At 59.7% G+C, this 46,414-nt stretch carries 37 protein-coding genes and 1 rRNA gene (1 of these 38 cut by a window edge); 13 read left to right on the top strand and 25 right to left on the bottom strand.

Features of this window, described 5'->3' with window-relative positions:
• The 6 genes from MJQ68_RS11695 to pth all read right to left on the bottom strand — a co-directional run.
• Positions 1-101, bottom strand: a 16S ribosomal RNA gene (locus tag MJQ68_RS11695); the annotation flags it as partial.
• 645 nt (positions 102-746) lie between these two features.
• Positions 747-1,877, bottom strand: coding sequence for an FAD-dependent oxidoreductase (locus tag MJQ68_RS11690; RefSeq protein WP_238751292.1), 1,131 nt, complete (start codon positions 1,875-1,877; stop codon positions 747-749).
• The gene (locus MJQ68_RS11685; RefSeq protein WP_238751291.1) at positions 1,874-2,620 is read right to left on the bottom strand and encodes a carotenoid biosynthesis protein; all 747 of its coding nucleotides are present in this window, start codon (positions 2,618-2,620) and stop codon (positions 1,874-1,876) included. Before MJQ68_RS11685 ends, MJQ68_RS11690 begins: the two co-directional genes overlap by 4 nt.
• Positions 2,617-3,453, bottom strand: coding sequence for a phytoene/squalene synthase family protein (locus MJQ68_RS11680; protein ID WP_238751290.1), 837 nt, complete (start codon positions 3,451-3,453; stop codon positions 2,617-2,619). Before MJQ68_RS11680 ends, MJQ68_RS11685 begins: the two co-directional genes overlap by 4 nt.
• Entirely contained in the window at positions 3,446-4,930 is a 1,485-nt protein-coding gene (locus MJQ68_RS11675; RefSeq protein ID WP_238751289.1) for a phytoene desaturase family protein, read from the bottom strand. The genes MJQ68_RS11680 and MJQ68_RS11675 overlap by 8 nt, the downstream gene beginning before the upstream one ends.
• 49 nt (positions 4,931-4,979) lie before the next feature.
• Positions 4,980-5,528 (bottom strand): aminoacyl-tRNA hydrolase, encoded by a 549-nt coding sequence (pth, locus tag MJQ68_RS11670; RefSeq protein ID WP_238751288.1) that lies wholly within the window; start codon positions 5,526-5,528, stop codon positions 4,980-4,982.
• Between the two features lie 212 nt (positions 5,529-5,740).
• Here pth and MJQ68_RS11665 point away from each other — a divergent pair, with 212 nt between their 5' ends.
• From MJQ68_RS11665 to tgt, 3 genes are all read left to right on the top strand, one after another.
• The gene (locus MJQ68_RS11665; protein ID WP_238751287.1) at positions 5,741-6,862 is read left to right on the top strand and encodes a Fic family protein; all 1,122 of its coding nucleotides are present in this window, start codon (positions 5,741-5,743) and stop codon (positions 6,860-6,862) included.
• A 241-nt stretch (positions 6,863-7,103) separates the two neighbouring features.
• Complete coding sequence (locus MJQ68_RS11660) at positions 7,104-8,327, top strand: T9SS type A sorting domain-containing protein (protein ID WP_238751286.1); 1,224 nt, start codon at positions 7,104-7,106, stop codon at positions 8,325-8,327.
• 20 nt (positions 8,328-8,347) lie between these two features.
• Positions 8,348-9,481, top strand: coding sequence for a tRNA guanosine(34) transglycosylase Tgt (gene tgt, locus MJQ68_RS11655; RefSeq protein ID WP_238751285.1), 1,134 nt, complete (start codon positions 8,348-8,350; stop codon positions 9,479-9,481).
• A 588-nt stretch (positions 9,482-10,069) separates the two neighbouring features.
• Here the strand turns inward: tgt and MJQ68_RS11650 are convergent.
• On the bottom strand, positions 10,070-11,758 hold the full coding sequence (locus MJQ68_RS11650; protein WP_238751284.1) for an RHS repeat-associated core domain-containing protein: 1,689 nt from the start codon (positions 11,756-11,758) through the stop codon (positions 10,070-10,072).
• 292 nt (positions 11,759-12,050) lie between these two features.
• On the opposite strand from MJQ68_RS11650, the gene pyrH reads away from it, so the two are divergent.
• The gene (pyrH, locus tag MJQ68_RS11645) at positions 12,051-12,788 is read left to right on the top strand and encodes a UMP kinase (protein WP_238751283.1); all 738 of its coding nucleotides are present in this window, start codon (positions 12,051-12,053) and stop codon (positions 12,786-12,788) included.
• Here the strand turns inward: pyrH and MJQ68_RS11640 are convergent.
• From MJQ68_RS11640 to MJQ68_RS11625, 4 genes are all read right to left on the bottom strand, one after another.
• Positions 12,757-13,941 carry a serine hydrolase gene (locus MJQ68_RS11640; RefSeq protein WP_238751282.1) on the bottom strand — a complete coding sequence of 395 codons (1,185 nt, stop codon included), beginning with the start codon at positions 13,939-13,941 and terminating at the stop codon, positions 12,757-12,759. The genes pyrH and MJQ68_RS11640 overlap by 32 nt on opposite strands.
• A 29-nt stretch (positions 13,942-13,970) precedes the next feature.
• Positions 13,971-15,200 (bottom strand): metal-dependent hydrolase, encoded by a 1,230-nt coding sequence (locus tag MJQ68_RS11635; RefSeq protein ID WP_238751281.1) that lies wholly within the window; start codon positions 15,198-15,200, stop codon positions 13,971-13,973.
• Between the two features lie 7 nt (positions 15,201-15,207).
• Entirely contained in the window at positions 15,208-16,689 is a 1,482-nt protein-coding gene (locus MJQ68_RS11630; protein ID WP_238751280.1) for a hypothetical protein, read from the bottom strand.
• Between the two features lie 153 nt (positions 16,690-16,842).
• Positions 16,843-18,027 (bottom strand): hypothetical protein, encoded by a 1,185-nt coding sequence (locus MJQ68_RS11625; RefSeq protein WP_238751279.1) that lies wholly within the window; start codon positions 18,025-18,027, stop codon positions 16,843-16,845.
• Between the two features lie 233 nt (positions 18,028-18,260).
• Between MJQ68_RS11625 and proS the strand changes: the two genes are divergently transcribed.
• The 6 genes from proS (at position 18,261) to MJQ68_RS11595 (ending at position 23,379) form a co-directional block, all read left to right on the top strand.
• Complete coding sequence (proS, locus tag MJQ68_RS11620; protein WP_238751278.1) at positions 18,261-19,730, top strand: proline--tRNA ligase; 1,470 nt, start codon at positions 18,261-18,263, stop codon at positions 19,728-19,730.
• Between the two features lie 73 nt (positions 19,731-19,803).
• Positions 19,804-21,147 carry a flavin-containing monooxygenase gene (locus MJQ68_RS11615; RefSeq protein ID WP_238751277.1) on the top strand — a complete coding sequence of 448 codons (1,344 nt, stop codon included), beginning with the start codon at positions 19,804-19,806 and terminating at the stop codon, positions 21,145-21,147.
• Complete coding sequence (locus MJQ68_RS11610) at positions 21,147-21,929, top strand: SDR family oxidoreductase (protein ID WP_238751276.1); 783 nt, start codon at positions 21,147-21,149, stop codon at positions 21,927-21,929. Before MJQ68_RS11615 ends, MJQ68_RS11610 begins: the two co-directional genes overlap by 1 nt.
• A 45-nt stretch (positions 21,930-21,974) precedes the next feature.
• Positions 21,975-22,214, top strand: coding sequence for an AbrB/MazE/SpoVT family DNA-binding domain-containing protein (locus MJQ68_RS11605; RefSeq protein WP_238751275.1), 240 nt, complete (start codon positions 21,975-21,977; stop codon positions 22,212-22,214).
• Positions 22,211-22,534 (top strand): type II toxin-antitoxin system PemK/MazF family toxin, encoded by a 324-nt coding sequence (locus tag MJQ68_RS11600; protein WP_238751274.1) that lies wholly within the window; start codon positions 22,211-22,213, stop codon positions 22,532-22,534. Before MJQ68_RS11605 ends, MJQ68_RS11600 begins: the two co-directional genes overlap by 4 nt.
• Entirely contained in the window at positions 22,534-23,379 is an 846-nt protein-coding gene (locus tag MJQ68_RS11595) for a mevalonate kinase family protein (RefSeq protein WP_238751273.1), read from the top strand. The genes MJQ68_RS11600 and MJQ68_RS11595 overlap by 1 nt, the downstream gene beginning before the upstream one ends.
• Here MJQ68_RS11595 and MJQ68_RS11590 read toward each other — a convergent pair whose 3' ends face one another.
• The 7 genes from MJQ68_RS11590 to MJQ68_RS11560 all read right to left on the bottom strand — a co-directional run bounded on the left by MJQ68_RS11590 (position 23,380) and on the right by MJQ68_RS11560 (position 29,340).
• Positions 23,380-24,615, bottom strand: coding sequence for an alanine dehydrogenase (locus MJQ68_RS11590; RefSeq protein ID WP_238751272.1), 1,236 nt, complete (start codon positions 24,613-24,615; stop codon positions 23,380-23,382).
• Positions 24,616-24,630: 15 nt separating this feature from the next.
• A complete protein-coding gene (tsaE, locus tag MJQ68_RS11585) occupies positions 24,631-25,062 on the bottom strand; it encodes a tRNA (adenosine(37)-N6)-threonylcarbamoyltransferase complex ATPase subunit type 1 TsaE (RefSeq protein WP_238751271.1) in 432 nt (143 codons plus the stop codon).
• Positions 25,063-25,144: 82 nt separating this feature from the next.
• A complete protein-coding gene (locus MJQ68_RS11580; protein WP_238751270.1) occupies positions 25,145-25,798 on the bottom strand; it encodes a YceI family protein in 654 nt (217 codons plus the stop codon).
• A 109-nt stretch (positions 25,799-25,907) separates the two neighbouring features.
• The gene (gndA, locus tag MJQ68_RS11575) at positions 25,908-27,413 is read right to left on the bottom strand and encodes an NADP-dependent phosphogluconate dehydrogenase (RefSeq protein WP_238751269.1); all 1,506 of its coding nucleotides are present in this window, start codon (positions 27,411-27,413) and stop codon (positions 25,908-25,910) included.
• A gap of 95 nt (positions 27,414-27,508) precedes the next feature.
• On the bottom strand, positions 27,509-28,654 hold the full coding sequence (locus MJQ68_RS11570) for a hypothetical protein (protein WP_238751268.1): 1,146 nt from the start codon (positions 28,652-28,654) through the stop codon (positions 27,509-27,511).
• A 51-nt stretch (positions 28,655-28,705) separates the two neighbouring features.
• Entirely contained in the window at positions 28,706-28,849 is a 144-nt protein-coding gene (locus tag MJQ68_RS11565) for a hypothetical protein (protein WP_238751267.1), read from the bottom strand.
• A 17-nt stretch (positions 28,850-28,866) separates the two neighbouring features.
• Positions 28,867-29,340, bottom strand: coding sequence for an RpiB/LacA/LacB family sugar-phosphate isomerase (locus tag MJQ68_RS11560; RefSeq protein WP_238751266.1), 474 nt, complete (start codon positions 29,338-29,340; stop codon positions 28,867-28,869).
• Between the two features lie 94 nt (positions 29,341-29,434).
• Between MJQ68_RS11560 and zwf the strand changes: the two genes are divergently transcribed.
• Positions 29,435-30,970, top strand: a complete 1,536-nt coding sequence (zwf, locus tag MJQ68_RS11555; protein ID WP_238751265.1) for a glucose-6-phosphate dehydrogenase — start codon at positions 29,435-29,437, stop codon at positions 30,968-30,970.
• Between the two features lie 168 nt (positions 30,971-31,138).
• Positions 31,139-32,737: an L-aspartate oxidase gene (nadB, locus tag MJQ68_RS11550; protein WP_238751264.1), complete on the top strand. Its 1,599-nt coding sequence runs from the start codon at positions 31,139-31,141 to the stop codon at positions 32,735-32,737.
• A 9-nt stretch (positions 32,738-32,746) separates the two neighbouring features.
• On the opposite strand, the gene MJQ68_RS11545 is transcribed toward nadB, so the two are convergent.
• From MJQ68_RS11545 to MJQ68_RS11515, 7 genes are all read right to left on the bottom strand, one after another.
• Positions 32,747-34,093 (bottom strand): RagB/SusD family nutrient uptake outer membrane protein, encoded by a 1,347-nt coding sequence (locus MJQ68_RS11545; protein ID WP_238751263.1) that lies wholly within the window; start codon positions 34,091-34,093, stop codon positions 32,747-32,749.
• 25 nt (positions 34,094-34,118) lie between these two features.
• Entirely contained in the window at positions 34,119-37,256 is a 3,138-nt protein-coding gene (locus MJQ68_RS11540) for a SusC/RagA family TonB-linked outer membrane protein (protein WP_238751262.1), read from the bottom strand.
• Positions 37,257-37,444: 188 nt separating this feature from the next.
• Entirely contained in the window at positions 37,445-39,040 is a 1,596-nt protein-coding gene (locus MJQ68_RS11535) for an ATP-dependent DNA ligase (RefSeq protein ID WP_238751261.1), read from the bottom strand.
• 114 nt (positions 39,041-39,154) lie between these two features.
• Positions 39,155-40,201, bottom strand: a complete 1,047-nt coding sequence (locus MJQ68_RS11530; protein WP_238751260.1) for a ligase-associated DNA damage response exonuclease — start codon at positions 40,199-40,201, stop codon at positions 39,155-39,157.
• A 54-nt stretch (positions 40,202-40,255) separates the two neighbouring features.
• Positions 40,256-42,130, bottom strand: a complete 1,875-nt coding sequence (locus MJQ68_RS11525; protein WP_238751259.1) for a CocE/NonD family hydrolase — start codon at positions 42,128-42,130, stop codon at positions 40,256-40,258.
• A 155-nt stretch (positions 42,131-42,285) separates the two neighbouring features.
• Complete coding sequence (locus MJQ68_RS11520) at positions 42,286-42,576, bottom strand: YiaA/YiaB family inner membrane protein (protein WP_238751258.1); 291 nt, start codon at positions 42,574-42,576, stop codon at positions 42,286-42,288.
• Positions 42,577-42,855: 279 nt separating this feature from the next.
• A complete protein-coding gene (locus MJQ68_RS11515; RefSeq protein WP_238751257.1) occupies positions 42,856-44,541 on the bottom strand; it encodes a hypothetical protein in 1,686 nt (561 codons plus the stop codon).
• A gap of 106 nt (positions 44,542-44,647) precedes the next feature.
• Between MJQ68_RS11515 and MJQ68_RS11510 the strand changes: the two genes are divergently transcribed.
• Positions 44,648-46,414: the 5' portion of a S9 family peptidase gene (locus MJQ68_RS11510; protein ID WP_238751256.1), read on the top strand. The gene runs 399 nt beyond the window's last position; only the first 1,767 of its 2,166 coding nucleotides appear in the window; the start codon lies at positions 44,648-44,650; the stop codon falls past the right edge of the window.

The raw sequence follows: 46,414 nt of genomic DNA, 5'->3' as shown, positions 1-46,414 counted from the left end.
CGCCGCTTTCCAGCAGTCCGAAGACCACCTTCTCGCTCGACTTGCATGTATTAAGCCTCCCGCTAGCGTTCATCCTGAGCCAGGATCAAACTCTCCATTGTAAAGTTCTTATAACCACCCACCGTAGCGGGCAGCTTGTATAGTGACTTAACTTCAGAAAGAGCCTAATGCTGTCTTAACTTCAAATTTCTATTCAGGGCCATAGCTACAAAAGTGTCGCTCCCATCCATCGGATGGGTTCGGTCATTCGTTAATTCTACGGCGTTGAACCTCGCCTGCCATTGATGTCAAAGATCGTTGCGCCGGTGGAGCCGCTCGCTCCTCCGTCCCGTCGTATTAGTCCCCTATAGGACCCACGCCAGAACACCAACTTTTTGTTTCGTTGTTCGCCTTGCTTCCAAAGCGGCTGCAAAAGTACAGCTAGTTTTTCATCCGTGCAAGTCAGTAAGCAGATTTTCTCAACTATTTTCTGACTTGCTCGACTGCGTTTCCCCACTCATTCGCGGGGGCCGCAAAGGTACCATCATCGCCTTCGTTCCTCCAAACCTTTCGCAAAGAATATTTGCCTTGTGTTTGTCGCGAAGTTTCCACCGCGCTGTGGCCGTTGCCACATACGCTCATCAAGCGGAATCTTACTATAGAAGGGATGCAAGACTATCCTTGCGGGACGGCAAAGATAGGCCGCAGGATGGTAAACGTACAAGCATTCGGCTAGTTTAATCGCCACATCTTTTCCGGAGCCAGCACTACAGTAGCTCCCGGACGAAGGTGGTCCCGAATACCCCGATCGGCGTAGTACCCATCAGCCGTAATTCCTGCCACAGCGTACTCTCCCCGTTCAGGAAGGCCAGTACCCGCGCCGGTGGGTTGCGCTGGAACAGATTTACAAAGACCTCATCCCCTCGCAGCTTGCGCTGCTCTAGGATCCGCAGCAGCGTAGCGTCGTACAAGCGGTGCTTTTCCGGCCACACCTGCGTGGCGGATATATCCGGGAAGGCCGCTGCCAGTCGCATCAGCTGCCGCTGCAGCCCGTAGAAGGTGTAGCCCGTAGAGGGTCGTGCCGCTCCGCCACCCAATCCTATATATATAAGGTTACCCGTTCTCCGGGGATAGTCATAGGTCGTCATCGGAATATTGCCGCCCTCCGTATGGTATACCCGGTACGGCCCCTGCGTCCAGTGGGCGTGGATGTAGTCGCCGATCAGCGCGTCGTACTGCTCCGTCCGCAAGTGCTCGTTGCTGAAAATGGCGATCTCCACCATCGCCCGCCGTTTGCTGAAGGGCAGGACGTAAAAAAAGCGCGTCTCCCCCTCCTGCGGCGTGCGAAAGTCCATCAGGCTGGCGCGCCTCGGATCGAAGGTGTCCTCCTCCGTTTCGATGAACCACCCCCGGAAGTGCTGGTCCAGGTAGGGCTGCTTCACTTCCCGGTAGTCGAGCGGGTGGGGCTCGCTGCTGAACACGATGTCCGCAGTCACCGTCTCCCCACCAAGCTGAAAACTAGCCGTGGCCGGACCGGACCGCACCTCACTGGCTTGCCCCTGCACCCGCGTCAGCGCCCCTACCCCGTCCAGTATACCGTTGACGTGTGCGTAGAAGTCGTTGCTCAGGATCACCTTATAGGCATAGGGGGCGAGGTCGCAGGTGCAGTGGGTGTGGGCGTTGTGCAGACTCACCTGGTCCCAGCGGTGATACACCAGCTCTTCGAAGGGGCCTTCCCCGGTCTCCCAGAACGACCAGGTGCGGTCGTGGGCGGTCTTGCGCTGCGGATCCACCAGTAGCACACGCTTGCCACTAAGTTTGCCCGCCCGCTTCAGGTGATAGAGTACGCTCAGGCCCGCCAGCCCTCCCCCGATGACCGCGATGTCGTAGTGGCTCACAGGACCAAGTTAAGGACCAGGAAAAAGAAGAGTTGGGCGGCGAGGTAGACCAGCAGAAGCGGACTCCTGAACCGGATATTCAGCAACTGCAGGGGCAGGGAGATGAGGAAGGCGACCACGGCCCACATCAGGTAGTTTTGCAGGGGGATCGTGCCGCCGCCCCACTGCCAGTAATCCAGCTTTATCGCTACCGGCTCAATCGCTACGTCGTACAGGGCGATGAAGATGCTAGCCAGGAGGGCAGCGGAAACCGACTTCGACCAGTTCAGGTCATACTCCTCGGTACCCGGCCGTTTGCGCTGCGGCACACCCGTATCCTCCGTAGTGAAGCGTTTGACCGCAAAGAAGTGGAGCGCCAGCATATTGGTGGCCAGCGTGAGGGCACACCAGTTCAGCGCGATCACGAAGGGCACGCCCAACCACTGCCAGCGCATCGTGGCACCGTAGGCGTACTCCCCGAACAGGGCGCCCGTAGCCACCCCCACGGCTTCGGCCGCGAAGGTGAAGCAGTAGGCGATCGCTAACCAGAGGAGTAGCCGCTGGTCCTGGTTACGCTGGTACACGGCGTAGAGGAGCAGTCCGTTAAGTACGAGCAGGAGCGCATCCGTAGTGTAGCGGGTGATGGGTAGCACCGCCGGCAGCGTATGGGCGAGTGCTCCACTGGCGAAGGCGAACAGCATGAACCAGATCAGCCCACGTTCGAGCTTCGATGCACTGCCACCAGCTGCGGTAGCCCTACTCATAGCAGATTGAAGCGGTGCTTGACGGCGGAGCTGGCCAGCAGGTAGACCTTGCGGCTATCGGCTACGCGGATGCGGGTCTCGGTCACGTCCTGCGCCGGCGCATTGCGGATCTTCTGGAACAGCTTGGTATAGTAGCGATAAGCCAGGTACACCCCGAAGCGGGCGCTGGTGGGCAGCTGTACGATGCCAGTGTAGGCGAAATCGAAGTCGGCCTTAATATCCGCCTCAATGGCGGCCTTGCTCAGGTTATCGAACTTTTCGTAGTCGACACCCGGGAAGTAGACCCGGCCCCGGTCGTGGTAGTCGGAGCGGATGTCGCGCAGGAAGTTGATCTTCTGAAAGGCCGATCCCAGGGCCTGGGCGGGGGGCTTGAGGCGCTCGTACTCGGCCTCGTCCCCATCGACGAAGACGCGCAAACACATCAGTCCCACCACTTCCGCCGAGCCGTAGATGTACTCCTTATATAAGGACGCGTTGTAGCGGGTGTTATCGAGGTCCATTTCCATGCTGTCCAGGAAGGGGTCGATCAGGTCGCGGCCGATCTGGTAGCGGTGAGCTACTTCCTGAAAGGCCTGCAGGATGGGATTGAGACTGATACCATGTTCGAGGGCGTGGTAGGTATCCTCGCGGAAGCGCTGGAAGAGCATCTGCTTATCCGAGGCATGGAAGGTATCGACGATCTCATCGGCGAAGCGCACGAAGCCATAGATACCGTAAATCGGCGCCCGCAGGGGTTTTTCGAACACCCGGATGCCCATGCTGAAGCTGGTGCTGTAGCGGCGGGTGACCAGACTGGCACACTCCCGGCAGACTTGTTGGTAGAGGCTAAGCATGTACGGGCATGGCGGCTTTAATGTCCCGGGCGGCTACCTGTCCGGAGATGATACTGGGTGGCATACCCGGTCCCGGTGTGGTAAGCTGACCGGCATACCACAAGTTACGGAGCTTTTTGCTGCGCAGCTTGGGCTTGAGGAAGGCCGTCTGTAGCAGGGTATTGGCCAGACCGTAGGCATTGCCCCGGTAGGCATTATAATCTTCCTTGAACTCCCGGTGGGCGTAGTCGCGGCGGTACACGACGTGCGGACGGATATCAAAACCGATGCGCTGGCTCAACCGCTCGCACATCAGGTGCCAGTAGTGCTCGCGCCGCTCGGGCGTATCGTCTAGATCGGGAGCCAGTGGAAGGAGGAAGAACATGTTCTCACAACCGTCCGGGGCCACGGTCGGATCGGTCACCGAGGGGGCACAGACGTAAAAGAGTGGATCCTCCGGCCAGACGGGCTGCTCGTAGATATCGTGGGCGTGGCGATCGAAGTCCGCATCGAAGAACAGCGTATGGTGGTGCAGTCCGGGCACCCTGCGGTCCAGCCCGATGTAGAACAGCAGACTAGAGGGGGCCATGGTACGGCCGGCCCAGTAGTCGGGGGAGTACATACGGTCGGTCGGTGCCAGCACTTGCTGATCGAAGTGGTGGTAGTCAGCCGCGCAGACGAGCACGTCGGTGGGGTAGGTGGTGCCGTCTTCGGTCACGACGGACTGCACTTCTCCCTTCACGGTCACTACTTCCCGCACCGCGCTGCCGGAGATGATCTCCACACCCTGACCGCGGGCTACGGCGGCCATGCCTTCAATGATCTTGTGCATCCCACCCAGGGGATACCAGGTGCCGAGCTTGAGGTCGGCGTAATTCATCAGACTATACAGCGCTGGGGTATTGGCGGGCGTGGCCCCCAAAAAGAGAACGGGGAACTCCAGCAGCTGGATCAGTTGCGGGTGCTTGAAGAGCCGGCGCACGTAGGTGGCCATGTCCGTCAGCATCTGCAGTTTGAAGACGGACTTAAAGACCCGCAGGTCGGCGAAGTCCATGATGCTATGGCCGGGTTTCTGTACGAACTCATCGATGCCGACGCGATACTTGTACTCGGCTTCCTCCAGAAACTTGCGCAGGTTAGCGGAGCTGCCGGGCTCTAGTTTTTCGAAGAGGGCAAATAGCTCTTTCGTGCTGGCCGGCACTTCGATGCGGTCTTCCACGCCGAAGACCACCTCGTAGCTGGGGTCGAGGCGTACGAGCTCGTAGTGCTCGGCGGCGGTGCTGCCGAAGTCGTTAAAGAAGTGCTCGAAGACCTCCGGCATCCAGTACCAGCTGGGGCCCATATCGAAGGTGTAGCCTTCGGCGGAGAACTGCCGGGCGCGGCCGCCCAGTCCCTCGTTCTTCTCCAGGATGCGTACGCGGTAGCCGTCGCGGGCCAGGTAGGCTGCGGCCGATAGACCGGCGAATCCGGCACCGACGATAATAACTTGTTTATTCAAGTGCGCGTAGCGGTTTAGTTACGGCCTAACGCGGTTAGCCGGGGAGGGTTTAGCGGTTAAAGGCGCTCATGGTATTGCTCAGTCCGTGGGCACAGAAGCTCAGGCAGGCGTCGCTGGCGTCCTTCAGCAGGGCGGGCAGCTCGGTGCGTTCGTCCGCCGTCCACTCGCTGAGCACGTAGTCGGCCTGCTGCCCCGGGTGGAAGTCCTTGCCGATCCCGACCCGCAGCCGCGCGTAGTTGTTCCCGCCGGTGAGCTGATCGATGTCCTTGAGTCCGTTGTGGCCGGCAGCACTGCCCTTGCCCCGCAGGCGCAGACGCCCGAAGTCGAGGTGCAGGTCGTCCATCACCACCAGCAGGTTTTCCTTGGGCACGTTTTCGGCCTGTAGCCAGTAGCGCACGGCCTTCCCGCTCAGGTTCATGTAGGTGGTGGGCTTGAGCAGGGTGACGAGCTTACCGCGGTGCTTGATGCGGGCGATGTCGCCGTGGGTGTCGCTATGCCAGTCGGTACTCAGCTGCTCCACTACGCGGAAGCCTACGTTGTGGCGGGTATCTGCGTACTTGGGACCGGGATTGCCCAGGCCTACGATAAGGTATTTCATTATGGGATTCTGGATGGCTAGGTATCTGAGTACGGCAAAGGTAGCAGCATCGCGATAGTTGCTTAGGGCGGGCGGGGCCGCAGGTGCAGATTAAATGTACAGGAGCAAAGCTAGCCGGTGGACCCACCTATACCGATCGGCTTAAAACAGCCTAGTTTCTATTTTTTCACGAAAAAGTAGAAACTGATCCCATAAGTTTCTACTTTCGTGAAATGAGAAAGTTCGTCTCTGGAACATACATAAAGCAGAGCAGCTACCGGGCTTTTATCCCAGCGGAGATAAATCGTCGTTGGTCCATTGAGGAGGCTACGCTTCAGCAGAAACTCGGTACGGCAGATCGTTTCCTCGGTAGGTTAGACGCTTTCTCGGATTTGGTTAACATCGATCTTTATGTACGACTCCACGTAACCAAAGAAGCAACGCTGTCGGCAAAGATCGAGGGTACGCAGACGAGCGTAGAGGAGGCCTTACTCAGTCGCGAAGAAGTATCTCTCGAACGTCGCGATGACTGGGAAGAGGTAAATAACTACGTACTAGCTATCAACCGAGCTATTGGCTGGCTCGGGACGCTGCCGTTTTCCTCCCGTTTGATCAGGAACACACACGGGATACTAATGCAGGGCGTGCGTGGACAGCAAAAGGGGCCCGGCCAGTTTCGTACCAGTCAAAACTGGATCGGAGGCAGAAGCATCAATAGTGCGACTTTCGTACCCCCTCCACCCCAGGAGGTCAGCCGTTTGATGGGTGACCTTGAGTATTTAGCGAATGACGAGCGTAACCCCCTGCCCGAGTTGCTGAAGGTAGCGCTACTTCACTATCAGTTCGAGACCATTCACCCCTTCCAAGACGGCAACGGCAGGCTGGGGCGCTTACTAATTCCCCTTTATCTGATCGGCCGCGATATACTCCGCAAGCCCGTCCTGTATCTTTCCGCTTATTTCGAGGCCAACCGAACGCAGTACTATGATAGGCTAACGGAGGTACGTGAAAATAATGACCTCCTTGGGTGGTTCCACTTCTTCCTAGACGGCATTATAGAAACCGCCCGGGACGGCGTAAGTACGTTTCAAAGAATAACGGAACTAGAACGTTCCCTACCCACAAAACTCGAAAGTCTGGGCCGACGTCGGGGAGGTGCGGAGCAGTTGGTTCGTGCGCTCTTCGGAGAACCCATCGTGACCGTTGCCGACATCAAGCGAATACTTGGCTCCAGTCATGCCCCGGCTTACCGCCTCGCGGGTGACCTAGAGCAATTAGGTATTCTTAAGGAGTACCCAACCGCCAGCAGAAGTAAAAGCTACGTATTCCAGGAATACATGGACCTTTTCAACTGAGTTTATAGATTAGTGTCGAAAAGTATAAACTCGCCGGGCGAGTTTCTACTTTCGCAAAAACTCGCCGCCGCCCACATAAGTCAGCGACATCCGATGTCCGATCCACTTGCGGCTTAGCCCTAAGCGAATACCCTACAGCTTCCGACTACCCCTTTACCCACAGCAAGCAAGTATCGCTGAGTGTGGCAAGGCAATTGTTGAGTACATTCATCCTACCTACTAACCCACACCCTCAGGTACGATGCGCTTATTTTCCACCCTTACCCTACTCCTTTATCTTTCATTTCCTGCCTTCGGGCAGTGGACCCCCTTATCGTTCACTACCGGATTCGACGTCACGGATGCGAACGTCTACGGCGACCGGTTGGTGGTCAATCTGGGCGGGCAGATGTTCACTTCTGCCGATGGGGGACGGACCGTGGACTACATCTCGGAAGATGCCGGACTAGGGTTTGCCGTCAGCTCCTACTACTTAGATACCGTACTCTACGTAGTTACTCTTGACGGCAGTATTTACCGGACCGACAACTGGGGGGATACCTGGCAGACAACCACCGTCACTCCTGGCAGAACCGAGCAGTTCACCGCCCTGTTCGCCGTAGCTGACTTCTACCTGGCTACACACCCGACCGGCACGATCTACCGCTCCGAAGACGGCACTTCTTGGAGACCCATCGACCTCGGCAGTGTCGATCTTCCCGCTAATGACTACCTGACTACCGGACTTGCGATCGGTGATACCGTGCTGGCCGGCCTAGAGGGTGGCGTACTGCGCTCCGAAGATCGTGGAGCTAGCTGGAGGTATGTCCGTATGGGCGACTTTGATACTCAAGTGGGTAGCCTGGCCGTTGGCGAAACGGGCATCCTGTATGCGGGAACTTCGGGAGACGGGGTATACCGATCTACCGACAGCGGCCAGAGCTGGACGGAGCTCAACACCGGCTTACCGGACAGAAAGCGCAACATCATCGATTTACTTCTAGTGAGCGGCAACGAACTACTGATCTCGACAAACCTTGCGGAGACCGATAGTAACAATCTCCTGCGCCTGAACCGAGCAACGGACACCTGGGAGACTGGATTTACCCCGATCACGGAGCGCTTCGTAGCTATTGAACTGGCTAGTGACGGCACTTCCCTGTTTGCGAGTACCCCCAGCGATGGAGTGTTCGGCCGGCCGCTAGAACAACTGACGGGCACTACTTCACTGCGTACTGCTACGAAGGCCATCACCACCCTGATCTATCCTAACCCGGCCGTGGACCAAATTACCCTACCGGACCTACCCAACAAAGCCCCCCTTATCTACCGCATTTACAATACCTACGGTCACCTGGTTCAGCAGGGAAGCGTAGCTCAACCTACGCCCTCCACTACACTAGCTATCGCCCATCTCCGAGCGGGTCACTACACTATTCAGTTCCACCACACCAAGACCTACGTAGCCAGGTTCGTCAAGCAGTAGGCGCCCTACCTTCGCCCCCCGTGACCTTCGACCTTCTCCACACCGACCCCACCACCGACGCCCGCGCCGGCCTGCTCACTACCGATCACGGCGCTATCGAGACGCCCATCTTCATGCCCGTAGGCACCCTGGGTACCGTCAAGGGCGTCCACCAGCGGGAGCTCAGGGAACAGGTGCGGGCACAGATCATTCTCGGCAACACCTACCACCTCTACCTCCGCCCCGGCATGGAGGTAATGGAATCCGCCGGCGGACTCCACCAGTTCATGCAGTGGGACGGCCCCCTCCTGACTGACAGCGGCGGCTACCAGGTCTACAGCCTCGCCCACCGCCGCAAGATCACCGAGGAGGGCGCCACCTTCGCCAGTCACATCGACGGCAGCAAGCACCTGTTCAGTCCGGAGAGCAGCCTCGGCATCCAGCGCTCCATCGGTGCCGATATCGTCATGGCCTTCGACGAGTGCCCCCCCTACCCCTCCACCCGCGAGTACACCGAGCGTAGCATGCACCTCACTCACCGCTGGCTGGAGCGCTGCGTCGCCTTCATGCGGGAATCCCGGCCGAAGTACGGTCACACGCAGTCCCTCTTTCCCATCGTACAGGGCGGCAGCTTCGATGACTTGCGTACCCAGTCCTGCGAGTTTATCGCTAATCAGAACCAGCCCGGCAACGCCATCGGAGGCCTCTCCGTAGGCGAGCCCATCCCCGACATGTACCGCATCGCCAAACTGTGCTGCGACATCCTCCCCAAAGCGAAGCCCCGCTACCTCATGGGCGTAGGCACCCCCGCCAACCTGCTGGAGTGCATCAGCCGCGGCGTCGACATGTTCGACTGCGTGCTCCCCAGCCGCAACGCCCGCCACGGTATGCTCTACACCCGCCAGGGCATCATCAACATCCGCAACGCCCGCTGGAAGAACGACCACTCCCCCATCGATGACCACCCGGACGCCGCCCCCACGTCGCGCACCCACTCCAAAGCGTACCTCTGCCACCTCATCCGCTGTAACGAACTACTGGCCGGCCAGCTAGCTACCCTACACAATCTGGCGTTCTACCTCGCGCTGGTGCGGGAGGCGCGGGTGCGGATTCTGGAGGGTTCATTTGCAGGGTGGAAAGAAAAGGCGGTGGTGGACTTGGAGCGGAAGTTGTAGGTGCATCCAATAGCCGCGCCCCGTCCGTGTCGCCGCGAATAGCGTCGCCGCGGGGTAGCACTTTTTATTGGGCGAAGGGAAGGTCGATTGGCTCTAGATTAAGCGTTAAGATTGTGTCCAACACCTCTGTATCATTGGAAGACAAAATTAGTAAGTACTCTGTGGGAACTCCTTGATCCCATGTAACCATGCTACCCTCTTTATAAACTTCATTCGTGCTATCATTGAGGACAACTGCATATATCGTTGAGTTGCACCTTTGAGTTAGATATAGATAAGACTTTGATTTGGAAAAAGATTGGGAACAGGTTGTGCGATAGGACTCATTTAACGTAGAGTAGCATGTGTCGGGCACGTCAATGTCAGTGTAACCTGAAGTAACACCCGCATGCCTTAACCAAGGATGAACGGTCAGGAATTTGCCACGAGGCATAGTTATGTCATACGGGTATACTGGTATTTGACATCTAGCTGTAACTAATTCGACAAACTCTGAAACCGTATCGGCATCAGTAGGGTCTGACTTAGGATTTGTATCACCGCATGAGAGCAACATGACCAAAGATAGTAAGAGCACTCCTATCTTAATTATTTTCCTTTCCATACGTTGTTCCAACCTTGAATGAAGTATTGATTTCGCCAACTCATGAAGGTGTTATACCCTACTTTGATGTTTCCTCCTTTGGTAGAAGTAAAATTCCATTTTTGTTCTCCATCTAGCCGTGGTTGTGGCTTATAGGTATTTCGGGTTGGGATGCCAAGTTCTGACCTAATTTCATTCATATATGAGACAGTACCGCCTGGTGACCAAGCGTCACCGTCTTTAAAATTATCATAATTATGGCCCAAGACACCTAATCCAGTATCTGTGTGCAAAGTTTCATGAAGAAACAACATGCCAGCTCCCATGGTTAGATAATCGTCACTTCCTGATTTACTCGTCGAAAACATAGATTCAAAAGCATAGGCAGTAGCTCCATCAAAATTAATATGATTTGGATCCTTGTTCCTGTTTACGTTAGGACTAATACTACCTGTCTGGTATGGATCAGTATTAGGACCAACAGTTATGGTAGACTTCGAATCTATAATATTTTTCAAATAAGAGGCAGCGGTCGAACTACCTCCACCCGTACCTTCACCGTATGTTAACAGACCAGCCTCAACCCCTACGGATAAGCCGGTGATTGACTCTAGATCAGTCATAATGTGATAAAGTGAATTTAAACCTTCCTCACTTACTTTTCCATCTTCACCAGTTATAAGTTGGTATACGTCAACTCTCATTCCATCAGGGTCAATGAATTTGATTGGACTGTTGCCTACATAAGCGTATGGAGTGATCGAAGCGTAACTATCAGCTAGCGGGTCGACCGCATTCCATCGTGCGATCGTCGGATCGTACCACCGGGCCCCATAGTCAAACAGCCCCAACTCCTCGTTCAGCTCCTTGCCATTATAGCGGTGCAGGTCTTCCCTACCGCTATGCTCTACCCACGGCCCCTGCATCGCCATGCCAAAGGGGTAGTAGTGCTGCTCATCCAGCAGCTCGCTGGTCAAACGGTTGGTGGTAGCTGTGATGTTACCATCTCCATTCAAATCACTGAAGCTCACGCGGCTGCTACCCAGGTGATCACGCAGGGTATACTCATAGCGCCCGCTGCTGGCATTGCCGTTAGCAAAGTACACCCGCCCGTGCTCGAAGTAAACCGAGTTTAGCACTCCACTGACGTACTCGATACCGTCGAAGTATTCCCGGGCATCCCCCCCACCGGTAGTCTCGAGCTTGCGGCCGGTAGCGGTGTAGGTGTTCGTGATGCTCGACCGGCCTCCGCTGCGGTTGATTCGGGAGGGAAGATTCAGGTAGTTGGACGTAATGGTAAGCCCCTTCTGGCTATCTGTTCTCAAGTTACCATTGGCATCGTAGGTGTAGTCAGAGGTAGCGGCAAAACCGGCCCGGGCGGTATTGGTAGTATTCTTTTCCTGCACCTTCGTCAGTCTGTTGCTACCCGTGCTGTAAGTGTAAGCCAAATCATCTATGTCGGTTTCCGCCGAGCAGGACGACTTACCGTTGCGTTTTAGCGTGAGCATATTACCCCTTACGTCGTAGGAGTAGTCAGTGTCGTAATCTTTCATCCAGTTCCAGCCACCATTGCTAGTTCGCTGGGCAGAGCGGGCAGAGCTAAGGCGTCCGAATAGATCGTAGTCGAAGCGATACGCCTGGGCGGTACGACCGCGGATCTGCCAGCTAATCTGCGATATATTACCGTCTTTCATAGTTCGATTGCCGCTCAACCTGAAGTTATCATAGTGAAGCTCTAACGGAAAATCGCGCCCGTTAGTCCCACCCTCGCAGACGATGTATGTTGTTCCGGTGCAGGCGAGCCCATCCCCCGCTCCCACCGCAATCCCTACCGGCCGAGCACCTACCCCCGAAGGGGTCTAACCAGCCGAAGGCGATCTACCGAGCGAAGCGATCTACCCCCAAAGGGGTCTAACCAGCCGAAGGCGGTCTACTGAGCGCAGCGGTCTACCCCGCCGAAGGCGATCTAATCCCTACCTTCGCCCCATGGCCCTTACCTACCGCAGAATCATGCTCAAGCTGTCCGGCGAAACCCTGATGGGCGACCAGCAGTACGGCATCGACCCCAAGATGCTCACCTACTACACCAAGCAGATCAAGGAGCTGATCGACATCGGCGTCGAAGTAGCCGTAGTGATCGGCGGCGGCAACATCTTCCGCGGCCTCTCCGCCGCCGAGTCCGGTGTAGAGCGCACCCAGGGCGACTACATGGGCATGCTGGCCACGGTCATCAACGGCATGGCCCTGCAGAGCATGATGGAAACCCACGGCGTCTTCACCCGCCTGATCTCCGCCATCGAGATGCAGCAGATCGCCGAGCCCTACATCCGCCGCCGCGCCATCCGCCACCTGGAAAAAGGCCGCGTAGTGATCTTCAGCGGCGGTACCGGCAACCCCTACTTCACGACCGACTCCGCTGCCGCCCTGCGCGCCAACGAGATCGGCGCCGAAGTGATCCTGAAGGGCACCCGGGTAGATGGTATCTATACCGCCGACCCGGAAAAAGACCCCGCCGCCACCAAGTACGACCACATCACCTTCCGCGAGGCCATGACCAAGAACCTGCGCGTGATGGACCAGGCCGCTTTCGCACTCTGCGCCGAAAACGACCTGCCGATCATCGTCTTCGACATCAACGAGCCGGCCAACCTGCGCAAGATCATGTTCGGAGAACCCGTAGGCACGCTGGTCTCTAACGTCGCCCCCGTTCGTACCGAAGCATAGCCCGACCAAGCTTGCCGAAAAACGGCATCCCCACCTCCTCGTACTCGTACACCCCGTCGTTGTACACCCGGTTGGCGTTGGTGTGGATCGTGCCGACAAGGATAAATTCCACCTCCCCATCCGTGATGTAAGCCGCATCCGTCAGGTAGCCATACGCCCAGCCCACTTTGTTGAGGATACGCAGCTCGTCCGGAATGCGGGTTTCCTCCGGCTGATCGCCGTACAGCCAGAATTTGACGTAGTTGTCTGGCTGATCGTAGCGGGGCGAAACACTTTCGCGGGGGCGCTCTGACATAGCCCGACGCAGCAGCGCATAGTCCTCCGTAGTGAGTTGAAAGGGGGTCTCGACCGCCTCCGGCACCACGATCCGCGCCAGTATATCGTGCAGGTTGCGCACGCTCAGGTAGTTCTTGTGGCTGAAGTCGAAGGGCGCACGGACCAGGCTATCATCTTCCATATACCCCACCCCCCGCTGCTGCCCGATCACCCCCGGTAGCGGGTCGTAGTACGTATCGTGCCGTTCCCCCACCTGGTACAGCGTCTCGTAGCCATCGGCAAAGCGGACCGGATTGAGGTAAGCGTGGGTAGTATCGTCAAAGCCCCCGACGCCCACCCGGTGCTGAATCCGCGCACCCGCGATCCCGGCCCGTTGCAGCGCCTGATTGATGTAGGTAGGCCCCAGCCACTCGAAGAGCCGATTGTACGCCGCGTTGTCGCTGGTGAGAAAAATGCGGCGGATGTAGTGGGCCACGCTGGGCAGCCCCGTCACACTACTGGTATCGCGGCCGACGGCAGTCTGGGGCGCGCTCGCAGGTGCGCTGCCTTTGCCGGTGTACATCGGTGTTTCGGCGGTCATCCCGAGTATTCCCAGCTCGTTGAGCTTTTGCAGGGCCAGCACGGCAACGGGCATTTTGACGGAGCTGGCGGGGTAGAAGTACTGGGTACTGTCAGCGCCCCAGCGGTACGTACGGAGCTGCACCGTGCCGTCCGGCCGCCGGTCGATCTGACTGTACAGGATCTGCACTTCAAAGCTGTCGGGCCGGTCTACCCAGGGGGCGAAGTCGGCCCGCTGCTGTTCGATCACCTCGGCCAGGGGGTTGTGCTGAGCGACGAGCAGAACGGGAGCAAGGACAAGAAATAGCGTACGTAGCATACCCCTAAATGTAGGCAACACCGGCGTGCCTAGATGCCCCACATCCGCTCCCACATACCGGCCAGCAGGTCGCCGCGATCTCCCTGCGGACCGGAGGCCTGCTCCACCACCCGCACGGGCCGCACGCTGGTGTCGATCTTCCAGCTGAACAGGTAGGCCGACGGATCGGTGGGGTCGGTGCCCAGCAGACCGTAGCGCAGGTCGCTCAGTTGTACGTACCCGCTGTCCCGGGGAATGACGACGTAGAAGCCGCCGGTAAACCACTCCAGGATCTCCAGGTCACGGTCGCCGGTGTAGGGGGCCAGTAGCGCGTGGCGGCCGGCTACCTCTACGAGCGGACTGAATACGCGCTCCTGATCCAGCAGACTGTACTGACCCATATAGTAGGTCTCCGAATCGATCTGCGCCGTGCCGGACCAGAGCAGATTGCTCCCTAGGCTGGGGCCGATGATCTGGCGGTCGGCGGTGAGCCCGGCCCGGTCTAGCGTATCGTCCAGTACGGACCGTACGTTGAAGTGATTCACTACCGTAAGTAGTAGGTAGGCGGAAGAAATGACCAGGCCCGCCGTGTTGAGCATACGCCGCACCGGCGTGCCCCGCCCGCTGCGTGCCGCTAGTACGAGAAGTAGGAGAAAGGGCAGCGTATACGTGGGATCGACCACCGAGATCGTATTCCAGGCCAGGCGCACCCGGCTGATGGGCTCGAAGAGCTGGGTGCCGTAGGCGGTGAAGCAGTCTAGCAGGGGGTGGGTGGCGATGGCCAGGAAGAAGAGGATCGTCCACTCCGCTCCCGTAGCGTTTTGGTGAATGCGGCGGCGCCCGTGTGCCTTGCGACGGGCGAAGACGGCCACGACCGTACAGATGCTTGCGAAGACCAGCGTGATCACCGCCGTGATGGCCGGTATGCTATAGATCGGCAGTGGCATCAGGTAACTGCCGGTGAGTAGCAGCAGCCAGAAGGCCAGGATCGCCAGGGGGTAAAACGCCCGGTCGGATACCGCGAGCAGCTTACCGCCGTAGATCCGGTGTACGGCCAGACCGATCAGCGGAGCGGCCAGTACGGCGAAGGGCAGACTGTGGGTGAAGGCCCGGTGATAGGCCAGCGCACTCATGGGATCGGCGACCAGTCCGGAGAGCACGTCCAGATCCGGTAGCGTACCGGCGATACCGCCCCAGAGCATGGCACGGTTGCCGACCTTGCGCCCCAGGACGGCTTCCCCGACGGCCGCGCCGAGGACAATTTGCGTAAGTGAATCCACTCGGGGGCTAGAAGCCGACGTTGAATCCGCGCAGGCCTACGGTGAGGAGGACGGATACCCGGCTCCGGTCGGTGAGGATCAGGGGTTCCTCCAGGTCGATGGGTGCGTTGTAGGCGGTCTCGAAGCCGCTGGCACCGCTGTACTGGGCGGCTACGTCGACGAAGAACTTGCCGATGCTGTAGCCGGCGCCGGCGCTGTAGGTGAGATAGGCTTCGTCCTCGTCGTTGAGGAACACGGCGTAGGGGATCTGGCGGTAGCCTACGCCGGCCCGCAGTTGTATGGGCTTGAGGTTCAGCTCACCGCCTACCCGTAGGCCGATGCTGCTGCTGAGGTTGTTGTCGATGCTTTCATTGGTAGCCTCGGCGGCGGTGGCGAAATCATCGAAGCTGATACTGTTGCCCCGGTAGTCGGCATAGTCGACATCCACACTGAGGAAGCCGCTCTTACCGATCAGGTAGCCGGCCCCCACCATGAAGCGCCAGGGGGTACTTAGGTTGTAGGTGGCGGAGTTCAGCGGGCTGAGTTCCGTGCCGCCCATGGCCTGTCCGTTGTCGTCGACAAAATTGTATTCGAAGCCGGTAGAAAACTGCTCATCGATCGTCCACAAGGTCGGGGAATGGATCGCACCCGAGATGCGCAGTTGTTCGGTGGGCAGGTAGGTGAGGCCGAACTTCAGATTGAAGCCCGTGCCGCTGGTGATGAGGCTCTGGTCGAAAGCGGAATTATCGAACCCGCTGATCTCCCCCTGATCGTCTACCTCCTCGTAGGAGAATACTTCGTCGTAGGTAAAGAATGGTATACCGAAGGAGAGTCCCCAGAGTAGCTTCTCCCGGTAGTTCCCCCCGAAACCGAGCGCGACCTCCGACATACTTCCGCGCCGGTCGTACAGTCCGTCGCGGCGAATGCGACCACCGTCATTCTCTTCGAAGTCGAAATCGGTGAAAAAGCCTTGGTCATCTTCGAAGAACGCGCCGGTATTGAATGCTAGCAAGGAACCGAAGGGATCCTCGATCCCCGCGTTCAGGTCAGCAGCATAACCGTCAATAATACTCCCCTGACTGCGGCCGCCGAAACGCGTCTGCTGATTGTAGTCTGTCAGGCGGGTCACGCTGATGCCGAAGTTGAGCGTAGACCAGTTGACCGAGCGCGTGGTGCCGGCGAAGATCGCACCTATGCTGGGCAGGTTAAAATTAGCCGCCGACTCGCTCGTGTTCTCGGCGGGCTGACTGGGTACCAAATTCGCATCCATTCCGGTAAACGTAAAGCCCGGGGTGACCTGCGCCACGTTATAGCGGTTCCAGCCGATGCCGGCGGGGTTGGTGTGTAGCGTAGTGACGTCCACGCCCAGCGGGGTAAGGCTGCCGCCCGTACCAGCGAAGCGTGCCGTGCCCTGCGGCGTCACGAAAGAATAGCGGAGGGCATCATTGAAGTTTTGTCCGCTGAGGGTACCCGTCAGGAGCAGGGCAGCCAGGACTAGCCGTAGGTTCATAGGTCAATGTGCTTGGTCTCTGAAGAAAGCAGGGTGGAAACGAAAGTTTGCCCGCCGGCGATGGTTTATGACTTCTTTAAACGTAGCGGACGCAAAAAGGGATGCGCACCCTACGGTACGCATCCCTTCTGATGACGTGATGGTCTATCCGGCTTACTTGCCGCCACCACTACGGGTGCGGGTGGTGGTACGGGTGGAGGTGGATCGGGTAGAAGAAGACCGACTAGGCGAGGCACTGCGGCTGGGCGAAGCACTGCGCGACGGTGAGGCGCTCCGGCTAGGCGTATAGTTACGCGATGGCGTACTGCGGCTGGGCGTGGCGCTACGGGTAGGGGTCGCGCTGCGGCTCGGCGTGTAGTTCCGCGAGCGGGTACCACGGGTAGGTGTGGTACTGCGGCTCGGCGTGGCACGGCGGGTGGGAGTAGCACTCCGGGTGGGCGTGGCCGAGCGGGTGTTGGTCCGGGGCGCTACCGTGGTACGGCTGCGATCGATCCGTGTGTCCCGGGTGGTGGTACCACGATCCGAACTGCGCAGGGTGCGTCCGCTGGTGCTGCTACGGGTAGCCGTGGTGCCACGGGTATTAGCTGAGCGGGAGGTCACCGGCGTGTTCTGCCGGTTGCGGGCTACGCGATCGGCGATCGAGGTGGTAGCGGCACGGGGTACCGAAGTGACGGTGCGCCGGGCGGGTGCGTTGCTGACGTTGTTGTTGACGACGTAGGTGTTGCCGCCGCCCCATGCGGGGGGACAGTAGTAGCCACCGGGGGTGACGAATCCACCGCCGCCGAACCGGCCGGCTCCGTAGCCGAAGGCACCGCCGCCGTAGCCGAAGCCACGGTTAAAGCCGCCGCCGTAGAAGGGATCGTTCCAGCCGCGGTTCCAGCGGTTGAAGCCGCGGTCCACGTAGGCTACACCATAGGGCGTAATGACGGGCTCCAGAAAGGCACTCCCACGGCCGAAACGGTTGTAACCGAAGCCACTGTTATAGATCAGCGAAGTAGCACCGAAGGGCCGGTAGAAGGGGTCGTAGTAGGCTACATCTACATAGACCGGATCGTAGTAACCGAAGCCGGCATACGGCCGGTTGAAGCGCCGGATACGGCTGGAGTAGTAGTAATCGTAGGGATCGTCGTCGTAGCTGGAGGCGGAGCGGAAGGCATTGTCCCGCGGTGCATCGTCACGCTGGTCGTAATCGTCCTGGTAATAATCGGGGGCAGGCTCTACGCTACGGAAGTCGTCCGGATCGTAGTACATATCATCGTACTGCGCCTGCACACCGGTCGAGATGAGCAACAGGGCAAATAAGGATGACACTGCGAGAAGTAGCTTTTGCTTGAGCATGATATTGATAGTTATGTAATCCGTGAGTCTGCCACTGATTCAAGGTCTAAAGTAGTAAGTTTGTGCCCTTCCTTTGGTTAAGGCAGCCTTAAAGGTGCCCGCAAAAGCGTTAAACGCCATTCTGCTTACCAAACCGAGGGTAAGAAACAGGTGGGCCGAGCCGTCCGGGCATTCCCGGTTATACGCTGTAGCCTACTAATAATCAACGTGTTACCCGCCCAAAAGTTGACCCCATGGCCAAAGCGATCACTTCCCGTACCGAAAACTATTCCGAGTGGTACCTGGACATTGTCAAGAAGGCCAATCTGGCCTCCAACAGTGCGGTGCGGGGCTGTATGGTGATCAAGCCCTACGGTTTCGGGATCTGGGAGCGGATGCAGCGGCAGCTCGACGATATGTTCAAGGAAACGGGCCACGTCAACGCCTACTTCCCCCTGTTCATCCCGAAGTCTTTCCTGAGCCGGGAGGCCGAGCACGTCGACGGTTTTGCCAAGGAATGCGCCGTGGTCACCCACCACCGCCTGATGAACGACCCCGACGGCGGCGGCGTCGTCGTAGACCCCACCGCTAAACTGGAGGAGGAACTGATCGTACGGCCTACCTCCGAAACCATCATCTGGCATACCTACCGCGACTGGATCACCAGCTACCGCGACCTGCCCCTGCTCATCAACCAGTGGGCCAACGTCGTGCGCTGGGAACTGCGCACCCGCCTCTTCCTGCGCACCGCCGAATTCCTCTGGCAGGAAGGCCACACCGCCCACGCCACGGCCGAGGAAGCACTGGAGGAAGCCCTCCAGATGCAGGACGTCTACGCCACCTTCGCCGAGGAGTATATGGCCATGCCCGTCCTGCGCGGCAGCAAGACGATCAACGAGCGCTTCGCCGGAGCTATCGATACCTACACCATCGAGGCCCTGATGCAGGACGGCAAGGCCCTCCAGGCCGGTACCAGCCACAACCTGGGACAAAATTTCGCTAAGGCCTTCGACGTCAAGTTCAGCAACGCCGAGAACCAGGAGGAGTACGTCTGGGCCAGCAGCTGGGGCGTCTCTACCCGTTTGATCGGCGGACTCATCATGACCCACAGCGACGACGAGGGCCTGGTGCTTCCCCCCAAGCTCGCTCCCATCCAGGTGGTTATCGTCCCCATCCCCAAGCCCAATGAAGCCCTCGACGCCAAGGCGCACGAGCTCATGGAGCAGCTCAAGGCCCGTGGCGTGCGCGTCAGCTACGACGATGATGCCAAGCAGCGTCCCGGATTCAAATTCGCCGAGAACGAACTCAAAGGTATTCCCATCCGCCTCGGCCTCGGCAAGCGCGACCTGGACAAGGGGACCATCGAGGTAGCCCGCCGCGACGAGAAGACCAAGGAGAGTCAGCCCCTGGAGGGCATCGTCGATCACGTCGTCCAGCTGCTCGACGAGATCCAGCAGAACCTCTTCGACCGGGCCGTGCGCTTCCGCGAGGAATACACTACTTACGTAGACACCTTCGAGGAATTCCAGGAAGTGATCGAGCGCGACATTCCCGGCTTTATCTACGCGCACTGGGACGGTACCACCGAGTCCGAGCTCAAGATCAAGGAACTGACCAAGGCCACCATCCGCTGCGTACCGCAGGATCAGCCGCAGGAAGACGGGGTCGATATGGTATCCGGTAAACCCAGTAAGGGACGGGTGGTGTTTGCTAAGGCGTACTAAGGATAGGTCGAGGCGTTGTACGCCGAGCTCGGTGTGCATTCCGTACCTTCCACGTCCTAAAGCTGCTCCCACCATGCCCTCCACCACCGACCGCCGCGACCGTCACCTCATCATCGGCGCTGGCCCCTGTGGACTCGGCACCGCCCGCGGACTCCAGGAGGCGGGCCTGTTGTACGATCACGTCGAGGCTGACCGCGAGGTAGGCGGCAACTGGCTACACGGGGTCTACCCCACTGCTCACATCATCTCCTCGAAGCTGATCACCCAGTACCCCGGCTATCCCATGCCGGAACACTACCCCGACTTCCCCAGCGCCCAGCACATGCTGGACTACTACATCGACTACGCCAACCACTTCGGACTGCGTGAGCGGATCGAGTTCAACACCCGCGTCGATTACGTGCGGCCCATCGCGGACAATCTTTGGGAGGTCACGCTGGATAGCGGAGAAGTACGGCAGTACGAGGGCGTACTGCTCGCTAATGGCCACCACTGGGACCGCAACATGCCTGAATTCAAGGGGCAATTCGATGGCCAGATCATGCACTCCAAGGACTACAAAGAGCGCGAGCAACTGATGGGCCGCAAGGTCGTCGTCGTGGGGGGTGGTAACTCGGCTTGCGACCTAGCTAGCGAGAGTGCGCGCCTGGCCGAACGTGCATATCTGAGCCTGCGGTCGGGGGTCTGGTTCTTCCCCAAGACCTTTATGGGTAAGCCCATTGCGGACAGCCCCTTCGCCAGCTGGCCGGTCTGGTTTCAGCGGCCCTTCATCAAGCTGATGGTGCGGATCGTGCAGGGCTCCTGGTCAGACTACAACCTGCCCAAGCCCGACTACGAACCCTTTGAAAAGCACCCCACCCTGGGCTCTGAGGTACTGCACTACATCAAGCACGGCCGCCTCACCGCCAAGCCCGGTATCGAGCGGCTCGCCGGCAAGGAGGTCGTCTTTACCGATGGCAGTCGCGTAGAGGCCGACCTCATCGCCTGCGCCACCGGCTACCACCTCAGCTACCCCTTCCTGCCCCCGGAGCTGCAGCGGGTAGAGGGTACGGTCGCCCAGGTCTACGGCTGGTCCATGCTGCCCGACTACCGCGGCATCTATTACCTGGGCTGGTACCAGTTTCGCGGCGGCGTAGGACAGGTCTTCGAGCCCTACGGCAAGCTCGTAGCCGAGCACATCAAACTGCAGCGGGAGATCTCCCAGCCCGTAGGCGCTGTATACAAGCAGCAAGGCGACCGCATCATGGATACCCATCTGATCGACCCCTACGACGTAGTCCGCGGTGTAGCCAAACAACTCCGCCGCTACCCCCGCTTACGTAAGCAAGCCCATACCTACGATCGGACACAGGGCGCGCACCAGAATACTCCCATCGCGGCACCTGCCCGCGTAGCTCCCCTTACCGAAGTCTATTAATGTCCACCACCAAACCCACTATTTTCATCACCGGAGCCGCTGGCGGCTTCGGCCAGGCAGTCGCCCGCACTTTCGTCCGTCAGGGCTGGTACGTGGGTCTGTACGATCTCAGCGAAGCACCCCTGACTGAACTAGTCAGCAGTCTGGGTGGCCCAGACGTAGCCTGCTGCGGCACACTGGACGTGACGGACATCGAAAGCACCCGGCAGGCTATCCAGCACTTCGGCGAGCATACCGGCGGCCAACTGCGCGTGCTGTTCAACAACGCCGGTATCACGGGCGTGGGGGCCTTCACCGATGTGTCTATCGAGCACCACCGCAAAGTCATCGACGTCAACCTATTCGGCGTGATGAACGTAGCCCATGCCGCCATCCCCCTGATGCGCAACACTCCCGGAGCCCACCTCATCAACGTATCCTCAGCCTCGGCCCTCCACGGCAACCCCGAGCTGGTCAGCTACTCGGCCACCAAGCGCGCCGTACTGAGCTTCACCGAGAGCCTCGATATCGGCCTCGAAGCCGACGGTATCCGGGTCAGCGACCTGCTACCGATGTACGCCAAGACCCCCATCATCCTGGACTACCTCAGTCAGCACCGCAAGCTGAGCGATAAAGACATCAAGCTCACCCCCGACGACATCGCCGCGGCGACCTGGAAGGTCGTGCAGACCGGTAAGTTCCGTACCTACGTGGGCACCGACACCAAAGTATTTGCCCCCCTGAGCCGGCTGTTCCCCTACCGCATCCGCAAGTGGGTGAGCCGTAAGGTGATCGGCTGGTAAACTTAGGGGAAGTAGCCAATGTTGTACTCACAAAGTAATTACATCATGAAGGCTAAGATCGTCAGGATCGGCAACTCCAGGGGTCTCCGTATCCCAAAAAAAGTACTACAGGAGTACTCCATAGAGGATACCATTGAAATGAATCTACTGGAAGAAGGTATTTTGCTGCAACCCGTCAAGAAAGTGCGCGAAGGTTGGGATGAAGCCTTCAAAAAAATGGCCGCCGAAGGGGATGACGAGCTACTGATCAATGACGTGTTCGAGGATGAAACATTCGACTTTTGAAAGTCACCCGGTTCGCCATTGTCATCGTCAACTTAGACCCTACTGTCGGTAGCGAGATCAAGAAGACCCGGCCCTGTGTAGTGATCTCACCCGATGAACTCAATCGCCACCTGCGGTCTGTGGTTGTCATTCCGTTGACCTCGCAGCGCAAGGATTATCCCACCCGGGTAGCCGTCACCACACAAAGGGGCAAAGGCTACGCCGTAGTGGAACAGATCCGTACTATCGACAAAGCACGCATAACGAAAGTAGCAGGTAAGATCACCCGGGCGGAACAGGAGAAACTGACCGAAGTCATCCGTAGTACGTACGTCGACTGATGCTCCCTCACTATCCGGCCAAGATCATTCTATTCGGCGAGCACACGCTTCTCCGCGGCAGCCGCGGACTAGCTATACCCTACCCCAAATACAGTCTACGGTGGACCGTCGATTCGCCCGACGACCGGTTGCTTGCCCTCGCTGATTACCTGCGCACCCGCGTTCCCGCCCGTTTGATCGACCACGATACGCTTGTCCGGGACCTGCGGCAGGGGGCAGGTCTGACGGGTGATATCCCGACCGGCTACGGACTGGGGAGTAGCGGAGCCGTATGTGCCGCGGTGTACGACCGCTACGCGACGCCGGCGGGCCGGGCACTGCCCATGGAAGAACTACGGCACACCCTGGCGACTATGGAGGGTCACTTTCACGGCCAAAGCTCCGGTACCGACCCCCTGGTCTCCTACCTACAGCAGCCCCTGCTCCTACAGGGCGGGGACGCCAGTGCGGTGCAACTTCCCGAAGGCTGGCGGGAGGGCTTTTTTCTAGTAGACACCGGCATCACGCGCAGCGCCAGCGACCTGATCGCACGCTTTGTGCAGGCCTTCGACCAGGACATGGTGCCCGACATCCGCAGCGGGTGGATGGAGCCGAACGAGCGCGCCTTGACGGCACTGCTGACCGGAGATCGGCAGGACCTATACACCGCATTTCGTGAGCTATCAGCCTACCAGCTGCCCAACTTCCCCTACTTGGTCCCGGAGGCATTTCGTTCCGTCTGGGACGGTGGGGCGCACTACCGGCTCAAACTCTGCGGAGCAGGTGGCGGCGGGATGCTACTCGGTTTGGCACGGGATCGCGCCCGTACGGAAGCGACCTTTGGGGAGCGGCTACACTGGCTGTAACTACATGCCGCTGGTCATCAGCAGGTCGATGTCCGTGTGGCGCATCTCGAAGCGCTGACCGAGGTAGCGGTTGGTGAGGCAGCCGCGGAAGGTGTAGATGCCGTGGCGCAGCCCGTTGTGGCGGAACAGAAAGTGCTCGAAGTTACGGGCCCCCTCAGCGCGCAGCAGGATCGGCGTGAGGATATTACTTACAGCGATGGAGGCGGTGCGCCCCACCCGGCTGGCGATGTTGGGTACGCAGTAGTGAACGATGTCGTACTTGACGAAGGTGGGCCGGTCCAGGCTAGTGAGCTGGCTGGTAGCGAAGCAGCCGCCCTGGTCGATGCTGACGTCGATGATGACGCTGTGTGGCTTCATCGCCCGCACCATATCCTCGCTCACCACTACCGGTGCGCGCCCGTGCTCGGCGTGGATGGCTCCGATGGCTACGTCGGCGTCCAGCAGTTCCCGGCGCAGGTAGACCGGGTTCATGGCCGAGGTGTACAGCTGGCGGCCTACGGAATTCTGCAGCCGCATCAGCTTATGGATATTGTCGTCGAAAATGCGGACTTCAGCCCCCATTCCCAGGGCGGCCCGGGTAGCGTACTCGGCAACTACCCCACCGCCCAGGATCACCACCTTGGCACTGGGTACGCCGGAAATTCCTCCGAGGAGTACACCCGGTCCGCCGTGGCTGGTACTGAGGAGTTCACCGGCCGTCTGGATAGCGGATACGCCGGCCATCTCGCTCATGATGCGCACGATGGGGAAGCTGCCCTCCTCGTCCTGCATATACTCCATGGCCAGAGCGATGATGCGCTTATGCTTGAGGCGGTAGAGGTAGTCGGCGTTGATGATGGGCAGCTGCAGCGGGGAGATCAGGATGCAGCCCTCCTGCATCATCTCGATCTCATCAAGAGTAGGCGGGGCCACCTTGATGATAACACGGGCCTTGCGGTATACCTCCTGGGCGGAGTAAGCGATCTCGGCCCCGCATTCACTATAGTCGTGGTCGCTGAAACTACTGTGTTCCCCGGCCTGGGTCTCGATCAGGACCCGGTGGCCGCGGGTGGTCAGGTTGTGGACGCCGCTGGGTACCAGGGCTACGCGCTTTTCCTGCAACGTGATCTCCTTAGGGATGCCGATAAACAGCTCCTCGGCGCGGGGTTCGATGGCCAGGGTTTCCGTCTGCGTTTGGGCGTATCCCGAGGTGAGCTCCTGGGGGAGATCGATCTTTTCCTTATCCTTACTGCTCATGGAATCGCTTACGGGCTAGCTGGTGGTAACGTGGATACGCCGCTGCTCCTCCGTGGCTAGGTGGTACAAGCGCAAGAAAACAACGTCGGGAGGCAGTAAGGGTTGTATCACCGCCGGCCATTCTATGAATACCGCAGCGGCGCCATTAGCTGTCGGGGCGTCCAGTAGCTCCTCGAGTCCGGCATCGACGGCCTCGGCGACGTCCTGCAAGCGGTAGCAGTCCAGGTGGTATACCGGTCCGGCGGGGCTGGCGTACGTATTGACGATGCTGTAGGTAGGACTCGAAACGGGCTCGGTCACGCCGAGTTGCCGGCAAAGCTCGGCGACCAGCGTGGTCTTGCCGGTACCCAGCTCACCCTCCAGGGCGTATACCGTATCGCGGCCGTACTCCGCCAGCAGCTTGCTGGCCAGGACGGGCAGTTCGGGAAGCGTATAGTGGATATCCATCTTGCGCAAATGTAGCCGCTAAACAGCAAGAGGCTGACCGCAATCGCGGCCAACCTCTTATGCTGTGGGGAATACGTGTTGCTTACTTCATCGCGACCAGGTTCAGCTTCAGGCCGACCTCATCGTTGATGATATTGTCCTGGGCGATGCCCTCGATGCCGCCGCTGCCGTACTCCATACCCCACTCGGTGCGGTCGATGACGAAGTCGGGTGTGGTGGCCGTGATGCGATTTTCCGTCATGGTCACGGTAGCGGGAATGGTGATGCTCCGCGAGGTGCCCTTCAGGGTCAGGTTGCCGGTGATGTCGTAGTTGTGTCCGTCTTCAGCGTCCACCGCGGGGGTGGCACTGGTGATGACAAACTTAGCCGTGGGGTACTGGGCTACGTCGAAGAAGTCGGCGCTCTTGAGGTGACCCTCTAGTTTGCCCTTACCCTCTTCGTCCAGGTCCGTGTTATTCAGCCCGGTAATGTCCAGAGTGACTTCGCCGCCGACGAGTTGGGTGCCGTCCGTTTCAAGATTCCCTTGAGCAATGGGGATCATCCCCTGATGGCCACCGCCGATCAGCTTGGTACCTTCCCACTCTACGGTGCTGGCCTGGGGATCCAGGGCGTAGGTAGCGGAGGCCTGGGCGGCGGTATTCTCGGTTTGTGCGTCAGTGGATTCTACTTCGGTGCCGGAAGGACCGCAGGCGGTCAGTGCAGCAGCGAAGGCAAGTAGGGAGAGGGAGCGTAGCATAAGTTTCAGTTTGAGTGACGACCCGTTTCGTAAGGTCAGATGCACAGTAAAACCCCTCAAGCCGGCGCGGGTTGAATGATACAGCAAAATTTAATGTAGGTACACTGAATTATTGGCCCTTGGCCCCTCCGGACGGTTTGAGCGTGGCGGCCTCGCCGGGTCCGGTCCGGTCGGTCTCATCGCCTGCCTTGTGGATACTGCGGGCGTCCCAGGCAGTGTGGAATACACCGGTCTGATCCGTCCGTTCGTAGGTATGGGAGCCGAAGTAGTCGCGCTGGGCCTGTACCATATTGAGCGGAAGCCGCTCGCTACGGAAGACCTCGAAGTACTGCAGGGAGGTAGACAGGCACATGGCCGGTACGCCCCGCTCATTGGCCTGATGGAGCAGCTCGACCACGGATTCGCGGCAGTCGAATAGGTCGTGACGAAACTCCTCGGTAGCCATCATATTGAACAGCCCCTCGCGGGTACCGTAGGCGTGGCGGATCTTTTCGAGCATCTCGGCCCGGATGATACAGCCACCGCGCCAGATGCGGGCGATACCCTCCAGATCGAGGTCGTACTTCATCTCCTTGCTCGCCTCGGCCAGCAGTTGCATGCCCTGGGCGTAGCAGGTCACGAAGCCGAAGTAGAGGGCCTTCTCTACGGATTCGGCAAAGCCGGGCCCCGTGAGCTCGGGCATCTCGGGGTGGATGTCCTTATATAGTTTGCTGTTGTCCTGCCGGTACTCCTTGAAGGCGGAGATGGCGCGCATGGTCACGGCCGCATCGATGGTAGGGATGGGTACGCCCAGATCCATGGCCGACTGGCTGGTCCACTTGCCGGTACCCTTCTGCTTGGCCTTGTCGAGGATGAGGTCGAGCAGGTGCTCGTCCGTATCTTCTATGCGGTACTTGAGGATATTGGCGCTGATCTCGACCAGGTAGCTGTTGAGCCGCCCGTCGTTCCATTTGCTGAACAGGGCCGACATATCGTCGTTGCTCATGCCCCCCACCCGCTTGAGGATATCGTAGGCTTCGGCGATGAGCTGCATCAGGCCGTACTCGATGCCGTTATGCACCATCTTGACGTAGTGGCCGCTGCTGCTCTCTCCGATGTAGGTCACGCAGGGTTCGCCGTTCACCTTGGCGGCTACGGTTTCCAGGATGGGCTTGACGTCCTCCCAGGCCGAGCGGTCGCCGCCGGGCATGATGCTGGGTCCCAGGCGAGCGCCCTTAGCTCCTCCGGACACCCCGGTGCCGAGGAAGCGAATATTCTTGGTCTTCAGGTAGGCGTAGCGGCGGTCGGTATCCTCGTAGTGGCTGTTACCGCCGTCGATGATAATATCGTCCTTGTCCAGCAGCGGCAGCAGGCCCTCGATCACCTTATCGACGATGGAGCCGGCGGGCACCAGCAGCATGATCTTACGCGGCTTACTCAGTAGCTGCACGAACTCTTGCTGGGTGGCTACTCCCTTCACCCGCATGTCCTTTCCCTCCTCGTTGAGGGCGCTTACGGATTCTTCATTGATGTCCGTACCCAGCGCGCCGAAGCCGTCGTCGGCTACGTTGAGGAGGAAGTTGCGGCCCATCACGCCGAGGCCGATCATACCGAAGTCATATAGTTGCTGGTCCATATCGAGGGGGGAATTTGCGGGTTAAGATACGTTAGCGCAAAGGTGTAGGCCGGCGCAGTGTTCACGTCAGGCCGGGGGGCGGGGCCGCGGGTGCGTTATTTATAAAAGTATACGCGGGGCTGGGTGTACCACTGTAGCGTATCGTCCACCACGTGCTGCGCTTCGATGTGCAGAAAGTGTTCTCCCGGATCCATGGTGTGGGCGGGTATCATATAGAGCAGACCGGGCTGTTCGCGCGTACTGTTGTAGTGGAAGCGGGCCGGCACGTCCGTGCGTAAGCTATCGTCTACGTATAGCCGGAACATACTGCTTACGGCTACCAGTAGGCTATCGTAGGAATAGTCGTCACTCAGGTTGTAGAGCTGGGTGAGCTGCATGGGTTCGCCGAAGCGCAGACCGGTGTAGCGGGCAAATTCCAGATCGGGGTACTTCCGCTGTATGGTGGGATCGTGTAGGCGGGGCCGGTAGGCGACAAAGGCCTCCACGTAGTTGTCTTTGACGTAGCGGCTACTCAGGGTAGTGCGGTGGCGCTGGCTACGGATGTCCGCCCCCTCGTCGTCGTAGTTGCGGTGATCGATCCACGCAGCTCCGTCCTGCTGGTAGTAGGGAAAAAAGCCGTGGGTTACGATCCGGGCCGACACGACCAACAGGATGGTCAGTACAAATACGGGCAGCAGGCGCGCCAGCCGCCGGCCGAAGCGGTCGTCCACCAGGTTGTGGTACAGCGGCCGGTAGAGGGCCGCCAGCGTAACCCAGCCCATGAGGCGATACACCGGGTAGTAGGCCCGTGCCGTGTAGCGGTTGCGCTTGAACCACCCCAGGGTAAAGAAGTCGATCAGGTAGAGTACCCCGAGTACGAGGCAAAGCACACTCACGAAGCCCGCGCCGGTGAATACGCCCGTGGTCATCGTCTCCCGTCCTACCAGCCAGCCGTAGCCCCCCTGCAGGGCGATCGCAAACAGGAAATAAGTAGTGATGCTGAGAAAACAGAAGATGATCAGGAAGGCCACTGAGAACATCACGCTACAGTAGCGCTCCAGCCGCTCGATGTAGTCGTCGAAGCTCCCCACGGACCTGCGCAGCCAGTCGCGGTAGATCGCCTGGTACCGCAGTGCGTCGTAGTCGATATCTCCGGAGACGTACCGCAGTCCGATGGCGGCGATCCACAGGCCCCGCAGCGTGACGTGGACGAGCAGACTCACCAGCAGGGCCAGATAGGCCGTGCCGAACATACCCCCCATAAGCCCGAAGCCGAAGTAGGCCCTGCTCTGCTCCTTGAGGGAAAAGAGGTCCTACGCCAGATCGAACATCGGCTCCAGACCGCCGATCAGCAAAAAGATCACGAAGCCGCTGATGAGCAGCTCGAGCTGCCAGCTTTCCTGCTGCAGCTTATCCAGCCAGGATTTAAGTGGGGCTTGTTCCTCCTGTGTATTCATCGCACCTGCGTCCGCGCCTACTTCGCCGCAGGGGCCCCTCCCTGCGCCTCGTTTTCTAGTGCGGCGATCTTGCCCATGCGCCGCAGCTGCCGGGGTAGGGCCTGGTACTCCGCCCCTACGAAGTTGTTGAGTAGCTCCTGGGCCAGGGCGATGCCGATGACGCGGCCACCCAGGCAGATCATGTTCATATCGTCGTGCTCTACGCCCTGGCGGGCCGAGTAGGTTTCGGTGATGAGGCAGGCGCGCACGTTGTTGATCTTGTTGGCGGCGATACTGGCTCCTACCCCACTGCCGCAGACGGCCACGCCACGCTCTACTTCTCCGGCTCCGACGGCCCGGGCCAGGGGGATGACGAAGTCCGGAAAATCGTCCTTGGCGTCGTATTCGAACGCGCCGAAGTCCCGGACCGTGTGGCCCTGTTCTTCGAGATACTGCTGAAGTTGTTGCTTGAGTTCGATGCCGCCGTGGTCGGTCGCGATGCCAATCGTCATAGTAGATAGTTACTGCTTACGGCACAAATTACCTTGCGCGCGGCGTAAACCTTCTAAAAAGTAGCCACCTTTGGAACCTAAAGACCCCCGCCGTATGCCTAATTCCGTCCCCTCCCATATCCTGATCATCTTCGGTGCCTCCGGTGACCTGGCCCAGCGCAAGCTCATCCCCGCCGTCTACGATCTTTACCGGGGCGGTTACCTGCCGGAGCATTTCGCGCTGCTGGGTGCTAGCCGGACGGACTATACCGACGAGCAGTTTCGCGACAAGGTGGTGTTCGACAGCGAGTTCTTTACCGCCGAGCAGAAGGAGCAGGCGCAGCTGAAGGAGTTTTCCAAGCTGCTGTTCTACCAGGACCTGAAGGTATACGATGGAAAGGAGGATATAGATAAGCTCAAGGCCCGGTTGGACGTGCTGAGCCAGGAGTTTCGGACGGGGAGCAACTACATCTTCTACCTCTCTACCCCACCCAAGCTATATAGCACTATCCCGGGAGCCCTGGCGGCTTCGGGGCTTAACGCACCGGAGGGCGGCTGGGCACGGCTGGTCGTAGAGAAGCCCTTCGGCTACGACGAGGCATCGGCCAAGAAACTGAACGAGGACATCCAGTCCTTCTTCCCGGAAAACGACATCTACCGGATCGATCACTACCTGGGCAAGGAGACGGTGCAGAACCTACTGGTGACCCGCTTCGCCAATGGCTTCTTCGAGCCGCTGTGGAACAGGAATTACATCCAGTCGGTACAGATCACGGCGGCGGAGACCGTCGGCGTAGGAAGCCGGGGCGGTTACTACGACGGCAGCGGCGCGATGCGCGACATGATCCAGAATCACCTCCTGCAGGTACTGGCCCACGTAGCTATGGAACCTCCCATCCGGGCAGACGCCGTGTCGATCCGGGGGGAGAAAATGAAGTTGTTCCAGTCGCTGCGGCCCATCAAGGGGGAGACCGTAGCCAAGCAGGTGGTGCGGGCACAGTACACGGCCGGCGATACCAAGGACGGACGCGTAGTGTCCTACCGCGACGCCGAGGGCGTACCCGACGACAGCACTACGGAGACCTACGTGGCCATGAAGTTCTTCATCGACAACTGGCGCTGGGCCGGGGTGCCTTTTTTCATCCGCACGGGAAAGTGTCTGCCGCTCAAGGTTACCGAGGTGGTCATCACGTTCAAGAATCCCCCGCAGGCCATCTTCGCCGAGTTCGATGACTACGCGATGAAGTGCGACAACCAGCTCATCATCCGCATCCAGCCCGACGAGGGCATGGCCATGGAGTTCGGCATGAAGGTACCCGGGGAGGGCTTCCGCGTGAAGAACGTCGACATGGACTTCTTCTACCGCGACCTGACCACCCAGGACGTCCCTGAATCCTATAGCCGCCTTTTGCTAGACTGTATGAAGGGGGATCCCACCCTCTACGCCCGCGGCGACAGTGTCGAGGTGGCCTGGGCCTTCACCGATCCCATCATCGAAGCCTGGGAGAAAGGCGAAGCTCCACTGACGACCTACGAAGCCGGTACCTGGGGCCCCGCCGAGGCAGATGCGCTCTGGAGCGATGTGCCCAATGGCGGCTGGCGCAATCCGGCCGAGTCGCTGGTGGACGATAAGCACTATACTAAGTTGTAGTTAGACGCCTTCGGCTGGGTAGGCGCCTTCGGCTGGGTAGACCGCTTTGTGGGTAGTGTGGGGATGCTTGCTTCGCGCGTTTGGGTAGTATCTTGCACCTGTGGCCCCGCCCCCTGCCAGGCCTCCGACGACCGCCTTAACGCCCTAACCCCTTAACTCCCTAACCCCTTGAAAACCGACGTACTCATTATTGGCTCCGGGATCGCGGGGCTTAGCACGGGCATCAAACTGGCGATGCTGCGGCCCGAACTGAAGATCGACGTGCTCACTAAGGTGAACGAGCGGGAGAGCAATACCAGCTACGCCCAGGGCGGAGTGGCGGCGGTGTGGGATCACGGGACGGACAACTACGAAAAGCACGTAGAGGATACGCTGGATGCCGGGGCCGGACTCTGTGACGAGCACATCGTGCGTATCGTGGTGGAGGAAGGACCGGAACGGGTGGAGGAGATCATCGAGTGGGGCACGCGCTTCGACCTGGACCAGTTTCAGAAGTACGACCTGGGCCGGGAGGGGGGGCATTCGGAGAACCGGATCCTGCACTATAAAGACCTGACGGGCTGGGAGATTCAGCGGGCGCTGAGTGCCAAGGCGGCTACGCTGGATAATCTGGTGGTGCACGAGCATTACTTCGCGCTCGACCTGTTGACGCAGCACCATCTGGGGCACATCGTGACCCGCCTGACGGAGAATATCGAGTGCTACGGGGCTTACGTGCTCAATAAGGAGAACTGGGAGATCAGCACCATCCTGGCTCGCACTACGGTACTGTGTGCCGGTGGGAACGGACAGATCTACCGCAGCACGACCAATCCCGTCATCGCTACGGGGGATGGCATTGCCATGGCCTACCGGGCCAAGGTGCACCTGGAGAATATGGAGTTCGTGCAGTTTCATCCGACGGCGCTGTACAGTCCGGGGATCGAGAAGCAGGCCTTCCTGGTGAGTGAGGCGGTGCGGGGCTTCGGGGCCATCCTGAAGCGGCCCGATGGATCGGAATTCATGCACGACTACGACCCCCGGGGGAGTCTGGCACCGCGCGACATCGTAGCCCGGGCGATCGACAACGAAATGAAACTGACGGGGGCCGAGTATATGTGCCTGGACTGCCGGGAGCTAGACGAGGAAAAATTCCGCGCCCACTTCCCCACGATCTACGATAAGTGCATCGAGACAGGCATCGACCCGATGAAGGACCTGATCCCCATCACGCCGGCCTGCCACTATATGTGCGGGGGGATAAAGGTAGATGAGTTTGGCCGCAGCTCGGTCAACCGCCTCTACGCGGCCGGGGAGTGCACCAGCACCGGACTACACGGCGCGAACCGCCTGGCCAGCAACAGTCTGCTGGAGGCCCTGGTGTTCGGCCACCGCATTGCCCACGCTATTGCCACTAACATCGACAATGAGCCCCTGCAGGAGGATATTCCGCAGTGGGAGCGCACCGGCACCATGGAGCCGAAGGAGCAAGTACTCATTACCCAGAGCGTCAAGGAACTCAAGGAAGTGATGTCGAGCTACGTCGGCATCGTGCGCAGCGACAAGCGGCTCCGGCGGGCGAAGGACCGTCTGGTGCTACTCCACGACGAGACCGAGGAGCTGTACCGGCATAGTCTGGTGAGCCCGCAGCTCTGCGAGCTGCGCAACCTGATCACGGTCGGCTTCCTGGTGACCAAGGCGGCCAATCTGCGCAAGGAGAGCCGGGGCCTGCACTTCACCACGGACTATCCGGAGCGGGCGGGATTCGTGCAGTATTCGGTGCTGTAGGGGAGCCGATCAGATATACCCCGGATTCTGGATCAGATTGGGGTTGGCGACGATCTCACGGGCGGGAATGGGGAAGACCAGTTCGTCCGCGTCGAAAGCGAACGCACCCACGCTACCCCCGAGACGCTTGATGTCATGGATCCGAAAGCCCTCGAAGGCGAGTTCCCGGCGGCGCTCTTCCAGGATGTACTCCAGATCGACTTCACCCTCCTCCAGGTCGTCAAGGCCGGCACGGTTGCGAAGGCGATTGATATCTTCGGTAGGGGTGGCACCTACTTCGGTACCCAATCGCTCATTGGCCTCGGCGCGGATGAGGTACATCTCAGCTAAGCGTATAAGGCTGATGTTGGCGAATTGGTCATTGAACTTGCCGGTGAGGGTGGCCCCACTGCGCTCGAAAAATAGCTGGTACCGGGCATCCGTCGTATCGTAGAGTGCCAGGTGAGCCGGTAGGATCTCGATATCTCCGTCCCGCCCCCCGAAAGCAGGGATGGAGTAGAAGGTATTGAGGTTATTAATTCCATCCTGGGAGGTGACCTGAATGGCGAAGATGTCTTCCGTAGAATTGCTTTCGTTCATGAACGCCGCTGCGTAAGTAGGCGTGAGGGAGTACGACCCGCTTTCGATGACACGGTTGGCCGCTTCCAGGGCATCTTCGTAGCGGTCCATTTGCAGGTACACGCGGGCGAGGGTGGCCGTGGCTACGAGCCCTCCGGCGCGCACGCCGTTGGTGGGGGGCAGCAGGTCTACGGCCGTAGTGAGGTCCGTAAGTACCTGGTCGTATACCTCTTCTACCGTAGCCCGGCTCACATCGTTGTCCGGTCCGACTTCGCGGGTGGGGGTAAGTACGAGGGGTACACCGAGCTGATCATTGGTTTCTCCACCTTCGTAGGGGAGTGCGTAGAAGCGGACCAGGTCGAAGTAGGCGTAGGCGCGCACGAAGCGGGCCTCTCCCTCTACCCGGCTGCGGTCGTCCGCGTCGACGACGTCCAGGGCGGAGAGTACATTGTTGGCAATGTTGATCGCCTCGTAGCTTTCGATCCAGGTTTCTTCTGCATCTACATTGCCCGTGGTGATGCGCTTGCGCGCGATCTCGTCGGGGCTGTTGAAGGTACCTACGAAGAGTAGCTCGCCGGTGCCTCCGAGTAGATCGGCATCGCGAAGGTTATTTCCGCCATACAGATCACCGTCACTGAGTTGATCGTATGCGCCGGCGAGTACGGCCTTGAGTGTTTCGTCGGTGCCCAGGGCAAGCTCTTCGCTGATGCTTTGCGCGGGTTCCAGGTTGAGCTCGTCGCTACAGGACAGGGCGATGGCACCCAGTCCGAAGAGGAGAAGTAGGTTGGCGTAGTTCATGGTGGTCGCTTAGCTGCTGCTGAAATTAGAGGCCGACGTTGATGCCGAAGATGATGGTACGGGGCTGGGGAGCGGTGTAGAAATCTATACTGGTGCGTACGTTCGGCAGGTCGTCGGCTAGAAAGTCAGCCGCCACTTCGGGGTCCCATCCTTCGTAGTTAGTGATGGTGGCCAGGTTCTGTCCGGTCACGTAGAAGCGCAGGCGGGTCACTCCGAGTCGGTCGATCAGCCGGGCTGGTAGCTCGTATGCCAGGGTCATGGTCTTGAGCCGCACGAAGTTGCCACTGCTCAGGTATCGGCTGCTGCGACCCTGATCGGCGTTGCCCCAGTAAAAGCGGGCCTCGGGTACGTCGGTGATGGTATTCTCGGGCGTCCAGGCATCGAGCTGGTCGCGGGTCTGGTTGTCAAACCAGCACCCCCCGCAGCTCTGAAATACGCCGGCAGAGTTGTGGACCTCGTTGCCGAAGCTTCCCTGTACGAAGATGTCCAGGCTGATCCCCTTGTAGCTCAGGTTGTTGTTCCAGCCCGCCAGGGTGGTGGGTAACGCATCACCGAGTATCGTGAAGTTAGCCTCGTTGGCATCGTTGGTCGTAGCGCCGGGGTCGATGATGTTGCCGGCGTCGTCCCGTGCATTGACGTAGTATAGCCCGTCTCCGTTAGCGGGGTCTACGCCTGCATACTCCAGGCCGTAGAAAGCCCCCAGGCTCTCCCCGATGCGCACGACATTCATGTAGCGGCTGCCCCCGTCATCGATGAGTTCCTGTCCGTCGGCCAGCGATAGCACCTCATTGTCATTGTAGGCGAAGTTTGCGCTGGTACTCCAGCCGAACTCACGGTCGAATACAGTCGCATTCAGCAGCAGCTCCACGCCCCGGTTGCGCAGCTCCCCTACATTGCGGAACTGCGTGCGAAAGCCCGTCGTACCGGGCACCGGCACATTCAGCAGCAGGTCGGAGGTATTCTTGACGTAGTAGTCGATCTCACCACTGAGCCGGTTATTGAAAAAGCCGAAGTCGACGCCCACGTCGAACTGCAGGGTTTCCTCCCAGGTCAGGTCGGAGTTGGCGATCTGCGAGGGTGCCAGACCACTACCCGCGTAGACCCGCGCCTCGTACAGGCCCCGGCTGGCAAAGTTGCTGATGCTGGCATTACCAGTGAGTCCGTAGCTCGATCGCACCTTCAGGTAGCTCACCGCACTGCCATCGGCAAAGAAGTCTTCGTTGCTGAGCACCCAGCCCACGGCGGCGGCGGGGAAGAAGCCGTACTGATTGTTGGCACCGAAGCGGCTGGACCCATCCAATCGGCCGCTCACGCTAAGGAGGTACTTGCGGTCAAAATTGTAGTTGAGCCGGCCGAAGTAGCTCAGGAAGCTAAACTCGGTGAGCTCCGTCAGCCCATCCGTGATATCGGACGCGCTGGCGATCGTCCGCAGCTGGTCCAGGGGAAATTCCTGCCCCTCCACCAGAATGCTCTCGTCTTCCGATTTTTGAAACTCTACCCCTCCTACAACGTCCAGATTATGGACGCCATCGAGGCTCTCGTTGTAGAGCAGCAGCGCCTTGGTGTTGTAGTTGACGATATTGGTCCACCGGCTATCGGCAAAGCCATTGGTCGCTTCACCGCCGTCCGTCTCACTGCCCAGGAAGCGGTTCTGCTTGATGTTAGCGACATCCACGCCGGCTTCCGCCCGGAACGATAGCCCGCCGATCAGCTGGTACTCCCCGAATACATTGGCCAGGGTGCGGTAGCTGATGGATGACTGGTCGCTGCCCTCCAACTCGACCAGGCCATTGTAGTAGGTCGTCACCGGACGGTCGAACAACTGCCCGGGCGCATACCCCTCGTAGTCTTCCCCGGTGGTGTTCCGCACCGGCGTTATCGGAGCGAGAGCGATCAGTTGCAGGGGCGTACTGAAGGCATTGTCGTTGCTGACCCGATCATTCTGGCTGCGGCTGAATCCGAGTCGCATGCCGTAATTGAAGCGGTCGTTCGCCCGGGCATCGATATTGAGGCGCGTGCTGAGCCGCTCGAATCCGTTGTTAACCAGGATACCCTCCTGACCGGAATAGCCGAAACTAGCGAAGTACGTTAGCTTGTCCGTACCACCACTGGCACTGACGTCCGCATTGCGGCTGCTACCGGTGCGGAAAGCCTGGTCCTCCCAGTTGGTGTCGGTCTCGTTATCGCGCCACTCGCTGGGGCCACTGTAACGGTCAAAGCGGCCCTCCACGAAGTCCAGGTAGGCCTGGGTCGTATTCTCCAGGGTGTAGTCTTCTTCGGCCAGACCGAAGTCGTTCAGGCCATTGTTGAAGTCGTAGCGCGCGCCGCCCCGGGCGGTCTGGCGGAAGAACTCGACGTATTCCCCCGCATTCAGGAACTCCCGCCGCCGGCTGGGCTCGCTGCTGCCGTAACTCAGGTTGACGTTGAACTTCGATTTTCCGCTGGCCCCCGTTTTCGTCGTGATCAGGATCACCCCATTGGCCGCCCGCGAGCCGTAAATAGCGGCCGAGGAAGCGTCCTTGAGGATCTCTATGGAGGCAATGTCATTGGGGTTGATGTCGGCCATGAAGTTCTGGCTGCCGCTGCCCGGACTGGTAAACGTACCGCTGGTAATGGGTACGCCATCCACCACGTAGAGCGGATCGTTGCCCGCCGAGATGGACGAGCTACCGCGTACCCGCACGTTGATCCGCCCGCCGGGCTTACCGCTCACGGCCTGCACGAAGACACCCGCCGTACGCCCCTGCATCGCTTGCTCGACACTCGACACGGGGAGGTTCTCAATGTCCTCCCCCTCGATCTGCGCGATGTTACCCGTTAGGGTGCTTCTGATCTGACTACCGTAGCCGACTACTACTACCTCCGACAGTTGGGCGGCATCTTCATCCATGACGACATCGATGGTAGTTTGGCCCGCGATGGCGAGTTCCTGCGTTTTAAATCCCGTGTAGGAGATCACCAGACGGTCCACTCCCTCTGGCACCGTAAGGGTATAATTACCGTCAATATCCGTGACCGTCCCGGTACTGGTGCCCTCGGCCAGCACGGAAGCGCCGATGAGTGGTTGCCCGGTAGCGTCGGTTATGGAGCCGCTGACAGCAGTCTGGGCGACCAGACTGAGGGAGCCCCCCAGCAGTAGGGCAAAGAGCAGTAATCGTTTCATTTTCCCTAGTGAGTTAGTTGAACTGTTGAAGATAAGTGCTACACCACATATCTTTTCAGTCACTTGGGATACCTTTTTGTGATGTTCACGACATTTTCTACGGCTAGACCAACTATTCAGCCCCTTGACCGCCAGTCCAGTAGCTAGTATGTCCGCCTGTTATCTTCAATGCCCGCGCGCGCTGGGTATTAACTACCGTACACCTCCAACATCGCCTCCAGGTCCGCCTTCGTATTCGCCTCGTCCATCGGCTTATCCTGGCGCCAACGCAGCATACGCGGAAAGCGCAGGGCCACCCCCGATTTATGCCGCGTGCTCTTGCGGATGCCCTCGAAGCCGATCTCGAAGACCTGCTGGGGCTTGACCGAGCGCACGGGACCGAACTTCTCCACCGTGTTCCGGCGTACCCAGCTCGTGATCTGGTTGAACTCCTTGTCGGTCAGGCCCGAGTACGCCTTGGTGAAGGGCACCAGCACGTCGCCGTCCCAGACGCCGAAGGTGAAGTCGGTATAGAGGTTAGCACGCCGGCCGTGGCCCCGCTGGGCGTACATCATCACGGCGTCGATGGTGAGCGGATCCACCTTCCACTTCCACCAGTCGCCCTTCTTGCGGCCCTGCTTGTACTCACTGTCGCGCCGCTTGAGCATGATGCCCTCGCTGTACTTCTCGCGGGCGGTTTCGCGCTCGGCGGCCAGCTCATCCCAGTGCGTGAAGTGAAAGACCGGACTGAGCTGCAGTACCTCCTGGGTATCGTTCTCTTCGATGACCCGCTCCAGTAGCTCCCGGCGGCCGCTCATGGGGAGCTTGCGCACGTCGCGCCCCTCGTACTCGAGGATGTCGTAGCACATGAGCACGACGGGGGCGTCCTTGAGCAGTTTCTTGCTGACCGTCTTGCGGCCGATCCGGGTCTGCAGAACGTTAAAGCCCAGGGGCTGCCCGTCGCGGTAGGGCAGGATCTCGCCGTCGATGACCGTGCCGTTGGGGATAGCGGAGGCCAGCAGGTGGTATTCGGGATACTTGTCCGTCACCAGTTCTTCCCCGCGCGACCAGACGAACACCTCGTCTTCCCGTACGATGACCTGTCCGCGGATGCCATCCCACTTATGCTCGGCCTGCCACTCGTCGGGACTGCCCAGTTCACCCGCCGGCTGCTCCAGCTGGTAGGCCAGGTAGAAGGGATAGGGGCGCGAGATATCGTCGGTGGCTGACTCCGAGTGGATCAGCTCCTCGAAAGTGGTATCGTTGGGCGTCCAGTTGCCCATCAGGCGGTGGGCCAGGTTGGTTTCCTCGATGCCGGTGGCACTGGCCAGCGCGCGGGTCATCAGTTTCTGGCTCACGCCTACACGGAAGTTGCCCGTAATGAGCTTATTGAACAGGTAGCGCTCGGTGGTACCGAGACCGCGCCAGGCTTCCTGTACGGCTTCCTTTTTCCCCTCCTCATCGTAGCCGGCAAACTGCTCGATGTACTGGATCCAGTAGGTGAGGGTATGGTCGTAGTCCTGCTCGGGCGGCGGCAGCACGAGGGCGATGGTTTCGGCCAGATCGCCCACTACGTGGTAGCTTTCTTCGAGTATCCACACGTCGATACCGCTCAGTTCCCCAGCCCAGGCACGCAGCAGTTTGGAGTTGACCGTTCTGCGGGGCCGCCGGTGCGAAAGCAAGGCCATGGTCCAGAGCTTATCCTCATCGTCGACCTGGATGAAGTAGTCGGCGAGGGCGGCCACCTTGGTGTTGATCTTGGTGGTGCGGTCTAGGCGCTTGAAAAGTTCGGCGAAGTTCTTCATTTCAACACGGATTTCGCAGATTCAATGCACGGATTAAGCACAGATATGGGATGGTGTGTGAGAGGACAATCCGTGATTAATCCGTGAAGACAATCCGTGTCCTCCGTGTTTAACCTACTCCTCATCAGCCAGAGCATTTTCCTTACTAGTCTCCTCGCTCCCCTTCGTTTCGATCTCCGCCAGTTCTCCTTCGTAGTCGGTCTCCAGCTCGACGGCATTATAGCCCTGCTCGCGCAGGTACTTACTGAAGATGGCTGTGTAGCCGTGGGTAACGTAGATGTTGTCGGCTCCGGTAAGGTCGATGGCTTCCAGGAGGCTGGGCCAGTCGCAGTGGTCGCTGAGGACGAAGCCGCGGTCGGCCCCCCGGCGGCGTCTGGCACCGCGCAAAGTCATCCAGCCGGAGGCGGCGGCGACCGAGGCGTTACCGAATTTCTTGACCCAGGGCTGGCCGATGGCGCCGGGGGTGGCTACGACGATGTTGCCGGGGTATTCCTTCTTATTGACTTCGCGGGTCACGCGAGTCGTATCGGGGAGCTTGATGCCCTGGGCGCGGAGCACCTCGTTGGTGTTTTCGATGGCGCCGTGGGTGTATATCTTACCAATGCTGGTATCCAGGCCATCGAGGATACGCTGCGCTTTACCCAGGGCGTAGCCGGTGATGATGGCGGTGCGGCCCTCGGCGGCGGTGGCGCGCCACCAGTCGTTGATGTCGGCAAAGAGCTCTTCCTGGGGAATCCAGCGGTAGACGGGCAGCCCGAAAGTGGACTCGGTAATGAAGTGCTGGCACTGCACGGGCTCGTAGGGCTGGCAGAGACCGTCGTCTTCTAGCTTATAGTCGCCACTGGCCACCCAGATCTCGCCCTTGTACTCGACGCGGATCTGGGCGGAGCCGATGATGTGTCCGGCTGGATGAAAGCTGAACTTCACCCCGTTGATGGTCTTGACCTCACCGTATTCCACCGTCTCCAGGTCGATATCGCCCAGCCGGTACTTGATGACCGGTGCGGCCAGGCGGGTGCTCAGGTAGTGGTCGTTGCCCCAGCGCGAGTGGTCAGCGTGGCCGTGGGTGATGAGGGCGCGGGGTACGGGCTTCCAGGGATCGATGTAGACATCGGCCCGCGCGCAGTAGATGCCGCGGTCGTTGAAGGTGAGAAGGGGCATTGGCGATGGAACGGGGAGAGGCGCTGGGGGGTTCAGGCGAATGGGTCCAGTACCCTACCGCACCACCGGCACCCGCACCACACTCGGATACTCGGCCGAATGATGGATCACGTTGCGGGCCACCACGCCCTCCGACTCCGTGACATTATCGCCGCCCGTATTGAGGTTGCGGTCGAAGCGGGGAAAGTTGGAGCTGCTCACCTCCACGCGTAGCCGGTGACCGGCCTGAAACACGTTGCTGGTGCTCATCGGCGTCAAGTCGATCCGGTACACCTCGCCGGCTTCCATGAATACCTCCTTCTCGTAGCCCTCGCGGTAGCGCACGCGCTGAATCGTCTCGTCGAGGTTGTAGGCGGCCCCATCGGGGTCTACGTCGATGAGCTTGATGGTCACGTCGGTATCCTTGGCGTCACTGCTGAGGTAGAGGGTCGATTCTACAAATCCACTCACCTCCGTGTCTTCGGTGAAGGGCTCGGAGGTATAGACCAGGATGTCGTTGCGCGCCTCCATGACCCGCTGGTCGTAGCTGCCGCCCTTCACCGCATCGCCGGTGCAGCAGACGTTACCGCCGTAGCTTTTGACCGGGTTCATGGGGTCGTAGACGATGGTATCGGGCCGGTCCTCCGCCGTACCGGACAGACTGCGCACCAGCGTCCCCGCCCCGTACATCGTGTTAGCATCTCCCGCGCTGGCGAGGTAGAAGTCTACCAGCTCCGCGCTCGGTGGGGGCCAGGCGGAGGTGGTCTGCCATTCGTTGCTGCCCATGCTGTAGTAGGTCACGCGGGCCAGGGTGTCAATAATTTCAGGCGTCTCGTTCTTCAACCAGCGGTCGAAGAAGCCGTACACCAGGGCATCGTAGTCGTAGCGGGCATCCCCCACGCTGCGCTCGCCTACGATGGTGTTCTGGGTGGCGCGGGAGTAGGCGCAGTGCAGGGTGGGCGCGATCCAGAGGTACTGATTAGCGCGCGACTGCTCGGAGACCGCGTTCTCCCGTACGTGATTGAACAGTGCCAGATTAGGCGAGATCGACACGTCGTACCAGCTCGTGAACCAGAAGGTGGGTACGTCGAAAGGCATATCATCGTGGTACAGCCCGCCCTCGTACCAGGCCGGGTCGTTGGGCTTGCGCTGGATCATGTCTTCGTACACGCCGGTCGGCCCCTGCTTGGCTTTGATGATATCGCTGACCGGTAGCGTCGACAGCAGCTCCGTGGAAGAGATGTCCGGATATGTGGGCGCCATGTCGTAGAAGCGCGACAGCCGCTGCAGGTCGGCCTGACTCAGCCCTTCCTGCAACCTCGGTGCCAGAGGATCGTGCTGCACCTGGTACAGCCAGCTGGTGAACAGCATCTGCTGGGCACCGCCGCGGTACCAGTTGCCCTGCTCCATGTAGTCCCCTACCCTACCCACGCCGGCGCCGTAGCCCATCGGCACCATGGCCCTGAGTGCGGGGTGCCCCAGACTGGCCACTGCCATCTGCCACTCGGCCGTGGAGCTACAGCCGTACAGACCGACCTTCCCGTTGCTCCATGCTTGGGTGCTCATCCACTCGATGGCGTCGTAGCCGTCGGTCAGGGGTACGCCCAGGATATCCCACTCCCCTTCCGAGAAGTAGCGCCCGCGCTCGTTTTGCACCACGTAGGCGAAGCCCCGGCTGACCGCCTCGTAGGCCCGTTCGTAGGTCCGCGTCTGCTCCTCCCCCTTCACGTAGCCATTGAACTGGTAGGGCGTGCGACTGAAGATTATGGGAGCCTTATCCACGTTCTTCGGCCGGTACACGTCGGTAGCCAGTCGCTTGCCGTCGCGCATTTCCACCATCACCTTCTGTTCGATGTGGGCGATCTCGGCCAGCTCCAGGTATTCCTGGGAGTCCTGGGCGCGTACGCAGGTGCAAAGCAGTAGAAGGAGGAAAGCGAAGCGGTAGCGCACGGCGGGTGGGTTTGGTGACCCGCGAAAGGTAGGTGATTGCACCACGGATTACACGGATTGGGCACAGATTCGGTGCAGATTTTGCTGCCGTAGCCGCCAGCAAAGGTCGAGGGCTTGCAGCCCGAGCGTCCGGGGCGTGCGGTGCGAGGGCCTATCTAAAAGCTTCCGGCCGGATTCTCCGACTCGCTCAGAAATTTCTCGGTCTTGGCCCGCTCTACCTTATTGTACAGTCGGCTCGACTCGTGGCGGTCGCGCACCACCTTAGCCAGAGTAAAGCAGGAGCTCACTGTGAAGACAAAGCCCATGGCGAGAAATCCCTTAGTAGCCAGGTCGGCGGGTAGCAGTACGATGCCAGCCAGGGTACCTACAGTGGCTAGGATGAAAGCGATCCACGCCATATTGTGGAAGGATGCGCTATTCGAATGATCGATGATGGAATGAGACATGGATGGTCCATTTGGTTTGATCCCGCCCTCCGGGATGGGGTATCGGCGGTGAAAGTCACGGGTTCCACGCCTGAGTCTACCTTGTTTTCGACCAGCGATAGCACTGCGACCACGAAACAACAGCATTAACGCAAACGACCCGTGGGTTTTGGTGATCCGCCGAGGGTAGGTGATTGCACCACGGATCGGGGTAAGCAAAGGTCGAAGGCTTGCAGCCCGAGCGTCCGGGGCGTGGAGCCCCGGCCAGTGTCACGTACAGCTACCACGCCTACCCACTCACTACTCCCGCCGGTACACCTCGAATTCCCGGTCCTGCCCCACCAGCTCCCACCGTCCCTCCGGCAGCGGCTCAGTGGGCCGTTTTACGTAGTAGGTAGCTGCCGATGGTAGCACCTCCCCGTCCGACTGAATGAAATACAGGGGATAAAACGCCTCGTCCGACCCAGCTACCTTCGCATCCGTAGGAAGCTGATCCAGCAGCGTAGTCATTGACTGGTAGGTAGGCACGATATCGTAGTAGTACAGGTGCAGCGAGAACTTGGCCGGTGTGAGCCAGATCAATGCCCCCGCCAGCAGGAGCCAGCCTACCGCTACCAGTCGTAGCCAGCGTCTGGGTAATTTGCTACCTACCGTCCATTCCCAGGCCGCCAGGGGTATACACGCGATTAATAGGCCCACGAACTGCAGCTGAAATACCAGCGTACGGTGGAAGGGTACGGCCCGCATCACCAGGACCGTACCGATGGTGCTACACAGTACGATGAGGTAGATGATAGCCAGTCGCCGCAGTAGCACGCGCTGCGCAAACACGAGCAGCAGGGGCAGTAGGGCTAGCAGCGGGAGTAAATACGGCAGCACGCTACCTATGTCCAGCGCCAGGTAGTTCACGTAATGAGGCAGCGTAGGTAGGAACATCCTGGCAAAAGCTACTCCACCCTCCTCGCCCGCCGCCACGTACCGATTGTCCACCATCGCGCCCAGGCCCGAGTAGGTGATGGCCGGCAGGTAAACCAGCAGTACCGCCACCCCCGCCACCAGCTGCGTAGCAATCAACTGCCAGTCTATTCGGCGCCTACGGATCCAGTCGCGTACGATCCAGATCAGCAGGGCTAGGTGCAGGTACAAAAACACCGGTACCGTAGCGTAGGCCAGTACACAGCAGCCCGCGAATACCCACCGCATCCCGCGCCCCCGCCCACTTACGTACTGCCACACCGCCAGGAACGCCCCCCAACTGAACAGCAACAGCAGCGCATACCCCCGCGCCTGCACCGCAAAGCCCCAGACCGGTAGCAGCACCGCCAGAAATAATGTCAGTGCCAGCGCCGCCAGCCGATCGGACAGTAGCGAGCGGAGCCAGACGTACTGTAGCACACCCAGTAGCAGGTACGCCAGTAGGGAAATGAGCCGGCCGGTGAAGACGAGATCATCCGCCCAGCCGAAAAGCGTCCCGTTGAGTACGTTGAACAGCACATGGTTATTCGGCAGCATGTAGTAGGTGAGCGCGCGCAGCGGACCCGGGGCAGCCGCGTGCATCGCTGAGAAAACCTCGTCGTAGGCGGGGGGCAGCAGTTGATTGCCGTAGACCCACAGACCAAGTTGTACGGTGGCCAGGCACAGTAGGGGTAGGATGTCGTCGCGCTTCACTGGCACCCGGATCGCAGGAGCCGCGCGCTGCTCCGCATGTCTCCAGCAGTAGCCCAGGTAGACTAGGACGGCCACGGCCAGCAGGATCGCCACCGCGGCAAACCGATCGCCCGCCGCCTTGGTAGATGGGGTGAAGAAGTCGGTCGTCCAGAAAGCATCCCGGTAGAAGGGACCGGTAGCGAGGTAGGCGTCACGCAGGGTCGTGTAGTCCTGGCTCAGGTACCAGGCAGCGTAAACGATATTGGACAGGAAGAACAGCACCGCCAGCCCATACGCGAGTCGCGGTATGCTACGGGACCGGGGGGAGGCTGGGTGCATGGGGTGAAGGTAAGGTCGGGGGCCTGCAGGCCTGTACGCCGCCGCTACCCAACCTAGACCCGCCTGCCGTCGTTCCCCTTTCCGTACCCATACCCCCCGTCCGCCCATGCGCATACTGTTACCGCTGCTTCTGCTCCTGTCTATCCCCCTCACCGCCCAGCAGAAAGCCATTACGCTGGAGGACATCTGGGCCACCTACACCTTCAGTCCCGACGGGGTCAGCGGCTTCAACTTCCTGCAGGACGGCACCTCCTACGCGGCACTGGAGAATAACCAGGTCGTCACCTACGACATCACGACCGGCGAGCAGACCGGCACCATCCTAGCCGACTTCGACGGCAAGATCGACGACTACGCCTTCAGTGCCGACGAGCAGAAGCTGCTACTGAGTACTGGGTCCGAGCAATTGTTTCGCCGTAGTTCGCAGTCCTTTTACTCCGTATACGATACCGAGACCGGCACGCTCACCCCCGTCTACCCCGACAAGAAGCACCGTCTGGCTACCCTCGATCCCACCGGCGAGCGCGTAGCCTTCGTGGTCGACAACAATGTGTACATCAAATCGCTCACCGACGGTACACTCACCCAGGTCACCGAAGACGGCGAGGCCAACGCCTTCATCAACGGCGCCACCGACTGGGTCTACGAGGAGGAGTTCGGCTTCAGCAAGGCCCTGTACTGGAGTCCGGACGGGCAGCGCCTGGCCTACCTCAAGTTCGACGAGCGGGCGGTACCCGAGTTTACGTACACGGACTTTCACAACGAGCTGTACCCCGACTACGTCACCTTCAAGTACCCCAAGGTGGGGGCCGAAAACAGCACGGTCAGTCTGCACAGCTACGACCTCGGCAGCGGCGAGACCACGGACCTGCTCACGGTCAATGAAAGCGCCGACCAGGAGTGGCACTACCTGCCCCGCGTGCAGTGGACGCAGGACGCCAACGCCCTCACCGCCCAGCGCATGAACCGCCACCAGAATAAGCTCGAACTACTGCTGTTTGACGTAGAGGCCGGCACCCAGCGCACCCTGCTGGAGGAGGAGAACCAGTACTACATCGACGTACACGACAACCTAACCTTCCTCGACGAGGGCTTCGTCTGGACCAGCGAGCAGGACGGCTTCAACCAGCTGTACATGTACGATATGCAGGGCGGCAACCCCCAGCGGCTCACCTCCCAGCGCTTCGACGTCACGGACTTCTACGGGGTGCACGACGGCCAAGTCTTCTTCCAGGCCGCCGGGCGCGATCCCATGGAGCGGGAGGTGTACGTCAAGTCGCTGCGCGGCCGTGACTTGCCCCGCCCCGTAGCCGCCGAGCCGGGCTACAACAGTGCGGAATTTTCGGGCACCTACGACTACTTCGTACTCTCCCACTCTACCATCAACAGTCCCGAGACGGTCACCGTAATGGATGCGGCGGGGTCGCAGGTGCGGCGCATTGTGGATAACGCAAAGCTCGCCCAGACGGTCAGTGACTACGGCTACCAGCCGGCTGAATTCTTCACCTTCACGACCGAGGAGGGCACGGAGCTCAATGGCTACATGATCAAGCCGGCCGGCATGGTCACTAGCGAGCAGCACCCTTTGTTGATGCACGTGTACGGCGGCCCCGGCAGCCAGCAGGTGCTCGACAACTGGCGCGGGCAGAACATGGCCTGGTTCCAGTACCTCGCCCAGCAGGGCTTCGTGGTTGCCGTGGTCGACAACCGGGGCACCGGCGCCCGCGGCGAGGAGATGAAAAAGCAGACCTACCTCACGCTGGGCAAGCAGGAAACCGAAGATCAGATCAGTGCCGCGAAATACCTCGGCGGACTGGACTACATCGACGCCGACCGCATCGGCATCTTCGGCTGGAGCTACGGCGGCTTCATG

This window comes from Neolewinella maritima, from assembly GCF_923081025.1.
GTDB classification, from domain to species: domain Bacteria; phylum Bacteroidota; class Bacteroidia; order Chitinophagales; family Saprospiraceae; genus Neolewinella; species Neolewinella maritima.
Note: the sequence above shows the minus strand (reverse complement) of the source record. Positions and strands in the feature narration are given on the sequence as shown.

What these genes read in the sequence shown, in the direction of transcription:
- MJQ68_RS11640 (WP_238751282.1), bottom strand. Translation starts at nt 13,941, where the DNA reads ATGCTACGTACGCTATTTCTTGTCCTTGCTCCCGTTCTGCTCGTCGCT.
- MJQ68_RS11665 (WP_238751287.1), top strand. Translation starts at nt 5,741, where the DNA reads ATGAGAAAGTTCGTCTCTGGAACATACATAAAGCAGAGCAGCTACCGG.
- MJQ68_RS11685 (WP_238751291.1), bottom strand. Translation starts at nt 2,620, where the DNA reads ATGAGTAGGGCTACCGCAGCTGGTGGCAGTGCATCGAAGCTCGAACGT.
- MJQ68_RS11605 (WP_238751275.1), top strand. Translation starts at nt 21,975, where the DNA reads ATGAAGGCTAAGATCGTCAGGATCGGCAACTCCAGGGGTCTCCGTATC.
- MJQ68_RS11680 (WP_238751290.1), bottom strand. Translation starts at nt 3,453, where the DNA reads ATGCTTAGCCTCTACCAACAAGTCTGCCGGGAGTGTGCCAGTCTGGTC.
- MJQ68_RS11595 (WP_238751273.1), top strand. Translation starts at nt 22,534, where the DNA reads ATGCTCCCTCACTATCCGGCCAAGATCATTCTATTCGGCGAGCACACG.
- MJQ68_RS11660 (WP_238751286.1), top strand. Translation starts at nt 7,104, where the DNA reads ATGCGCTTATTTTCCACCCTTACCCTACTCCTTTATCTTTCATTTCCT.
- proS (WP_238751278.1), top strand. Translation starts at nt 18,261, where the DNA reads ATGGCCAAAGCGATCACTTCCCGTACCGAAAACTATTCCGAGTGGTAC.
- gndA (WP_238751269.1), bottom strand. Translation starts at nt 27,413, where the DNA reads ATGGACCAGCAACTATATGACTTCGGTATGATCGGCCTCGGCGTGATG.
- MJQ68_RS11540 (WP_238751262.1), bottom strand. Translation starts at nt 37,256, where the DNA reads ATGAAACGATTACTGCTCTTTGCCCTACTGCTGGGGGGCTCCCTCAGT.
- MJQ68_RS11590 (WP_238751272.1), bottom strand. Translation starts at nt 24,615, where the DNA reads ATGAGCAGTAAGGATAAGGAAAAGATCGATCTCCCCCAGGAGCTCACC.
- MJQ68_RS11545 (WP_238751263.1), bottom strand. Translation starts at nt 34,093, where the DNA reads ATGAACTACGCCAACCTACTTCTCCTCTTCGGACTGGGTGCCATCGCC.
- MJQ68_RS11520 (WP_238751258.1), bottom strand. Translation starts at nt 42,576, where the DNA reads ATGTCTCATTCCATCATCGATCATTCGAATAGCGCATCCTTCCACAAT.
- MJQ68_RS11515 (WP_238751257.1), bottom strand. Translation starts at nt 44,541, where the DNA reads ATGCACCCAGCCTCCCCCCGGTCCCGTAGCATACCGCGACTCGCGTAT.
- MJQ68_RS11615 (WP_238751277.1), top strand. Translation starts at nt 19,804, where the DNA reads ATGCCCTCCACCACCGACCGCCGCGACCGTCACCTCATCATCGGCGCT.
- MJQ68_RS11580 (WP_238751270.1), bottom strand. Translation starts at nt 25,798, where the DNA reads ATGCTACGCTCCCTCTCCCTACTTGCCTTCGCTGCTGCACTGACCGCC.
- MJQ68_RS11565 (WP_238751267.1), bottom strand. Translation starts at nt 28,849, where the DNA reads ATGAATACACAGGAGGAACAAGCCCCACTTAAATCCTGGCTGGATAAG.
- pth (WP_238751288.1), bottom strand. Translation starts at nt 5,528, where the DNA reads ATGAAATACCTTATCGTAGGCCTGGGCAATCCCGGTCCCAAGTACGCA.
- zwf (WP_238751265.1), top strand. Translation starts at nt 29,435, where the DNA reads ATGCCTAATTCCGTCCCCTCCCATATCCTGATCATCTTCGGTGCCTCC.
- MJQ68_RS11610 (WP_238751276.1), top strand. Translation starts at nt 21,147, where the DNA reads ATGTCCACCACCAAACCCACTATTTTCATCACCGGAGCCGCTGGCGGC.
- MJQ68_RS11560 (WP_238751266.1), bottom strand. Translation starts at nt 29,340, where the DNA reads ATGACGATTGGCATCGCGACCGACCACGGCGGCATCGAACTCAAGCAA.
- MJQ68_RS11570 (WP_238751268.1), bottom strand. Translation starts at nt 28,654, where the DNA reads ATGGGGGGTATGTTCGGCACGGCCTATCTGGCCCTGCTGGTGAGTCTG.
- MJQ68_RS11630 (WP_238751280.1), bottom strand. Translation starts at nt 16,689, where the DNA reads ATGAACCTACGGCTAGTCCTGGCTGCCCTGCTCCTGACGGGTACCCTC.
- tsaE (WP_238751271.1), bottom strand. Translation starts at nt 25,062, where the DNA reads ATGGATATCCACTATACGCTTCCCGAACTGCCCGTCCTGGCCAGCAAG.
- MJQ68_RS11625 (WP_238751279.1), bottom strand. Translation starts at nt 18,027, where the DNA reads ATGCTCAAGCAAAAGCTACTTCTCGCAGTGTCATCCTTATTTGCCCTG.
- MJQ68_RS11530 (WP_238751260.1), bottom strand. Translation starts at nt 40,201, where the DNA reads ATGCCCCTTCTCACCTTCAACGACCGCGGCATCTACTGCGCGCGGGCC.
- pyrH (WP_238751283.1), top strand. Translation starts at nt 12,051, where the DNA reads ATGGCCCTTACCTACCGCAGAATCATGCTCAAGCTGTCCGGCGAAACC.
- MJQ68_RS11535 (WP_238751261.1), bottom strand. Translation starts at nt 39,040, where the DNA reads ATGAAGAACTTCGCCGAACTTTTCAAGCGCCTAGACCGCACCACCAAG.
- MJQ68_RS11650 (WP_238751284.1), bottom strand. Translation starts at nt 11,758, where the DNA reads ATGAAAGACGGTAATATATCGCAGATTAGCTGGCAGATCCGCGGTCGT.